Genomic DNA, 57671 nt, shown 5'->3' with positions numbered 1-57671 from the left:
AGGCAGATCAAATTGGGAGCCATTCCAACTGACTAAAGTCGGATTACGTTTATCAAAAATTGATAGAAATTTTTGTAAAATTTCAGGTTCTGAATAATGTTCACGACTGAATGAAAATAATTTCATTCCCGCCTTTTCATCAATCCATAGTCCTGAAATACAGACAATTTCATGCAAAGCAAGTCGCTGAAAGTCAGTGCCCGCTTCTTGACGTCTTAACTTACTCAGCGCTTGTTCAATACTATCTTCTGGTAAATCTAAGCCATATAGATGCGCTCCTGATTTAAGATCGGTCAATGTTTCAATATCAAACACTAAAACAGGTAAGCGCATATAGATTTACTCGAATTTATTGTTCATCTTCTACAGAGAATAACCCCGTAGAGAGATAACGATCACCACGATCACACACGATACATGCAATCACAGCACTAGGATGTTGTTCAGCGATTTTTATTGATGCCCAAACTGCACCACCAGAAGAAGTACCAGCACTAATTCCTTCCTTACGTGCCAATTGACGAGCCATTTTTTCAGCTTCAATTTGTGGAATATCCATAATTTGATCAACACGAGAAGCATCAAAAATCGTCGGTAAATATTCTTGAGGCCAACGGCGAATACCTGCAATATTCGCCCCTTCAGATGGCTGTAGACCAATAATTTGAATATTTGGATTTTGTTCTTTGAGGTATTTTGAAATCCCCATGATGGTTCCCGTTGTTCCCATCGAACTTACAAAATGCGTAATTTTACCGCCAGTTTGTTGCCAAATTTCTGGACCAGTTGTCAAATAGTGTGCTTGGACATTGTCTGGATTACCAAATTGATTGAGTACTAAACCTAGACCATCTTTTTCCATTTGAAATGCGATATCACGAGCTTCTTCCATATTCTCGGATTCAATAAGCTCAGCACCATACGCACGCATTGCATCTTTGCGCTCTTGACTAGAGCTTGCAGGCATAATCAATTTCATTTTATAGCCACGCATTGCCGCAACCATGGCTAATGCAATACCTGTGTTACCGCTAGTCGCTTCGATCAGCGTATCACCTGGCTTAATGTCACCACGTTTTTCAGCTTGCATGATCATGTTATATGCTGGGCGATCTTTGACAGAGCCCGCTGGATTATTACCTTCCAGTTTTGCCAATACAGTCGCTTGAGTATGACTTGCCAGACGCTGTAACCTAACCAATGGGGTTTTACCCACATAGTGGTCTAATAAAAAATCGTCTGATTGAAAATCTACTTGTGTATTACTCATTATTTGCACCCATATTGAGGTGCAGGTATTGTATGAAAAAAAGTATCTCACTGCATCAATTTCAAAGGCTTTTTAATGAGGGTGATTAAAGCACCATCATTTTTTTAAAGCGTGCTAATATGCCCAACATGGGGAATGAGTCACTCTGCACATGTCGAATTTGAATAAAAAAATCTTCAATCGCTTAAAACTAAACCATGCTTATGGGCAATTGATTGCCCTCATTTTTGTACCCATTGCGGTACTGGCAAGCGTCGGCTCTGCACTGGTACTCACAGAAACGTCTAATTCCGCAAAATCAGAACAACGCTTTGCCGCAAATGCAATTTTAAGTCGTTATAAATACACGACAGAAAACCTACTTATTGCGCTTGAAAAAAACCCCTCACAAGCGCAACAAGACCGCGCTAAAAGCATCTTACAAAAGATGTTTAATGAAAAGTATTTACTCAGTGTCGCAGTCCTAGACCAACAACAAAAACCTTATTTTGGGTTAGGCTATCGCAATGATAAACCTTGGCCTAGCTTCCCGACCAATGTACAAACATTTGGTCCGATTAAAGATCAACATAATCATATTTATGGCTTAGCATTAAATACGCCTGATCAAAGTAAAAAATGGCTTGTTATCGAGCTAGATAATCAACCTCTCGCCATCTCTCAATATCGTGTTTTCATTGTACTGATCACGACGGGTTTGTTGACACTTTTACTCTTATTACTGTGCTTGAACTTTTATTCACGACGTTGGATTGCACCTATGTACGAAATACGTATGCAATTACAGCGACTCAATGCAGACACACTCGACCAACACATGGTCATCAATAGTACTGGCGAGTTAAGGTTACTCCAACGTGATATTGCGAATGTCGTGAAGCGTCTACATTTCAGCTTTTTAGAGCTGAAGGAACATACCGAGCAGACCGAAGACGATTTAAGACGTACGCTTGATACACTTGAAGTGCAAAATATTACTTATAAACAAGCACGCGATCAGGCCATCTCATCCAATCAGGCAAAATCTGTTTTTCTTGCCAATATCAGTCATGAGTTGCGTACCCCGCTGAATAGTATCGATGGTTTTATTCACTTGTTATTGCGCCAAGAGAATCTCAGCAATGATCAAAGCCTGTATTTGCAAACGATTCGCAAATCATCAGCACATCTTTTAGCACTGATCAATGACGTCTTGGACTTTTCAAAAATTGATGCCGGTAAACTTGAATTAGAAACCGCATCATTTGATTTAGAAGAAGCGATCTTCGATGTTATGGACATGTTGTCGCCATTAGCCGCCCAAAAAAATATCGACATGGCCTTCTACTATGCCGATAACATTCCAAAGTATGTGATTGGCGATGCTTTACGTTGTAAACAGATTTTGACTAACCTGATTTCAAATGCCATTAAATTCACCCCTGATGGTGAAATTATTGTACGTGTTCGAATGGAGCATGACGATCTAGAACATTGCCTATTGCATTTTAGTGTTCAAGATAGTGGTATTGGGTTAAGTGGTACAGACCGAAAACGGTTATTTGAATCATTTTCTCAAGGCGATGCTTCCGTCACTCGTCAATTTGGTGGCACAGGTTTAGGCTTAGCAATCTCAAAACAATTGGTTAATCTGATGCATGGCCAAATTGGCTTTGAAGATAACCAAGAACGCGCCCCAACTGAAAAGGGTTCAACATTCTGGTTTACTGCGAAATTTGCGGTTGATGAATATGAAATTATTCATCCGCAATTCCATGACATGCGTGTCATCTCCTATTTAGCCCACCCTGCAACTGCGAATGTTTTACGTCATTATTTAGAAAATTATGGTGTTGAACACACAGAAGCTCAATCTATTCTAGATTTATTCAGCCGTCTAAATGGTTTGACACATCAACCTGAAAATACTTGGTTGATTGTAGATCACAGTGGTGATCCAGAGGCTTTATTAAAAGAGATTCGCGGACGTTATCAAGGTCACTTAGCCGTATATGGCTATCAGATGGCACTCGACCTCAACATGTTGAATGAATACAAAGCGAGGCCACTGTATCAACCTCTGAGCCGCTCATCATTAATTCAGCTCTTGGAAAATCAGCCAATATTTGAAGTTGAACCTCATGATAACTTTAAAGCCCTTAATTTACATGTACTTGCAGTAGACGATCATCTACCAAACTTAATCGTTTTAGAAGCTTTGCTCGGCGAAATTAATGTTCAAACAACTAAAGCGCAAAGTGGACAAGAGGCACTACAAATTTTACAACAACAGATTCAAAATGATGAAAAGCCGTTTGATCTGATATTTATGGACATTCAAATGCCAGTGATGTCTGGCATCGATACGACTCGTGCGATCAGATCGTTAGAATCCACCATCGAGGGACGTCACACACCAATCATTGCACTCACAGCACATGCTTTAGCAGATGAGAAACAAAAGTTGCTTAAAGTTGGCATGGATGACTATGTCACCAAACCAATCCAAATGGATCAGATTATTCAAATTCTGACCCATTGGAGCAGTGATAAGTTTATTCATCCAATTAAATCCCAAGAAAAAACTTTACGTATCGAAACCTTAGATCATCAGGTTTTAGATTGGAAACAGTGCGTTCAATTGGCAGCGAATAAAGAAGACTTAGCACAAGATTTATTGAAGATGCTGGTGGACAGCTTCCCGAATGAACTTGCTGAAATAGAACAACTCATCGAACTTGAAGATTATCCGCAGCTCGAACATGTATTACACCGTTTGTATGGGGCAACACGCTACGTCGGCACTCCGAATTTACAAAGCATCACAGGTGAATTTGAACAGTTCGTTTCAACGCTGCGTAAAGAGCGTAGAAAAGCAGATGAGCAATTTATTGAAAATGTGATGAAACGACTGGATGAATTAAAAGATGCGATTGTACAAGTAAAAGAAGCAGCCGAGTCTATTTTGAATCATTAATAGACGATCAACGCACTGTATTAGGCAATACGTGATGACTCTACTGTCACGACAGTCTATTTTGGACATGTTATGCTTAAAACAAGGAACAATAAACTCGAGTCACAATAATGGCTGTAATACGTGTAGAAAAAAATAATGGAATTGCGACGGTTTTTCTGAATCGTCCCGACAAACGTAACGCGATGAGCTTTCAACTTTTGAAAGAGTTGGTGCAAGTCGCAAAAAAAATTAAATCTGATCGTACTATCCGCTGTGTGATTCTCACTGGTGAAGCCAACGTATTTAGTGCAGGTATTGATTTAACAGACCTGAATAATCCACAAAATCGTGCTTATGCCGCATGGGAACTCATTAAGCCTGGTCAAAGTCTATTTCAAAAAGCTTTTTTAATCTGGCAAGAACTCCCTGTTCCAGTCATTGCAGCTATTGAAGGGTATTGCTTCGGTGCAGGTATGCAATTGGCTTTAGCGGCTGATATTCGAATTGCTCACCCCAACACCCAAATGTCGATCATGGAAACCCGTTGGGGCTTAGTTCCAGATATGGGGTTAACACGCTCAATCAAAGGTATTATTGGAGTCGACCTAGCCAAAGAATTATCATTAACAGCACGTGTATTTGATGGTCAATATGCCAAAGAAATTGGATTGATCACACATGTTGATAACGCGCCGATGCAAAAAGCTCAACAGCTTGCCGACGAAATGTTGCAGCGCTCACCTGATGCCTTAGCTGCTGTAAAACAAGTCTTAGATGCGATGGAACACGCACCCAAAAAATCACTTCGTCTTGAGAAAATTTGGCAACTCAAATTACTCCTTGGCAAAAACAGTCAAATTGCGCGTAAAAAAGATAAAAATCCAGATTTGGAATTTCTACCACGTCAATTCAAATAAATTGGTTTTCAAACTTAGATCAGGGATTAGCTTCAATAATGATTAACGGTCAAACTAAAATCGCATTCTTAGGTATGGGTTTAATGGGTAGCAGAATGGCGACTCGATTGATACAGGCTGGGTTTTACACTGCTGTCTGGAACCGAAGCCCCAACGCATGTGAGCCGTTAATCCAGCTTGGGGCACATCCCCTTCAACTCTCTGAGATAGCACAATTTGATCTGATCCTAACTTGTTTAGCCGATGACAATGCGGTAGAGGCTGTTTTTTCTCAAATTGAATCACTGATTCAACCCGAGCAGATTATTGTGGACTTCTCGAGTCTATCTGTGGATAAAACTAAAAATCTTGCACAACGTGCAACTGCTAAATCAGCGCATTGGATAGATTCTCCTGTGTCAGGTGGAACAGCTGGTGCTGAAAATGGCAGTTTAGTTATTTTTGCTGGCGGACCATCGAGCATCATCGAATCTTTACAACCAATGTATCAAGTTCTTTCACAACGTGTAACCTGTATGGGTGGAACTGGAACAGGACAAGCCACCAAAATTTGTAATCAACTCATCGTTGCTGCAAATAGCACACTCATCGCAGAAGCTGTTGCTTTAGCAGATCAGGCGGGTGTTGATACTCAACTGCTTGCACCTGCCTTAGCAGGTGGATTCGCCGACTCTAAACCTTTTCAAATTTTAACACCACGTATGGCAACGCACGAGTTTGAGCCTGTGCAATGGAAAGTTCAGACCCTGTCTAAAGATTTAAATAACGCCTTGAGTTTGGCTCGACAATTTGACCTTAATATTCCTGTCGCTCAACAAGCCTTAGAACAATTGAAAGCGCATCAATCCAACGGCTTTTCTGAATCAGACCTTGCCTCAGTCATTCTGCAAGTTGAACAAAACAATAAATAGGTCGCATTCAATATGAAGCTCGCTGTCAATTTATCGATGATCTTTACAGAAGTTCCACTCATTGAACGCTTTGCGCTGGCTGCTGAATATGGGTTCCAACATGTAGAAATTCAATTTCCATATGAGCTGAGTATTAATCAAATTCAGCATGAACTCAATGAACATCAACTTAGCTTGTGTCTCATCAACGTTCCTGCCGGAGATTTAATGCAAGGCGGATGCGGATTAGCAAGTAGCCCAAGTAAAACTGATGAATTCAAACAAGCTGTTGACTTAGCGATTGAATATGCATGCTCACTCAATATACCTCGAGTGAATATTTTGGCTGGCAAGCAACCAGCTAATGTTGAATATCAGGTCTGCTATGAAACCTTAGTCTCAAATCTTAAATTTGTCAGCGAGATCTTCACAGCGCATGGGATTCAACCCGTTTTTGAGATGATTAATGGCTTTGATATGCCCAACTTCATGATTCAAACAATGCATCAAGCCAAAGAGTTACTGAAAGACGTCAATCATCCAGCTCTAAAAATGCAATTCGATTGCTATCACATGGCTAGAATGCAAGAAGACCTGATTCTGTCACTCAAAGAAAATATGCAACACATTGGGCATATCCAATTTGCAGATGTACCAGGTAGACATGAACCACTCACAGGGATAATTGACTATCCCGCTATTTTTGAATGCATTGCAAATAGCATGTATGAAGGATTTGTCGCAGCCGAATATCGCCCCCAATCTCATTCAACAGATTCTTTCGAATGGAAAAATAAACTTTTTTAATATCATCATATTGTGGTATAAAATTTGTTCAAAGTTTGAATTTTCAAGCAGAAAGCGCTATAGTGAAAGATGAGTTATAGTCAGGAAAATACACTTCTCATGAATTTAGAACCATCGCCCGGCGCTTCTAATTCTCACGAACTCTCTTTGAATTCTCCAAAACAAGACGTTCAAGCTTGCTTAAAAGTTGTTCAAGAAGCATTGCTTGACGTTAAAGCAAAAGAAATCACAACGATTGATGTTAGCGAAGTGAGCAATGTTGCAGATGCAATTGTCATTGCTTCAGGTACTTCTACACGTCACGTGAAAGCGCTTGCAAACAACGTCGCTGATGAAGCACGTAAAGCAGGTTTTCGCCCTATCGGTATTGAAGGCGAAAGCGATGCAGAATGGATCCTTGTTGATCTTGGCACTGTTGTAGTACATCTGATGTTACCTACAGCACGTAAGTTTTATGATCTAGAAAACTTATGGCGTAATGCTTCAACTACAGATTCTGTAGCATAAACATATTAAAGCGACCTTCTTGGTCGCTTTTTTATACTGTGCATTTTAAATTTATAACAATAAAGCCAACAAAAAAGAACTCACTAATTTGGTTTACCTTGATATGACCATGATAAAAGCCACAAGAACAGATCACGATGCATTAGTAGAAACATTAATGCAATCCTTTTGGAACGAAGAGTTTTGCAACTGGGCGATCCAAGCTGAAAAACTGAGTTTCCAACAAAAACATGCAAAACTTGAGCAATTCTTTAGTATTCAATTGAAAGATATCGCTCAACCATATGATGAAGTCTATACCAATCCCGATCGCTCAGTTGCTGCACTTTGGATTCCGCCAAATCAGTGGGATTTAAACCTCATTCAGCAGGTTAAACTACTCCCTCAATTAACGAAGATTATCGGTTTAAGACAACTGGTGAAATTTATTCACATCATTAATCTGGTGCAGAAACATCATCCCAGTGAGGCGCATTATTATCTACAACTCATAGGAGTAAGTCCTGACCAACAAGGACAAGGCTTAGCCAGCAAAGTCTTAGCACCTATTCTCACCAAGAGCGATCAGCACGGTATCCCATGTTATTTAGAAACTGCAACACCAAGCAATGTTGGACTCTATCGTCATTATGGATTTGAAGTGATCTTTCACCTTCGCGATCTGCCCTACGACGCACCTGAAATTTGGGGAATGTGGCGAAAACCTACACATAAAAAATAAAAAAACCACCCGAAGGTGGTTTTTTAAAAACAAGCTATGAATTAGTGACCTGTACCGTTGATGGCTTTCGTCATATCTTCAACAACTTTCTTCGCATCACCAAAGATCATCATTGTTTTGTCGTTATAGAACAAGTCATTATCAAGACCCGCATAACCTGTCGCCATAGAGCGCTTGATCACCATAATGGTACGAGCTTTATGTGCTTCAAGAATAGGCATACCATAAATTGGTGAGTTTGGATCATCTTTCGCTGCAGGGTTAACGACATCATTCGCACCGATGACCAACACCACATCTGTTGCTGGGAAGTCTGAATTAATCTCATCCATCTCTAAGATGTCTTCGTACGGAACATCTGCTTCAGCTAAAAGAACGTTCATGTGACCAGGCATACGACCAGCCACTGGGTGAATCGCAAAACGTACTGTTACACCTTGCTCTTTCAATAAGTTTGCAAGCTCTTTCACCGCATTTTGAGCACGACCTTGCGCCATACCATAACCCGGTACAATAACAACACTGTCTGCATTTGACATTAAGAAGCCAGCATCGTCAGCAGAACCAGAACGGTAGTTGCGTTGAACTGCTGCACCAGCTGCTGCTGTCGGTGCTGCAGCACCACCCATTGCACCACCAAACAATACGTTGATGATTGAACGGTTCATTGCTTTACACATAATATAAGACAGAATTGCACCTGACGAACCTACAAGCGAACCTGCAACAATTAACATGTTGTTTTCAAGCGTAAAACCAATCCCTGCTGCCGCCCATCCAGAGAATGAGTTAAGCAAAGACACCACAACTGGCATATCACCACCACCAACAGGCGCAATCCATACCCAACCAAAGGCTAAAGCAAGTGCTGTCATTGCCCAGAACGAGGTCATGTTACTCGTCAAGAAGAAGTGAATCCCTGCTGCTAGCATAGCAATAAAAATCAAAGCTTGAACAGGTTTAACCCATGCACCTGAAATCGTTTTTGCCCATTTCTTTGCCGCCAATTTACCATAAGCAAATACCGATGCAGTGAATGTAATGGCACCAACGAAACATCCTACGAATAATTCGAATAAATGTACGCGACTCATTTCATGGAAGTTCACACCATTTGCAGCCAGTAAGTCTGGCCCAAGCTCGACGAGCTTGTTGTTGTGAATAATTGCAGCGATCGCAATCAACACTGCAGCAAGACCCACGAGTGAGTGCATGAGAGCAACTGTTTCTGGCATTTGTGTCATAGGCACTGTACGAGCTCGAGCAATACCAACAATCGCACCCAATACCATTGCACCGACAATCATCCATACCACAGGATTATCAGCAACAAAGAAAGTTGTTAACACGGCGATTGCCATTGCAATCATACCGTAACGGTTACCTGCAATTGCTGTCTTAGGACCAGACAAGCCACGCAAAGTTAAGATAAAAAGAACGGCACCGATTAGGTAAAACCAATCCGCATACTCACGAATAAATTCCATGTATTAACCCTCTTTTTTCTTTTGCTTTGGCTTAAACATTTCAAGCATACGAGCGGTTACAGCGAAGCCACCGAAAATATTAATGCTTGCTAAGAAAACAGCGATCGCACCTAATACACTCACCACATTGATGGTTTGAAAATCAACAGCCCCCTCAACACCCATAACAGGTAGACCAACAGTTTGGATCATCGCACCGACAATAATAATTGAAGACAATGCATTCGTTACGGCCATCAGCGGCGTGTGAAGCGCAGGTGTCACTCCCCAAACAACGTAATAACCTACGAAGATTGCGAGGACAAAAATTGTAATAGTTTCAACCATGATCAGTCTCCTTAACCACGCTTCAACAGCACTTGACCACCATGAGTGACAAGCAATGCTTTTTGGATTTCATCTTCTTGATTAATGCTGTAGTTTTTATCTTGATCAAAAAGCGTTTCAACAAAGTTATAAACGTTACGTGCATATAGCGCTGAAGCTTCTGTAGAAACGGTCGCTGGAATATTTGGAATACCCAAAATTTTCACGCCATTATCAGTCACAACAGTTTCACCGCATTTTGAGCCTTCAACGTTACCGCCAGTTTCAACTGCCATATCGAGGATGACTGAACCTGGTTTCATTTTGGCAACTGTTTCAGCTTTAATTAAGCGCGGTGCATCACGACCTGGTAAAAGCGCCGTCGTGATCACGATGTCAGCATTCGATACCGCTTTGTCTACAATTGCAGCTTGGTCTTTAATATATTGTTCACCAGGCATCCAACCATAACCATTTTTTGCAGCTTCATCGGCACGCGCTTGCTCTTCTGCTGACATTGGTACGTCTAACCATTTACCGCCTAAAGATTCAACTTGATCTTTGGCTGTTGGACGTAAGTCTGTCGCTTCAACAATAGCACCTAAACGTTTGGCTGTTGCAATCGCTTGTAAGCCTGCTACACCAACACCCATAATGACTACACGAGCTGGTTTAACCGTACCCGCCGCTGTCATTAACATTGGGAACATACGTTGGTACTCTGCCGCCGCAAGAAGCACAGATTTATAACCTGCCAAGTTTGCTTGTGATGACAACACGTCCATATTTTGGGCACGAGATAACGTACGTGGTAATAACTCAAGTGCAAATGCAGACACTTGCTGAGCAGCGAATTGATCAAGTTCCGTATTACGGTACGGATCAAACATCGCAACCACTGTGGTGTTTGGGGCTAATTTTTCTATTTCTTCGCCTTTAGGTGCGCGAACTTTTAAAACCAATTGACTGCCGGTATAAGCATCATCAACAATTTTTGCACCAACCTGTTCATAGGCACTATCAATATAAGCAGCTTTAACACCTGCATTACGTTGGATAACGACACTGTGACCAGCACCAATTAACTTCTTTACTGTTTCTGGTGTCGCAGCTACACGACTTTCACCAACTACAGTTTCGGTAGGGATTCCGATCTGCATGAGCATTCCTCAAGCTAATTTTTCTTAAAGTAGATATCGCATTCCTGCGATATACCCCTGGATGTATTCATGTGAATTTTTTGGATTCTAATTGAACTTTTTTAAATTACCACCCAATATTTATTTAATAAATACCCTCATTTTGAACTTATGATTCACAATCATCACAAAATTTCATGGTATTTGATCTATCATTTTCATAAAAAATAGTTCCAGATTCGTTCAATTTTCGATCCATTTTTTAACAAAAAAGAAACTTTTTTCTAATTTATCGTCAGTATAGGGAGCTTGACTTTATTAAGCTTTGATCATTCTGACATTTTTTAGCTTTCTTTTTATCCCTTTTGATTGTGTTAAAGCGCCGTGCATGTCACATTTTTATTTGCTTCTTTCATTCTCATAAATCTCAATTTGCCGAATTGACAAAAAATCAGACTAATCGATTCAAATTCTCACGACATTCTTAAAAATTATAAATAAGACAAAATTTAGATAAATGTTGGTTTTAAGATTGAGCTTAAATTTTGGCTGAACATGAAATACAAGCTGACTGATTCTTGAAAAGAATGCTTACAAACCGTGCAAAAAAAATTTGAAATATTTTTTTGATGTATTTTTTGGGTTGATAGACCACTGTTTTTTTCATATTACGCACCACAATGATGCATTTAAACAAAAAATCAAAACGCCTTATGTCGCTAGGTAGGTGATTTAGCGAAAATTAGAGATTGAATTTTAGAGCTTACAATGAAGATTGGCTTATACTTCCATTACTTAAAAATTGATTTTTAACATTTATGGTACTTAAGCTGACTCCCACTCAGTTAGGGAGTTTATGTGCGCTGTTGGCAGCATTCTTGTTTAGTAGTAAAGCGATCTTAATCAAACAAGCTTATGCAGTTTCTGAAGATGTTGATGCAACATTGCTGGTTGCCTTAAGGATGCTCAGTGCCTTACCCGTTTTTCTTTTTATTTGTTGGTTGAACCGACACCGTAATCGCGGATTTTCAGCGCAGGATTGGGCCCTACTCCTCGTTGCTGGTTTGATTGGATATTATTTTTCAAGTTGGCTCGATTTTATGAGTCTGATGTACATCAGTGCCTCTTTGGAGCGTATTATCCTATTTCTATATCCCACCATGACAGTAATTGCATCAAGTGTAATTTTCAAACATCCTCTTTCAATGAAGACTATTTTTGCGATTGGACTAAGTTATGGCGGCACGCTTATAGTGATGCTCCAAGAACAAAGCAATGTGCCTCATGCAAGTAATTTTTGGCTAGGTGTGAGTTTAGTTTTCGCAAGCGCGATTTGCTTTGCGAGTTATCTATTGATGACTCCAAAATTAATCCAAAAATTTGGATCGTGGAATTTTACGGGCTTAGCAATGTCTATCGCCTGCTTAGGGACGATTCTTCACTACTTTATTGCTCAGCCAAGTCCTATATCCAATATCCTTCAACAACCCATAGAAATAATCGGATATGGTGTTGCATTAGGTATTGGGGTAACGGTGATTCCAACTATTCTCATTGCGCAAAGTATTGCTCGTTTAGGTGCTTCTCAAACAGCCATGATTGGTTCACTTGGTCCAATTCTGACCATTATATTGGCAACTATCTTTTTAGGGGAATCAATGAATATGATTCAATGGTTTGGTTGTGCGCTGAATATATTGGGTGTGATGATGATTACGCTTTCCAAAACTAAACTGAAATAAAGACAACATTAACCTCACAGTTCAAATTTCAAAATAATGCTTCACGATGAAACTTAGTCTTCATAGTGAATTTCTATTTTCCCTTGATCATCGTCAAATTTAATGTCGAGTGGAACAAAGTGGGAACCCGACGATGTAGACCCCATTTGATCATTTTCATTTCTTAATGGGCATTCAGTTAAAGATAAGCACCCACAACCAATGCACCAATCCAGTTGTTGACGAAGTTGAAGCATATTTAAGATTTTTTGATCTAAAATTTTTTGCCATGCACTCGATAATGCGGTCCAATCTGATTTAGTCGCGGTTTTATTCTTAGGGAGTATGTTAAATGCTTGCTTCACTTCAGAGAGTGAAATCCCAACCTGCTGTGCCACTTTGATGATGGCAATCCTTCTCAGCATATATCGAGGATATCGCCGTTGATTTCCTTCCGTCCGCACACTCCAAATAAGTGCTTTGTCTTCATAAAATCTGAGTGCTGCGACCGATACACCACTTCGAGCAGCTAACGCGCCTATACTGAGCCACTGTTGTAATTTTTGTTCTTCCATGCTTGACCTCAAGTTAAGTTGAGCTTTCATAATTCTCTTCTAAGCTTAATCCAGAGAAGATAGAATGACAAAACCAAATAAGCCAACGTTTAGTTTAACCACTAAAAATCCGCCTCAGCTTTATTCTCCAAGGCAACTTGGATATAGCCACATCTGTGAGGTCAAACACTTCAACACAGTCGTTCATATATCAGGTCAAGGTGGTGAAAATGCCGACGGACATTATTCCACTGATTATGCAGAACAACTCAACCAAGTCTTCGAAAATCTCAAAATTACTCTCAGCTATGCACATATCGACTTTTATAACATTGCTGTTCTAAGCGTATTGATTGTCAATTTTGACCAACAAAAACATCACCTGTTAAATCTGAAAATGAATACAATATGGAAAGATCAAAATTTCCCAGCATGCACACTAATCCCTGTGTCTCGCTTAGCATTAGACGCCATGCAAATTGAAATCGAAGCCACAGCTTACTGCTCCTCATCCTCTGAGCCATTTATTCATGTATAACGATCTTGACGATTTAAATAAAAAAGACATCACGAATGACACTGCTTTACTTTGGTTGATGGCCATTGCTTGTGGTATTTGTGCAGGCGCTAATTATTATTCGCAGCCCTTAATTCACTCTGTTCAACTTTACTTTAATGCCCCTGCAACAGATGTGGCATTAACTGTTACTTTGGCTCAAGTCTCTTATGCTGTCGGACTACTTTTTATCGTACCACTTGGTGATATTCTCAATAAAACGAAATTAATCCCATTTCTAATGTTCTTTGCAGCAGTGGGATTATTTATTTGTGCTTTTTCGCTCAACCTTTATATGTTATGGGCTGGCACAATTATCACTGGGCTTTTCTCGGTTGCAGCACAAATTTTGATTCCGTTTGCCACGATGGCGGTTCGACCAGAACGAACAGGCGAAGTCGTCGGGTTACTGATGAGCGGATTATTGGTCGGTATTTTGATTTCGACCAGTTTAGCTGGTTTGTTATCCAACTTATTTAATTGGCAGCTCATTTATATCGTCAGTGGAATTTTGATGTTAATGGTCGCTGTGGTACTTAATATTCGTCTGCCTTATATTCCTAGCTCTAAAATTAGTTATTTTGCTGTGTTTAAATCCATGGGGCTGCTACTTAAAGAAGAGCCTCGTTTAATCTATCGCTCTATCATTGGTGCCTTTGCATTTGCAACGATGAGCATTCTCTTCTCCACCATTTCTATTTTACTTAAATCCTCTTTTTCTCTTGAAGATGTCATGGTGGGTTTAGTCACTTTGGTTGGCGTATTTGGCGCCTTGTCCACCAAGAAAATTGGTAAGATCGCCGATCGTGGTTACGTCAAACAAATCTCTTGGATTGGCATTTTAATCCTAGGTAGCGCATGGATATTCCTTTATTTAGGTGCATTCTATTTAAGTTGCTATATCATCGGTTTTGGACTGATGAATCTCGGTCTAGCATTGGTGCATAGTAGCAACCAGAATGTGATTTTTAATTTAAGACCGGATGCTAAATCTCGTGTAAATTCACTTTATATGACCAGCTATTTTATTGGTGGCGCAAGTGGTTCCGCGCTAGGAATTTATGCTTGGGATCATGGTGGATGGGCAATGGCGTGTATCGTAGGATTAATCTTGGTCAGTTGTACAGCACTATTCACGCTAGTGGATCAACGTTATCATCGAACCCAACTCAGCTAACTCATAAAATATGCATGTTAAGCCTCTATAAATGGAGGCTTTTTCACTAATTTAGCCTCTGCAGTCATCATTCAGTCCTCTAAAGCTGTGTATCTCTTGTGCGTAATCACACACACTGTTCACTATCATTATAAAAAATATTCGTGAACAAGAATGAAAGCAGTTGTATGTCATCAAAATGAATTAACACTTGAAGATGTCAGCCATCTAACACCATCACAAGGACAAACTTTATTAGAAGTTGTGCGATGTGGTATTTGTGGCAGTGATTTACATATGCAACATAGTTGTGACCACATGCATGAACTTACGGCTAAAGTGGGTCTAAAAGGTGTTGCAAAGTCAACAGACCGTTTTGTCATGGGGCATGAATTTTGCGGTCGTATTCTAGATTATGGTCCTAAAACTAGAAAAAAATTTAAAACAGATACCTTAGTTTGTGCGATGCCACTATTGAAAGTTGATCAGTGGGGTTATCAAGCGACTGGTCTTTCCCCTCAAGCTTCTGGTGGTTATGCCGAACAAATCTTGGTGCAATCTCAACTCATGTTTGCGGTGCCAAATGGATTACATCCCGATCTTGCGGCAATGACCGAGCCAATGGCGGTAGCTTTACATGCAGTACGTCGGAGCAGAATAAAGAAATCAGAACCCGCAATTGTTATTGGTTGTGGTCCAGTAGGCTTAGGTGTCATTTTAATGCTCAAAGCGATTGGTGTGAAAAAAATTATTGCCAGTGACTTTTCACCAAATCGCCGTAGGCTGGCTCAACTCTGTGGCGCAGATGTCGTCATTGATCCTAAACAATCATCGCCTTTTGAGAGTTGGAAAGAATACGGTTTATTGGGTGATGCTTCTGAAGCGATTAACTATGGAATCGGTATTTTTGAAAAGATTCAGTCTATGCATATTCCATGGTGGCATGCGTGGCGTGTGGCTGACAAATTAGGTGCTTTACCCAAACGTCCTGTGATTTTTGAATGTGTCGGGATGCCAGGCATCCTTCAACAGATTATTAACGGTGCGCCGTTATTTTCTAAAATTATCGGTGTGGGTGTATGTATGCAATCCGACAGTATCGAACCCGCTTTGGCTTTAAACAAAGAAATCGAAATCCAGTTTGTGATTGGTTATACGCCACTTGAGTTCAAAGATGCGCTCCATATGATCGCTGAAGGTCAAATTGATTGTTCTCCTCTGATAACGGGCGTTGTAGGTCTTGCAGGAGTTAAAGATGCTTTTCAGGCCTTATGTGATCCTGAACAACACGCTAAAATTTTGGTCGACCCCAAAAAGATCGGATCTGATATCAGTTCACTTTAAATATTCTTTAGGTTCTATACGACATAAGTGCTCAGCGATTTTTTTACTATGGAGCTCAAACTTGATCAGAGTCCCTTATTCATCCTGCATGATACTCAATCGAACTTTAAATTTTTAATTTCATCTATGAATAGATCTTAAACAAGGAAGTTTTATGTCAAATTTAAATCACATGCCTTTCAATGTTGAAGCAAGTTGTTCTTGTGGCGCAAATACTTTTCGCTTTTCTCATGCCCCTATCGCACATTTTATTTGTCACTGCCAAGTTTGCCAAGAATATACAGGTAAGGCATTTTCCGATGTTTTAGTATTCTTGAAACAAGATGTTTGTGATTTAAATATTGAACAGACTAATTTTAAACGTTTGAAATCACCACCCAATATCCGTCGTGGGATATGCAAACAATGTCATTCCCCTTCTATTGAATTTGGAATATTAGATCAGTTGGTATTTATTCCTAAATGGAACTTAAAAGACTTCTCGCAAGTTCCCCCTGAAAATATGCATATTTTTTACCATCGTCGTGTGCAAGATGTAGCTGATAATTTGCCAAAATATAATGGTTTTATCCAGAGTCAAACTCAAGCAGCTAAGTTTATTTTAAAAGGGTTAACTAATAGAATCCTAAAATAAAATCACTAATAAAATATGACTTCACTTGAACACTGTTTAAACCAATGATTGAAAAATTTAAATTAGATCTCTTTCATAAATCAAAAAAAGATCTATCCTTTACTGATTATTTGTACCGAATAATTTTAAATATTCATACATAATTTACGAATGAAATACATCGACTCAAAGAAGCTTTCTGAAACACATTTTAAGCGATATACAGGCATCTCATGGTCAACCTTTGATTTAATGGCTGAACAGCTAAAAATGCTTGTACCTGCTAAAGGTAGACCATCTAAGTTAAGTGTAGAAGATCAAATCCTTCTGTGCTTAAGTTATTGGCGTGAATATCGAACATTGTTTCATGTCGCAACAAGTTATGGTATGTCAGAGCCTACTGCTTCAAGAATCGTCCTCCACGTAGAGGATTGCCTGATCAAGTCCAATCTATTTAATTTACCCAAGAGTTTGCCTGAAGGCTAAGGTATCGACTGGAATGTAGTGATCGTAGATGCTACAAAAATTCCAATACAAAGACCTAAAAAAACAGAAGAAAAGCTATAGTGGTAAGAAGAAAGCTCATACTTTCAAAGTACAAGCCCTTATCCATTATAGAACACAGCAAGTTCTGAGTTTATGCACGAGTTGTGGTGCTGTACATGATTTCGAGCTTTTCAAACGCAACATGAATCAAATTCCTAAAGGGTCTTTTATCCTTGCAGATAAAGGCTATCAAGGGATTTATACGGTGTATCCAAATAGTATATTTCCATTAAAAGCAAAAAAGTACTGTAAACTAGATCCCGAGCTAAAAGTTTACAATCAAGAAATCAATAAAAGAAGAATTGGGATTGAGCATGTATTTGGGACTTTGAAAACCTTCAAAATCCTTGCTGAGCGATATCGCAACCGTGGCAAAAGATTGGGATTAAGATTCAGTTTAATCGCAGGGATTTATAATTTAGAACTGAGTAAAAATGATTTATGAAAGAACCATAATATTTATAGCAAGCAAAAAAATATAATAACCAAGAGGCTTTGTTTCAAACAATAATTCATAACCGCCTGATTCAAATCAATTAAAATAAAAAATTATATCTCCTATAATAAAGATTTATTCATATAAAAAGATTTATATAAAAAAAGCCAAAGCTTCTGATAATATTTAAATTAATATTGAAAATATCCAACCGCCTATAACATTGATATAAGAAAAAAAATACCATCTAATTTTAAGTAGATTTAATTTAAATAAAAAACTAAATATCCAAAAAAATGTATTTAAAGCAAAACATATACAAAAATAAGTGAGAATTAATGTTAGTTCCCCAAAAAATGAATTCTGATAGTGATCAAACAACAATTCAATACTGAGTACAAATGGAAGCGAGCCAATTACAATATTCCAGTTCAATATCTTTTCTCTTTTCTCTTTTAATTGCCAACCAAAGAGAGTCAATGTAGCCTGAAAAATAAAAAAATAAGCCAAAATGAGTAAAAAGTCTCCTGGGTTTTTAAAACCACTCATCATTTTGAAAACCCACATTTGGCTTCATAGCCCATATCCACACATCCTTCATCTATTAGATAAAGCAGTGTATTAAACTTCCTCAAAGTCTGGCTAAATATACCGTCCAGTTTAATACATGACGCCACATCACTTTGACCAATAAGTATTAAACATCTCTTTGATACCATCATCATCTTCCATATATTCCTCAGGTGATATTTTTAAAGCTACACCACTCAAATAAATTATTGCTTTCCATAGAAGCTTCTCTTCAGTAGGAGGATCAAAAAACAATTCATTATGGTCAAGCGCATTCATCCTTATTCTTGCCCACTCTTCAGCTTCCTCTCGACTGATTTTATGGGTCAATAAGCCGCTGAATACTTGTTGTACATCTGATAAAAATATTTTCATAACACCATTTCCCAGTATATTACCCATTCTTATCAAATAAATAATGTGTTTTAGTTCCATTATTAAATTCTGGGCGTATCTGTCTAATATTACCTGAATTATCAAGTGTTTCATGCCCCTCCTCAATGAACCATTTTTTAAATTATGGTAAGATGCCGAGCTTTTCACGATTTACAAAATCTAGGTTTTATCATGTCCAATATCCAATCCTTACAGCCTCGAATTTCCGTCGCACCCATGATGGATGTTACGATTTAACTATTTATTCCCATATAATTCAAAAACTTAAATAGCACTCAAATAATCATGGTTGCAAAATAGTTGCACAAAAGATAATAAATTCTTCATATTTTTATAGTTTTTAGGGGTAAAAATGTATAATTTTTTAAATGCTCTAGAATTATGTACGAAGAGCAATAATTGGTATGGTGCTCTCTTCATATCTTTAACCTTACCTGATATCTGTGCAAAGATTGAATATCCTTTAGAAAAAAAATCATCTTCTAAAAGATATATTGATTGGTATGATAAGTACTTAAAAAAATACTATGAGGTAAGTAGAAATGCTATTCCATTACCTGCTCATCTAGAACGTCTAACTGCTTTAGTACCTCCACATATAGGTGGAGGTAGAAAAAAAGAGTGTTTTTTGTCTGGTGCTGATTTTTATGCCTTACGATGCGCTTACTTACATGAGGGTTCTGATGAAATTACAACGCAAAGAAAAAGAGAAGCATTAGAAAAATTTCAATTCGTACAACCAGGCAATAATAACGTTTTTCATAATAATCTTAAAAATGGAATCATATTACAAATTCAAGTTAGTGAGCTTGCACGTGAAGTCACAGAAGCAGTATTAAACTGGCTTGAAGATATCAAACACGATAATGAAAAAATCAATAAAATAAGCAACCTTGCTGAAATAGATTTTTCAAATAATATGATGTTCTAATCTCTTTAGGATAAAAGTCATTTTAACTTTGCTCAAAACATCATTAAATTTGACAACCTATAAAGTTTCTTATCTAATCCCTCTCTTCAAAGGATCTGAGGGATTTTTTATTATTTGCTCTTCATAAAGCTCAAATAATTTTCCTTTTACCCCTCATATCAATTGGTTTCTAGTTTCACTGCGCTTGTATGAATCTTTTACTACTAAATTTTTCTACTTTTAATTGGTAGCAAAATAGTTGCAAATAATACAGAATCATACAAAAAAGTGCTGATTTACAGGTCTATCCCGGCATCTTCATAGGTATTTAAATGACTGATTTAAAACAAAACACAGGTATATCAAGGCTTCCAAGAGTATCAGTGGCACCTATGATGGATTGGACGACTCGTGATTACCGCTTTTTTGCACGCCTATTCAATCCAAATATCATCATGTACACCGAGATGGTAACCACAGGCGCAATTTTATTTGGCGATGCAGCCCGTCATTTAGATTACAGCAAAGAAGAACACCCTATTGTGTTACAGCTTGGTGGATCAAATCCTAAAGACCTCGCAACCTGTTCTAAAATGGCTCAAGATTGGGGCTATGATGAAATCAATTTAAATGTTGGTTGCCCTAGTGATCGTGTTCAAAACAATAAAATTGGTGCTTGCCTCATGGCTGAGCCTGAGCTGGTTGCTGAATGTATTGCTGAAATGCAAAATGCAGTTGATATTCCCGTCACGGTAAAACACCGAATCGGCATCGATGATATGCAATCGTATGAGGAGATGCTGCATTTTGTCGATACCGTTGCAAAAACGGGATGTCAAAATTTTATCGTGCATGCACGCATTGCTTTACTACAAGGTTTGTCACCAAAAGAGAATCGAGACATTCCGCCTTTACGTTATGAAGATGTCTATCGTTTAAAGCAAGATCGCCCAGAACTATTGATCGAAATCAATGGTGGGATCAAAACATTTGCTGAAACTCAACAACACTTACAACATGTGGATGGTGTCATGATTGGTCGTGAGGCTTATCACAATCCTTATCTACTGGCTGAACTAGGACAATTATGGAATTTGTCAGCACCTGATCGTTTTGAGATCATGCAGGAAATGATGCCATATATTGCAATACGTTTAGCTGATGGTGCGCCACTTTCAGTGATTACACGTCATATTTTAGGCTTATTTCAAAACCTTCCTGGTGCACGAAAATGGCGACAAGCCCTGAGCGGGGGTAACGCGAAAACATTAAAAGATATTGAAAATGCCTTAATCGGTATGCAACAAGCCATTCAAAGACATGCTGAACAAGAAAGCTTAAAAATCAATGCTGAATAAACCAATATAATCCGTAAAAAAGGTCTCTTGATAGAGACCTTTTTTGATAATCACTTTTAGGCTTGTTTTGCTTGAATCGAATCTAATCGTTTTAACACTTCAGCCACAGCTACCATTGCAAAACTTGATGTCACCACCACGGCTGAACCATAACCACCACATCTTAACCCAGCACTCGCACAAACATCAGCATTCGAAAAAGGATTATCCACCGAATAAATACAGGTGATACCGAACTTCTCTTTCGGCTTTTTACAGATACCTTTTGAGCGTAACTGACTTCTTAATTTTGCCAGCATCGGGTCGTATTCTGTTTTTGACAAATCTGCGACCCGAATTTTGAGTGGATCTAACTTACCACCAGCACCACCAGATACAATCAAGGGGACTTTATTGAAACGACAATGTAGCATCAATGCGAGTTTTGCTTTGACATCATCAATGCAATCCAAAACAACATCTGGATTTGAACTCAAAATCTCCGTTACATTTTCAGGCGTTAGATAATCATCAATTAAATTGATTTTTATACGTGGATTAATTTGGCGACAACGCTCTGCCATCACTTCAATTTTTTCATGACCTAATGTTGATGTCATCGCAGGTAACTGACGATTAATATTTGACGCTGCAACAGAATCCATATCAACTAGTGTTAACTCGCCCAAACCTGTTCTAGCCAAAGCTTCGACAGCCCAAGAGCCAACACCGCCAATACCAATCACCATGACATGACTGTTTTCATAATGCTGAAAATTTTCTTCACCATAAATTTTGGCTACACCCGTAAAACGGCGTTCATATTCATCATCATGAACTAAGTCAGTCATATTGCTCTAACACTATTTGGAAAAGGCGTATTTTAGCAAAACTTCGGAGGAATAGAGAGTTTTGAACTCACGACAATTTCAGTTCATTTTTTAGGTTGAGTGCAGACACACTATTCTCCCAAACACGTTGCGCAATGTCTTCGACTCTTGTATTTAAACTATGTGCCAAACCTTCTAAAACATAAATTAAATTCTGTGGGGTATTACGGGTACGGTGTTCAGTTGAAGCTTGACAACATAATGGCGTCATATCAGGACAGTCTGTTTCAATGACCAGATGTTCAATACCAACATACTGAACTATTTGGTGTAATTTTTTAGCATTGGGATTGGTAATCTGTCCCGTGACCCCTAACTTAAATCCAAGTTGAATAAATGCCTTCGCTTCTTCTATCCCTCCACTGAATGCGTGGGCGATACCACCGTGAACAAATTGCTTTGCTTTTAACAGCCTTAATGCTTCAGCATGAGATTTACGAATATGTAACAGCACAGGAAGCTTAAATTGTTGAGCCAAATCGAGTTGTTGCGCAAAAAAATCCTGTTGCTTAGCGAAAACTTCCGACTGCTTATGTTGCTTGAGAAAAGTATCTAAACCAATTTCACCAACGGCGATGCATTGTTGTACTTCAAGAATTTTTTTTAAATCGTCTAGATGATGAGGCTGATGTTGTTCGATATAAAAAGGATGTAGACCAGGAGCGAGATAACTCCTCGGTGCCTGATCTAAACCATTTAACCAATGGTGTGTTTCAATCAATGTATGAAAGCGTTGGTGTTGAAACCCGATCAGTACAAGGGCATCCACTCCCTTCTGTTTAGCCTGATACGCAAGTTGCTCACGATCGAAGTCAAAATCTTCTACATCAAAGTGCGTATGCGTATCAAACAAACGTGGCATGGTCATGTTATTTTGCTTCACCTGCAGCTTGAGGTACAGCAACTTGAACCGAAGGATGAACAGCCTCCAGCATTTCAGGTTTAATCACACCCTGTAGCTTTTCATAAGGAATCGTAAGTCTTGGCAAACCCACCACATAAGGACCAATTTCATATTCACCGTATTGAAGAATTAAACCCTTCTTACCCAAATAATAATTATCAGTGAGTTTAAATTTCCAAGCCTCTTCATACTCTTCAACGTTATCTGCTAACTGCGAATCTATGACCCATTTTTTAAATTCATCATGGGCCAATTGATTTAATTTATTCTTTTGGTCTTTCACCAAAATTTGATCCAGTGACACTTGTTTCTGCTGTTTCAAATCAAAATTAAAGTAAGTTTGTGAAGAAGAACCATGTGCACCTCCTAAATAGTTACTCGTATTCAATACGACGGTTGCAAGTGGTCCTTGTGAATTTAAAATTTTAGGACTAATACTCAAACTAATTTGATGTCCAACCCCCAAGTGCTTTAACTCTTTATCTAAACCCACAAAGTTATCAATATAGGGCTGAATCTGCTCTGCAAGTAACTGCGCTGCAGTTTTATATTCAACAACTTCACTTGCGGCTTGAGTATCTTTGTCTTTAGACAGCGTCTGCTCAGGTTCGAACAACTCTAGCGTTTCTTGTAAATTTTTGATAATCGCTTGATCAATTAAGCCATCTAACACAAATTGATTCGTTCTCAATCGATCAATTGAAATTTCTGGACAATTGTTACCATCACATTCTACCAACCGAACAGGCACTTTTTCAGTTTCACCCTGAAGCACGAGTATCTGAACTTCCGATGCTGCTTGAGTTTGAGTGTCAGGTGACTCTTTAGGCCCGTCCCCTTTTGGCTGACATGCGCTCAGCGTAATTGCGGCAGTAAGTACAGATACAGTCCAAACTATTTTATTTTTTAACATCTCACAACCTTGAGGAGAAACGGTCATTTATCATTGATTTAAGCCTAACCCGATGAAATTGATAGCTCAAGCTTCGTTTGTATGGGTTTAACTGCAATTGTATATGCTACATTACAATATTTGTAATATTTCAAAACATCTTTTGAAAGATCTGCGGTACAACCACCTGCTTGGTTTGAGCATGATTCAAATAGATATCCAATTGCTCACCACCTTTGACAATTTCGTTCGCACGAATATGAACACCAATCCCTTCACCATCAAAGAACCATTCCTGATTTTGCCAGCTGAGATTCACTGGAGCGATACTTCTCACTTCACCACTCTGGGCCTTTAACCATTTTTGATAGGACACTTGAAGTATTCTTTCAAAATCATTTATTTGGTTCTTTTGAATCACATCCTGCAACTGTAAAACTTTTTTCTGCTTTCGATCCAATACCATAAAGTAACCACGATCTTTAACGATCACTTCAGCTTGTTTTGTGTTAACAATGAATTGGATCAACACATATTGATTTCGTTGGGTGGCGACTTGCGTCAATATATCCAACTCATAAGGCTGATTCAGTGAAAACTCCTTCATCCATGATTCAGATCGACTTATATAGGTTTCGATGGATTGATCCAAACTCAATTTTTCTTTTTCATTGATTTGATCTTGAATCACAAAAGCCAAATGGTTGTTAAGTTGTTGATTGACCCACTGATCTGCTGTTTTTAGACTTAAAATTTCAATTTTTTCGCAGACCGATTTTGTGCAATTTTCGCTCTTTATTTCAAATTGAAACGCGTCATCATTTAAGTATGGTAACACATCAGCGTTTTTAACTTGGGCAGACTGCCCTGACTTTTGTGTCGTAGACTCTGGTTGTTTTTCACAAGATGCCACCCCAATGACTAAGGTAGCAAGAAGAATACGCAATCGTTTTTTTTGTAAATTTAGAGTAATCACAAGAATCAACCAAAATTAAAGCATTGGTTATTCTGATACAAAAACAGCTTCACGAGGAAGCTGTTTTACATTTTCAAGCAAAATTAATGTTCACGTGTATTACGGAAAACAATATCAGGATAACGCTCTTGCATTAATTGTAAATTGACACGGCTAGGTGCTAAGTACGTTAAATGCCCACCACCATCAACTGAAAGTTGGTCATGTGCTTTTTTCTTAAATTCATTAAATTTTTTCTCATCTGGACATGAAACCCAACGAACAGTGTTAATGCTCACAGGCTCGTAAATACAATCTACTTTGTATTCTTCTTTTAAACGATAAGCAACAACTTCGAATTGAAGAACACCCACAGCACCGACAATAAGATCATTACTGTTTTGTGGCATAAATACTTGAGTTGCACCTTCTTCTGAAAGCTCTTTTAAACCTTTTTGAAGTTGCTTTGATTTCAAAGGATCTTTTAAACGAACACGGCGGAACATTTCAGGAGCGAAGTGAGGAATACCTGTGAATTGCAAGTTTTCACCCGAAGTGAAAGTATCGCCAATTTGAATCGTACCATGGTTATGTAAACCAATAATGTCACCTGGCCATGCCTCTTCTAAATGCTGACGATCACCTGCCAAGAACGTTAATGCATCTGAAATACGCACATCTTTCCCAATACGGACATGCTTCATTTTCAAGCCTTTTTCATATTTGCCTGAACAGATACGCATGAAAGCAATACGATCGCGGTGTTTAGGGTCCATATTGGCTTGAATTTTAAAGACAAAACCAGAGAAACCCTCTTCAGTCGCTTCAACTTTACGGTCTTGGGTAGGATGTGCTTTTGGTGGTGGTGCATATTCACTAAATGCATTCAAGACATGGTCTACACCAAAGTTACCCAACGCTGTACCAAACAATACTGGAGTTTGACGCCCTGCTAAGAATTCTTCACGATCAAGCGGTTCATTTGCCATTTGAACTAATTCTAGTGACTCTTCAAATGCAGCCCAAGCTAATTCACCGACTTTTTCACGAAGGTCAGCATGGTCATAACCGTCACGAATTTCGATATCTGTAATGGTTGAACCAAAACCTGCTTTATAGACATAGAATTTTTCTTCGATCAGATTAAAAACACCCGCGAAGTCACGGCCTGTACCTAAAGGCCAAGTTAAAGGTACGCATTTAATCTTAAGTACGTTTTCAATTTCATCGAGTAGTTCAAGTGGCTCGCGAATTTCACGGTCCATTTTGTTAACGAAAGAAATAATCGGTGTGTCACGCATACGACACACATCCATCAATTTAATCGTACGATCTTCGACACCTTTCGCACCATCAATCACCATCAATGCTGAGTCTACGGCTGTAAGGGTACGATATGTATCTTCAGAGAAATCTTCATGCCCCGGTGTATCGAGCAGGTTGATCATTTTGTCTTTATAAGGGAACTGCATCACAGAGGTCGTGATCGAGATACCACGCTCTTTTTCCATTTCCATCCAATCTGATGTCGCAGCACGGTCAGATTTACGGCTTTTTACCATACCTGCAACTTGGATCGCTTGCCCCCACAACAATAACTTTTCCGTCATTGTGGTTTTACCCGCATCGGGGTGGGAAATAATGGCAAATGTACGTCGCTGAGCAACTTGCTCCGCTAACTCTTGCTTAAAGCTCATGAATAACACCTACTGCAGACATGCAGTTTAGAAGATCAAAAAAGATCAAAATAAAAATTGGCGATATTGTAGCAGATCAATACCGAATGTGAATGTGATGAATCAGAAACTGACCAGAAGTTAATAGTTCTTAAATGTGCTTTCTAAACGATCCACAGGTAATGGCATACCCAATAAATAGCCTTGTAATTGCTGACAACCTAAACGTTTTAAGATATCGGCTTGTTTTTGAGTTTCGACGCCTTCAGCTGTCACCACCAAACCTAAACGTTTAGCCAAGACAATAATACTTTCTAAGATAATTTCATCTTTTGTATTGGGTGAAAGATTTCGAATAAATTCACGGTCAATTTTAAGTTCATCTACCGGGAGATTCTTTAAATATAAGAAGCTTGAATGACCTGTTCCAAAATCATCAATCGCAAGTCCAATCCCCAGGTTTCGCAGGCTCTCAAAAGTACGAATACTGACATCGATATGATGCATTGCTGTCGATTCAGTAATCTCAATAATTAAATGGGCTGGATCGATCTGGTATTGCGTGATTAAACATCTTAATGTATCTACCAGCGCTTTATGTTCAAATTGAACAGCTGATAAATTTACAGCGATCGGGCAGAAAGGCAATTTCTTTTTTTGCCAAGCTTGAATCTGTATACACGCTTGTTCAAGGGCCCAGTAGCCCATTTTAATAATAAGACCTGTTTGCTCCGCACCCTCAATAAACATATTTGGTGCTAGAAGTCCTAGACTTGGATGCTTCCAACGAATTAAAGCTTCAACGCCACAAATTTTAAAATCTGCTGTGAATTTCGGCTGATAAAATAAAATGAATTGTTGTTCTTCAACAGCACGATACAAATCATTAATAAGTTTTGATTGGCTACGTGCGATTTCTTGTTGATCTAATGAATAGTTAAACACACTGTAAGTATTGCGACCTTGCTCTTTGGACATCAGCATTGCAGCATCAGCATTCACCAACAAATCATGTAAATCAGCACCATGATCTGGATAATAGACCACACCTAAACTTGCTGAGATATTGATTTCCTTCCCAGAAATCACAAAGCCTTCTTGGATTTTACTCAATACTAGATTGGCAATTTGATCAATTTGGTCTGTAGAAAAGTCTTCAACAACCAATAAAAACTCATCACCACCAATACGAATTAATTTTTGGTTTTTTTCGAGTAATGCATGAAGTCGATGCGCTAAATTCACTAAAAGCTGATCACCAATATGATGTCCAAAAGCATCATTCACTGCCTTGAAACGATCCAAATCAATATAAATGAATGCAACTTTATGATCTTTAGATTGGTGAAGTGAAAATAATGAAGTGGTGTAATCAAGCAAAAAAAGTCGATTTGGAAGTTTGGTCAAATTATCTTGAAGAGCAAGACTTTCCAATTCCTTATTCATTTTGATTAGTTGTTGATTTCGTTCTTCAAGTCGTAATTCTAAAATAGCGACAAAAAAACTGACCACTAAAACCAAGCAGGTGACAAATATAATGACAAAAAGTAATAAACCTTGACCTTCATGGAGTTGATTCAATGCTGCATATTTGGCATCCACGGGTTGGAAAGTCGCAGCCGCCATACCAATATAATGCATTCCCACAATACTAAAAGCGATCATGAATGCCACGGCAAGCTTGAAAGCCAATTTATTGTGATAGGTACGCTTATATTTAAACATCAGCCAGAATGACAATCCTGAACCACATACAGCAATCAGTACAGAAAAAATCACCAAAATGGTGTCATAACGAATAATGTAGTTGGGAACGATCAATCCCGCCATTCCAGTATAGTGCATACCTGAAATACCGAAACCCATCAGAAGTGCACCCAAAACCAATCTAGCCAAAGGAAGTGTAGATCTAGTCGTGAGCCATATGGCAAAAATTGAAGCGAGAGCTGCGATCACATAAGAGAATAGCGTTAAACCTATATCGAAACTATGATCTTCGGGTAAATGACAAGCCAGCATTCCAACAAAATGCATGACCCAAATCGCAAGACCAAATATCATGCCACTTACACCGAGCAGCACTTTTTGACCAACTGGGTTTTTGTGGGTACTAATGAGTTGTTCAAATGAAATAGCAATAAAGCAGACGATCACTGCCGCCACAGCAGAACCCGCCACCATTGCATAATCGTAACTCATATGAATCATATAGAGACTTATCCGTACCTGAACCTGTTTTTATTTTATTTAAACCCCAAAAGTACAGCAAATAAATGTAAGAAGGTTCAACTTTTTAATGAGCATTTGTCGCCTACAACAATATCACCATCTCATTGAACGTCAAGTTGTTTTTCGGCGATATCCATAAAAAATGGCGTATCGAAATACGCCATTTTTTAAGTAAAACTTAACAATAAATATTTTTATTTTTGCAAGGCAATGTAATCGAGCAAGATATGAGCTGATTCAGTGACAAATGCCTCTTCTTCAGGTAAAGGTGGGCGTTGATTAGTTTTCATCTTAGCACGCGATTCAGCCAAAGCTTCCATCGATGCCTGATAACTTTCCCAATTTGGATAAGCAGTTTTACCCATTGCTATACGGCGTTTATTTTCTTCTGCCAACGTTTCTTTTTCCAAAGCGATGAGTTCAGCTTTACGTTGATCGATATCCAACACGATTTGTTTATTCTCTTTAGCTTTCTGCGAAATCGCTTTACGCGCTTCTAAATACTTAAATTGAATATCATTCATAACACGCTGTTTTGAATGAGCAGCTAATTTTGGTACAAAGGCTTGCACTTCTCCCTCACGTTTGAAAGGAGCTGTAGGGATGGTATCCCACTCTAAAGCATTCTTAGCTTTACGCTCCCCAAACTCTTCATCGTAGATATCAACCAATTGAATATCAGGCACAACCCCTTTATTTTGTGTGCTTCCACCAGTAACACGGTAAAACTTTCGTTGCGTCAATGTCGCTTGACCATACGCTAAGCTGTCCAATTGAACTTGAGCTGTACCCTTACCTGTCGTAGTACTTCCAATCACAATCCCACGACCATAATCCTGCACAGCAGCTGAATAGATTTCACTTGCTGATGCAGAAGCCAGATTCACCATGACAGCCAATGGACCTGCGTAGGTTTGAGCGCCTCCATCACGATCTTCGAAGACACTGACGTTACCATTCCCATCCCGAATTTGAACCACTGGACCAGATTTAATCACTTGCCCAATCATTTTTGCCACTTCTTCGAGTGAACCGCCAGGGTTATTACGAAGATCGACGATAATGCCATCGACATTTTGCGCAGCTAAACTTTTCAATGCATTATTGGTATCTTCAGATACTGAACGATAGCTTTCACCAGCACGACGGGCACGGTAGTTGTAATAGAACGATGGAATTTCGACTACCCCAACTTTATGTTTCTTGCCATCTCGTACAATTTCTATTGTTCTTGAACGTACACCTGCATCCTCTTCTTGAATCACATCACGTACGATAGTTACGGTACGTGCCTGACTCATAGATGCTCCAGGTCCGAGCAATTTAATGGTGACTTTAGTCCCACGCTTACCTCGGATCAATCCAACGATTTCAGAACTGGTCCATCCAATGACGTCGACCATTTTGTCACCGTCTTGCGCGACACCAATAATACGATCACCAGACTTGACCTGCCCCGTCTTAAACGCAGGGCCACCATCTACGATCGTCTCGATACGCGTATAGTCTTCATTCCCGCGTTCTGGACGGATCGACACACCAATCCCCTCAAGCTGCAATGTGGTCTGACGATTTAACTCAATCGCATCGATTGGCGGGAAATAATTACTGTGCGGGTCATAAGTCGCTAACATAGCATTGAGCGTTTTTTCTAAAACGTCATCGCTTTTTGTACGCTTCATACGTTCTAATTGACGCATATAGCGCTTGGTCAAAGTCTGAACTGGCGTTAAATCTTCAGCTGAAGTGAGATCCTGTCCTGCTGCTAAAGAAGGATCATCTTTCAGCGCTTTTTGCTTAGCCAAATCTTCTTCTTTAGCAATCGTTAAATTGATTAACTGAGACACCAACATTTTGCGCCATTGATTTTCTTGCTCAGCTTTATTTTTGAAAAATGGAGCCTTTTCACGATCAGACTCGATAAACACATTAGGTTGATTTAGGTTTTGCGGTTTTTTTAACTCCGCCAACATAAACTCATAGAATGACTTTAAACGATCACGATATTGAGCGTGAATGGCATAAGGTCCTTCAAGGTTACCCGCTTTGAGCGCCGCTCCAAAAGTTGGTCCGTATTTTTTCTTATAGTTTGCCACTTCATCTGCCAAGAAAAGGCTATGGTCAGGATCAAGACTATCAATATACATATCAAAAATACGTTGTGAGGTCGTAGCATCTAAACGCATATTTAAATAGTGCTGACGATCCACCAAAGTTGCTAATTGTCTTGAAACTAAAGCTTGTTCTTGTGTGGGCTTTATATTCTGAACCTGTTGAACCGCTGGTTCATTCGCTGCGATCGCAACATTAATTGTATGACCAAAAAATAAACCACCAGTGGCAATGGCTACCGCGCAAGCGATTGTTTGAAGTTTCATAACGAATTTGTCTTTCCTTGGATAAACCAAATTTACACTATTGTTTTCAGATAGAAATATTAATATTCAAAACCTTAAACAACTTTTTTATTTCTGCCGTATAGTTTTATCATAATCTGTACGGAGAAAATGTAGCAAATCATTGCAAAATTCGGGTATTGTTTTCTCTTTTAAAATTAGAATCACGGATTCCACTATGATTGGCGCATTGATGCTTGATATTGAGGGCACAACACTTAATCAAGAAGATATTCAACTCCTTCAATCTCCACAAGTCGGTGGAGTCATTTTGTTTGGAAGAAATATTGAATCACCTCAACAAGTTCGCGCCTTAACGGATCATATGCGCCAAGTTCGCCCCGATATTTTAATTGCAGTCGATCAAGAAGGTGGACGCGTACAACGTTTAAAACAAGGCTTCACTCTCCTTCCTGCTATGGGACGTTTCGGTGAGCTCTATCTAAGACAGCCAGAACGCGCAATTGAATTGGCTGAGCAATGCGGTTGGCTCATGGCTACCGAAGTTCTTGCAGTCGGGATCGATTTCAGCTTTGCACCTGTATTAGACCTTAACGACATTAGCGATGTTATTGGTGATCGTGCTTTTGCTAAAAATATCTCAGATATCATCCCTTTAGCCCAAGCCTTTATGCAAGGTATGAAACGCGCAGGTATGGCAACCACAGGGAAACACTTCCCTGGCCATGGCTCGGTTAAAGCAGATTCACATATTGCTGCAGCTGTGGATACACGAAGTTATGCTGAAATTGAAGCTCAAGATATGCAAAGCTTTATTCAACTCCAACCTCAACTTGACGCACTCATGCCAGCACATGTGATTTATGAAAAAGTAGATCCAAATCCTGCTGGTTTTTCTCAGTATTGGGTTCAAAAAGTACTTCGTGAAACACTTGAGTTCGATGGTGTCTTGTTTTCTGATGACTTAAGTATGCAAGCAGCTTGTGTTGCAGGTGGTGCAGATGCTCGCATCAAAGCCGCGCTTGAAGCTGGCTGTGATATGGGCTTAGTCTGCAATAATCGGGAATCTGCATGTGTCGCGCTCAGTGCCATAGAGAATTATCCATTGCCGAACCAAGAACGCTTAGAGCGTATGCGCGGTAAGATTCAAGAGATTCGCATTGGTGAACAACTTGACTTAGGCAACGAATGGAAATCTGTCAAAAAGGTCATTGAAGATTTTAGACAATCATTTTAATAATAAAGGGAGCATCTAAATGCTCCCTTTATCTTGACCAATCCAATAATAATCATAGCTAAGGATGTGTATGTCTCAATCAAAACAATCAAAGCACCGTCATATTTCGTTTACTGCTCACTACACTGGCTATATTTGGTACCAAATGGGTATCTCTCACGAAGCATTTGCGACTTCGAAAGGTAAAGCGTTGGCGCAATTCGCTCACCCTTTTGAAAGTATGGCTGAGAAGTTTATCGGTGGAAGTATGCGTTCAACTCTGAAGACACGACATACATTATTAGACGACCATTTAAAATTATTAATCAAACAATATCCAAACCTGCAAATTTTAGAAATTGCAGCGGGACTTTCACCTCGTGGTTGGTGGTTTAGATCTCATTATCCCGAAATAGATTATCGCGAATTAGATTTACCAGACATGGCTGCCACAAAACAATCCGCTTTGAATAAAATCGATCCCGAAAGCCCTAAAGTTTTATCAGCAGACTTATTCACGGATGATTTCAAAACAGCTTTTGACGAATTCGACCCAACACGACCGCTAGTGATTATCAGTGAAGGATTAATCAATTATTTTAATCAAGATTTACTCAAACAATTGCTGAATTCAATTGTACGTTTTGGTCAACCATTCCAAACGCTTCATTATTTAACTGACCTTTATCCCGAACCTGTCCAACATAAACTGGCTAACTTAATTTGGTCGAGCAGCAAATTACTCAAATACGCTTCAAGAAGTGCATTTACCTTCCACTTTAAAGACCCTTTAGAGGTACAGCACTTTTTTAAACTGTCAGGTTTTACTGAAGTTGAAGTCATTCAACCTCAACTGTATTTTGAAAAAAAGAATCAAAATATGGATACAGATCAGCATCTTGGTGATCTAGTATGGATGATTCATGCAATAAAATAATGATTCATTCGTAGCAATATTACGAAGTATCTATTTTTTGATTCAAATGAATTCAATGACAGCCTAATCCACGCTGTCATTGTGTTTATGGGTATCTATAAATTGAAGTAAGCGATCAGCCACTTCAAAATAACCATGCTTGAATAATGCTCTTACTTCATTTCCAATAAAATCGAACATTAAGCATTCGACAGCAAAATGTCCTTGCTCATCCTCAAATTCAATTGCAAAACTTCGAGCATCTTCCTGTAAGACTTCAACTTGAGATGGGTAATCCAAAAAGAATGATACACCAAAGTAATTCAGGTCTTTAATTTCAACTTCAAAACGTTGTGCATTTGTTTGATGAATTAAAACAGAATGCGCATTTTTAAGGGCAAATCGAACTTCCCCCCTTCGATCCAAAGATTGCATTTGGTCTTTATCTAAATAAATGATTCCATCTAGATTGTGAATCGATTCGCCTTTTAAGAAACTGGTAAAAAGATTCATGGTTTCTTTACGACGTTGCAATTGAGGCACATGATCCGCATTTGCAATCATTGCAAACTCAACATCTGGACATTGCAAGGCAAAATTCGCATTCTCAAATGGCAAAGTAAAACTATCGAATTGACCACATGCTACCAATGTTTTACACATCGGAATTGGAACATGGGAAAGACGCAATAAACGATTACAGTTAATTTCATATCGCTCACGCTCAGCGATATCAAACTCAGACATCTGCTTATAAAAAAGTCGTTTAGCTGTTGGAGACATACGCGTTTGATCTAATTTTGCATGATTCACCAAATACAAAATGACAGCCTGACCAAACTCATCCATACGTTGCTCTTGCATCAATATTAATGACTCTTCAAGCAACATACGCCAGCTTTTCCGCGTCTTCTGCATGACGCCCATCAGAATTAATCGATCTACCAGTTCTGGACGATAATGAGCAAAACAGGAAGCAACCACAGAGCCTAATGACATCCCCATAACAGAGACTTTCTTAATCTCCACCAAATCCAACCATTGACCTAACATTTTTGAAAGCTCTGGTAGCTCTAGAGTACCAGCAGAAATTCCAGTATCACGATTGTGGATTTGTTGATTTGAACCTAAAGATGGTAAGTCGATTAAAATAACAGGTCCTTTCTCGAAGAGCTGTTCAACGCAATATTTATATGAATTAAAATTTTGAAATGCGCCTCCGACAATCAGCGTTGGCGTCTGATGCAGTGTTTCTGGCGATGCGATCGCCATATATTCAATTTTCCACCCATCAATCCATGTGGTTCGTGGCGGCTCTTTAAAACTATTTTTATGGTACAGATCAAAAAAATGAGTGCTGTCTTCAGCTGAATAATCTTCAAGCTCCATTTTTATCATGGAATTCATTCCCTTATCTCCATTTGGCTTTATTGTTTTGTTTTCACAGCCGTTAATTTGATCATACTCTCAATTCGTTATGATTATGCAACATAATTAACATTCATTTCATTTTATACAGATGCATGAAATCTGCGCAATGCAAGAATTCACCTTTTATCTTTTTTAACTGCCGTTAGGTTCTAAAAATAGTTACAAGTTTTATCAACTTAGCTTTTTTCGCTGATAAACATAGATTGTTGTCATCTGCGCTGCTACTATTTGAATGAGATTTTAAAATGATCAGTTAAACTGCTATGCAAGACTCCATCGAACAGTACATGCAAGTCGTCGGTCAGAATGCGCGTGAAGCTTCACGCTTTTTGGCTGGATCTTCGACTTTTGAACGAAATAATGCTTTGACGGCAATCCATACCGCTTTGGAAGACCATCAAGCTCAAATTCTAGCTGCGAATGAACTAGACATGACTCGTGGTCATGAAAACAATTTAGACAGCGCATTACTCGATCGTTTGGAACTTACACCCACACGCTTCAGTGGAATGTTACAAGGTCTTAAAGATGTCATCAGTTTAATTGATCCCATTGGTGAAATTACCGACCTAGCTTATCGCCCGTCTGGTATTCAGCTTGGAAAAATGCGAGTGCCTTTAGGTGTCGTAGGTATGATTTATGAATCACGTCCTAACGTCACTCTAGAAGCAGCCTCTTTAGCGATAAAGTCTGGCAATGCCATCATTCTTCGCGGTGGTTCAGAAGCATTAGAGTCAAACAAAGCCATTGCTACCGCAATTCAAAAAGGTTTAGAGCAAGCTGGAGTACCAGTCAACGCAGTGCAGGTTGTAAATACAGCTGATCGTGCTGCTGTTGGGCAATTGATTACCCTCTCTGAGTATGTTGACGTTATTGTTCCACGTGGTGGCAAAGGCTTAATTGAACGTATTACACGTGAAGCAACTATTCCAGTAATCAAACATCTTGATGGTAACTGTCACGTCTTCGTTGAGGCTCAAGCAGATCTACAAAAAGCATTGCCAATTGCGTTAAATGCAAAAACTCATCGCTATGGCGTATGTAATGCCATGGAAACATTGCTGGTTGATGAAAAAGTTGCTGACGACTTTCTGCCTCGCATTGCTGAACTTTATGCTGAAAAACAAGTTGAGTTGCGTGGTTGCTTGAAAGTCAAAGCAATTTTAGGTGAACATATTAAAACTGCGACCGAAGAAGACTGGTATGAGGAATATCTAGGACCTATTTTAGCGGTTAAAGTAGTCAGTGGCGTTGATGAAGCAATTTTGCATATCAATAAATACGGATCGCATCACACTGATTCGATTATTACTGAAAACTTTAGCACGGCGCGAAAATTCCTTACTCGCGTCGATTCAAGTTCGGTCATGGTCAATGCCTCTACCCGTTTTGCTGATGGTTTTGAATATGGTTTAGGTGCTGAAATCGGCATTTCAACAGATAAAATTCATGCCAGAGGTCCAGTCGGATTAGAAGGACTCACCTCACAAAAATGGATTGTTTTAGGCGATGGCCAAATCCGTCAATAAACCTAACTTAAAAAACAAAGCCCTTTGAGTAAAGGGCTTTGTTTTTGAGTGATTCAACTCATTATAACGAAATAAAAAACGTATAAATTAGATCAATTACAAAGCAGAAGTGGTATATAAAAAATACAATACATGCTATGTTTTACGCATACAATTTAATTAAAATATAACCATCATTTATTTAATAAATGAATAAATAAAGACTATAAATTTTAATTATTATTGCCTTAGTGGTCGATAGTGCTTAAGTCTAATCACCTAAAGTCTATCTAGGACAATAAAAAAACGCATGATACAAATGCTTCACGATCAAGAAATAACATTTTTTGTTCATTTGGAAGAAAACAAACGAAATATTAAAATTGCCAGTAAAGGAACACACCATGCCTCATTCAGTTCTTATCATCAATTGCGGTTCTTCTTCGATCAAGTTTGCATTATTACTTAAAGATCAAGATTTCCGAATTCATGGTCTTGCTGAAAATTTAGGTACGCCAGAAGCGCGCATCAAAGGCGTGACTGTAGGCAACGAACCAGTTGATATTCGTATTCCAAATGCAGACCACAAAGAAGCACTTGAAGTTGGATTATCTCGCTTAGCGAATCACAAGCCTGATGCCATTGGTCATCGTATTGTACATGGTGGTTCTTTAACTCAAGCAGAGTTAATCACCGATGAAATTATTGAAAAGATCCGTGAAGCAACACCTTTAGCTCCATTACATAATCCTGCACATCTCGTTGGGATCGAAGCGACTAAACGTTTGTTCCCAGACTTACCGCAAGTTGCAGTGTTTGATACAGCGTTCCATCAAACAATGCCAGCGCATGCCTATCGTTATGCGGTACCAAAATTTTTATACACTGAACATAATGTTCGCCGCTATGGATTCCACGGTACAAGCCATGCCTATGTATCAGATCGTGGTTCTGAGCTTGCTGGTAGTTTCCGTGAAGGTGGTTGGCTCACCGCTCATTTAGGCAATGGTAGTTCTACTTGTGCAATTTGGAATGGTAAAAGTGTTGATACCTCTATGGGATTAACGCCGCTCGAAGGTTTAGTGATGGGTACCCGTAGTGGTGATGTAGATCCAAGTTTACATAATTTTTTAGCCAAAAACCTAGGATGGGACATTTACAAAATTGACAGAATGCTCAATAGCCAATCTGGTTTATTAGGACTTTCAAACCTGTCAAACGATATGCGAACACTTATCGAAGCTTCAGAAGAAGGCAATGAAGATGCTGCACTTGCTATTGAAGTATTCTGCTATCGTCTTGCTAAATCATTAGCAGCACTCAGCTGTGGTTTACCTCGTCTTGATGGCTTATTCTTCACAGGTGGTATTGGTGAAAACTCAGCATTTATTCGTGAAAAAACATTATCTTATTTGCCACATTTTGGTTTTAACTTTAGTAAAGAAAAAAATGACCAATTAGCTCGCGGTACAGAAGGTCGCATTGATAATGGTACTGGTCCGCAAATTTGGGTCATTCCTACAGATGAAGAAGGACGTATTGCACAAGAAACAGAACATGTGGTGAATCAAATCGGAGATGTGAATTCATCTGAAAAAAAGTCTGAACTTGAAACCACGACTGCTTAAGTAGCCGCCCACGCAGACATATTTATTTTTTATTTTTAGATATAGATTTTGATGATATGAAAACAATTGTACTTGTTCCAACTGGTGAAGGTGTAGGTCTGACATCAGCGTGTTTAGGCTTAATTTATGCACTTGAGTGTCAAGGTGTAAAAGCTGGTTTTGTGAAGCCATTTTCACAAGAAGTACATGCTGAAAATTTCGATCGCACCACAGCGTTATTCCGCCATGTTTCTCAGAACGAAACAGTTGAACCAATCTCATATCAAAATGTAGTTCAGCAATTAAATGCTGGTGAAAGTGATGAGTTATTAGAAGAAGCTGTTCGTCTACATCGTCAAATTGCTAAAAAACATGATCTTATTATTGTGGAAGGGTTAGTTCCAAACAGTCGTGATAGTTTTGCATCTGAACTGAATGCTCAACTTGCTCAAGCACTAGATGCGAAAGTCATCATTGTGAGCAATGCTGATATCAAACAACCAGCCTATACAGCAGAAAAAGTAGAAACCCAATTACGTAATTTTGGTGGAGCAAACAGCAACCGAACAGCTGGTGTGCTGTTCATGCGAACCAAAGGTCTGTCCGAGGAGTCTGCACAGATTCCAGTGACCATTGATCCAAGTCTGCGTCTGACACAAGAGACTCAACAATTTGTTGGGGAAATTCAAAAAACACATCCACTGATTGGTTCCGAACAACTTCCTGTTATTGCATTAGTACCATTTAGTAATACTTTAAGTGTGCCGCGAATGTCTGATATCGCGCAACATATTCAAGCAGAATGGATTAACTTAGGTGAGGCTGCACAACGACGTGTTCTGCATAGTAGCCTGATCGCTTCAAATATCGAGCGCGAACTGCACAAATTCACGGCAGGCGAACTGATTATTAGCGCATCAGATCGTATTGATGTCTTACTTGCAAGTAGTTTAGCAAGCAGCAATGGTATCCCTCTTGCTGGTTTAGTATTGACTGAACATTATGCACCTAATCAACAAGTACTGGCTTTCTGCCAAGCAGCAATAAAACAGGGCTTACCTATTTTACACACACCACTGAGTACCTTTGAAACGGCAACCCAACTGGCTAATTTAAGCAATGAAATTCCTGTAGATGATACTGCTCGCGCTGAACAAGTCACTCGATTTGTATCTAGCCATATTGATGCGGATTGGGTAACGCAGTTGCTGAATGGCTCATACCAACCACGACTTTCTCCATCTGCATTCCGTCATGAGTTGGTACAAAAATCAATTGCAGCGAAGAAAAGAATTGTTCTTCCTGAAGGTGATGAACCTCGTACGATTCAAGCAGCCGCGATCTGCCAATCACGTGGTATTGCTCACTGTATCTTACTGGCAAAACCAGAAGCAGTTTTAGATGTAGCCAAAGCTCGAGGGATTGAATTACCTGACGATTTAGAAATCATTGATCCAGACCTCATTCGCGACAACTATATTGCGCAAATGGTAGAGTTGCGTAAAGGCAAGTTAAATGAACTGCAAGCGAAAGAACAGTTACAAGATACAGTGGTTCTTGGAACGATGATGTTAGCACTAGATCAAGTGGATGGATTAGTTTCAGGTGCAGTTCATACCACAGCCAATACAGTTCGCCCTGCATTTCAGTTGATTAAAACGGCACCTGATTACTCTTTAGTTTCGTCTGTTTTCTTTATGTTATTACCAGATGAAGTGTATGTTTATGGTGACTGTGCAATCAATCCAGATCCTAATGCAGAGCAACTTGCTGAAATCGCGATTCAATCTGCCGATTCAGCCAAAGCGTTTGGTATTGATCCACGTATTGCCATGATTTCATATTCAACTGGTACATCTGGCACAGGTGCTGATGTTGAAAAAGTTGCTGAAGCAACACGCATCGCAAAAGAACGTCGTCCAGATTTATTGATCGATGGCCCCCTTCAATATGATGCTGCCTCTGTAGAAAGTGTAGGTCGCTCTAAAGCACCTGACTCTCAAGTGGCGGGTCGTGCCAATGTCTTTATTTTCCCTGACTTGAATACTGGTAATACCACCTATAAAGCAGTTCAACGCTCTGCCAATGTGGTCAGTGTCGGTCCAATGCTCCAAGGTTTAAACAAACCTGTAAACGATTTATCTCGTGGTGCATTGGTCGATGATATTGTCTTTACGATTGCTTTAACAGCGATTCAGGCTGAGCAACAAGCCCAATAATTTGATTTGCATATGAGTTACCATCCTCGCGAAAGTGAGGATGGTTTTTTCAATAAATCCCTTAGAACACTGAGATCTATGATTAACTCCTACGTGTTGAAACTTAGAATCATGAGGTTAACTAAAGACTTATATAAAAAAACAAGAACTCTTAAAGAGTTCTTGTTTAAGACAAGATCGAAAATTAACTTTGAATAAATGCAAGAAGATCAGGATTAATCACGTCAGGATTAATAGTGAGCATCCCATGTGAATAACCTGGATAAATCTTTAAAGTTCCATTTTGTACCAATTCAGCCGATAACTTTCCTGAAATATCAAGAGGAACAATTTGGTCATCATCACCGTGTAAAACTAATACTGGCACTGAAATTTTCTTAAGGTCTTCTCTAAAATCAGTTTGGGAGAAAGCCACAATCCCATCATAGTGTGCTTTAGCAGAACCCATCATCCCTTGTCTCCACCAATTTTGAATCACTGGTTCAGACGGCTTCGTATTCGTACGATTAAAGCCATAAAATGGACCTTCAGGTACAGCACGATAGAATTCAGCTCGATTTTTAAATAACTGAGCCTGCATATCATCAAAAACAGCTTTCGGCAATCCATTTGGATTATCTTCAGTTTTCACCATATAAGGTGGTACAGAGCTCACAAGAACAGCTTTAGAGACACGTTCCTCACCATATCTTGCTATATAGTGTGCAACCTCTCCACCGCCTGTTGAATGACCAATATGAATCGCCTTTTTAATGCCCAAATGCTCTACAACAGCCGCAACATCATCAGCATAATGATCCATATCATGACCTTCAGACACTTGAGAAGATCGTCCATGACCACGGCGGTCATGCGCCACTACACGGTAACCTTTGTCTAAAAAGTAAAGTATTTGCGCATCCCAATCATCTGAACTTAAAGGCCACCCATGATGAAAAAAAAGAACCTCACCGTCACGTGATCCCCAATCTTTATAAAAAATTTCAACACCGTCTTTAGTCTTTACATAACTCATTTTCAACTCCTTAAATTGGTTGAATAATAATTGAATATGAAATCAAATTAATTCTTAAGCAATTGAATATTTTTTAAAATTTAATTCGATTTATTAGGATTAGAACTTCATTAAAAACTTAAATGTGTTAAAAACCAAGTAACCATTTAGAGTGTTAAAACTGTTCTACCTCAGATTAAAGTAACGGATTTGGCATAAGTTTAATTGACTCAGATGATATAGTTTAAGTATCAATTGAATCATTTTCTGGAGATTTTTCTTTTTCGGTATTGCAAAGGTGTCTCACCCGTCCAACGTTTAAATGCTCGTGAAAAAACAGAACTCTCTGAGAAACCGAGAACGCTGACAATATGGCACATGGAAATCTCTTTGGATGCTAATAATTGCTTTGCAGTCCGAATACGATAATGAGTTAGAATTTTCTCAAAAGAAGTGTCAATATCGTTTAAAGATGCACGCAAGGTGTTGACCTTCATATTTAACTTGTCTGCCACATGCTTTAATTGAACATTGCCTGATTCGAGTAAAACATCAGCTAGAATTTGTTCTATATCAGAAATAAGTTCATATTTTTCAACCTGTCTCATCTGACGTTTTGCATAAGTTTCATGGATGGCAAATAATTCAGGCTCATACCAGTCAAATTTTAAATTCAACAACGCTGCATCAAATATAATTTTCCCATCTGGACAGCCCAACTCAACTTCACATCCCCATACGCGCTTGTATTCTATTAATGTCGCACCATATTCATAGGGTAAATAAATTTTAATTGGGCGGAATTGATCATCTGTAATGAATTTCAAAAACTTTAAAATCACACTGATCACAATCTCTAAATAGTGCCGAACAGGATGATTGAACCCTTGAATTCCAGCAACATGCTCATCTGTGAACAGGCTAAAATGAAAAGCTGAAGAAAGTAATTTTTGGTAATTTAAAGCTTTCTCTAGTCCAACTTTAAATCCCGAACTACTCAAAAACAGATACTCAATCACTGAGCCTCTAATTACAGGAAAATGCTCTCCTACATGTAAACCAATATCTCTGTCATTAGAAACTTTTTGCGCTGTATTCCAAAATCGGTACTGACATGAATTATCTCTGCGAACTGTCTTATCAGGCAACTGTGTGGGCAATCTTACATCTTCTAAAATTTGCTCTACATTTAATCCCATCTGTTGCATTGTGATATAGGCATAACTCAGAAAGACTCCAGCGTCACTTGACTTCATATTTAATTAACTTCTAGATTTTATGAAATATATAAATAATATTGATTTTTAATTATATAAATATTTACTTAATACTTTCTATTGAAAATCTTAACAAAATTTAATTTCATAAAGTCAATGTATTAGAATTATTGATGACTAAAATAGTGAAATTTCACCCATTTAATCTAAAAATATTATGAGATAAATTTGAAAAAAATTATTGTTACGTATAAAAAGCTTAAACAACTTATTACGTAAACGTATTTCCATCTAAAAAATTAATTAGCAAATATTAATTTTAACTTTTCTATGAATGAATCTGCTCTCTTAAACTTTCGCCCAATTCCTCAGCAAAAAAGCCACAATTGAATCATTTTGTCTTATAATTTAGCCCGCTAGCTATCAGCCCGCTCAAGAGATATTTGTATGACAACTATTATCAAGCAAGACGACTTGATCACATCCGTTAAAGATGCGCTTCAGTTCATTTCTTACTATCATCCACAAGACTTCATCCAAGCAATGAGTCGTGCGTATGACCGTGAAGAAAACAAAGCTGCCAAAGATGCGATCGCACAAATCTTAATCAATTCACGTATGTGTGCCGAAGGTCACCGTCCGATCTGTCAAGATACTGGTATCGTCAACGTATTCGTTGAAGTGGGCATGGACGTTAAATTTGATTTAACAATGAGCTTAGACGACGCGATTAACGAAGGTGTTCGCCAAGGTTACTTAGAAAACTCTAACGTACTTCGCGCATCTGTACTTGCTGATCCTGCTTTTGGCCGTAAGAATACGAAGGATAACACCCCTGCTGTGATCTACCATAAACTTGTTCCAGGTAACAAAGTAGATATCACTGTTGCAGCAAAAGGTGGTGGTTCAGAAAATAAATCTAAACTTGCTATGTTAAACCCATCCGATTCAATCGTGGACTGGGTACTGAAAACTGTACCAACCATGGGTGCAGGCTGGTGTCCTCCTGGTATGCTTGGTATTGGGATCGGTGGTACTGCTGAGAAAGCCATGATGCTTGCAAAAGAAGCATTGATGGAAGAGATCAACATGGACGAACTACTTCGTCGAGGTCCGCAAAATAAACTTGAAGAACTTCGTATCGAAATCTTCGAGAAAGTAAATGCTTTAGGTATCGGTGCACAAGGTCTTGGTGGCTTAACGACTGTTCTAGACATCAAAATTAAAGACTACCCTTGTCACGCTGCGGGCAAACCAGTGGGTATGATTCCGAACTGTGCTGCGACTCGTCACGCACACTTCACACTAGACGGTACAGGTGTTGCGAATATTATTGCACCTAAACTTGAAGACTATCCTGAAGTCACTTGGGACTCATCTTCTTCTAAACGTGTTGACTTAGATAACATCACACAAGAAGAAATGAACTCTTGGAAACCAGGTGATACGCTTCTTCTTAACGGCACAATCTATACAGGTCGTGACGCTGCGCACAAACGTATGGTTGATATGTTAAACAACGGTGAAGAGCTTCCTGTAGACCTTAAAGGTAAGTTCATTTACTACGTTGGTCCTGTTGATCCAGTGGGTGACGAAGTTGTAGGTCCTGCAGGTCCAACAACTGCAACACGTATGGATAAGTTCACACGTCAAGTTTTAGAAGCAACTGGTCTTTTCGGTATGATCGGTAAAGCGGACCGCGGTCCTGCTGCGATTGAAGCTATCAAAGACAATAAAGCAACTTACCTCATGGCTGTAGGCGGTGCTGCATATCTCGTATCTAAAGCAATTCGTGAAGCGGAAGTTGTCGCTTTTGAAGATTTAGGTATGGAAGCAATCTATAAGTTCGTGGTTAAAGATATGCCTGTATCTGTTGCAGTAGACGTTAACGGAACATCAGTTCACGCAACTGCACCAAAAATTTGGCAGGCTAAAATTGGTAAAATTCCAGTTGTAGATGCAGCTGCACAATAAATAATATTCGACTTGTCTCAAGTTCAAAAAGCACTCTATCATTAGGGTGCTTTTTTATACCGAGAATACTCATGAAAATTTTAAGAACATTATTTTTGAGCGGATGCATGATCTGCTCACCTGCGGTTATGGCAGCTCAAGCGACTGATCAAAAAATCGAAAAACTCATACAAGTATTGAATTTAGATCAGCTCTTACAAAGTACACTTAAACAAATCCGACCTCAAATTGATCAACAGGCCTATAGCATTGTTCAAAATATTGTTAAGGCCGAAAAATTAACACCACAACAACAAGTTATTGCCAATGAGCTGGCTGATAAAATTCACCAAGAAAATATTAAGCAAACTTCTTGGGAAAAACTTAAACCGATCTATCTGAAAATTTATAAAGATGTCTATGATGCCGAAGAAGTTCAAGCCCAGATCGACTTTTATTCCTCTCCAACAGGTCAATCCATTTTAAATAAAGGTCCACTTGTTGCTCAAGAATCCATGAAAATCCTGAATCAACAACTTGCAGGCTCTTTACAATCTACAGAAAAGAATTTTGCTGAAGTCCAAAAGAAATTAGAACAACTACAAAAACAAAGTATTCATACTGACTCGAAATAAGCTAAAAACCATTCTGCTGAATCAGAGTTACCATGTGCGTGGATCATATATCTTAAAAGGTTCTGTTAAGCGCACATCATCACTGGCTTTATATTCTTTATTTTTAATTTTTTCTTTTGATTTTTGCAATGTTCCGTTCGGTTGAATAACGGCAACATAGTTAAGCCCAGGCGTTTTCAACTGAGTCATGCCAATTTCTCTTAATGCCTGTTTTGTTGGCATTTGCATCAATGGTCCAACTCTGAGGAGATCTTCACTACCATTTGGTCCACCTCGAAACTGTTCTTCTTCATATTTTAAGAAATACTGCTGCCCCGCTTTAACACTAAAACTTGCAACCAAAGGTTTTTGAAAATGCATCACAGTTAAAGGTCGACTGATACTAAGTTGATAATCCCCTTCAGCCAGCTCTATCCAATAATAATGATTGCTGATTAAACTCGGAATGCGCTTACCATTTAGAAAAAAACTCGGTGCAATAATTTCCTGACGATTCCACTTACTATCAGGACGGTAAAGATACAACACTGCGGCTTGCTGATGTTGAGGTTTTACACGGCTGAAAAACTGTCCTGGTTTTTGATTTACCCATGAGCCCAGATCAAATCCTGCAACTTTATATTGAGCTAGCTTCTGAGATACAAAAGTTTTTTTCTCACTAAAATCTACCGGTTTTAACGTTGAAACCACATGAGTTTGATTATTATCGTTAAGCCCTTTATGTGTCTGACATGCCACAAGAAACAGACTCAAAGCACACACTGCTACGCTTGATCGCATGATTATCCCTCATCACGAATACTTTTTATTCTATGTCATATTTTTGTTATCGTTAGATTATCATCTCAATCCGAGATTAAAAACAAAAAACGCGCAAAAAGTGGGACTTTTTACGCGTTTCAGATGAATTACAATCAATTAAGCAGATTTAGTATCTAAAATCTTTAAATCGACCTTTTCTTCAACTTGTTGTTCTTGTTTAGGTTGGCGCTCAGTTCGATATTCTGGTTCAGCATTTTCATTGATCACAGCTTCATTGATCACAACAGTACCAATATCAGAGCGACTTGGTAAATCGTACATCGTATCGAGTAAGACGTTTTCAAGAATTGAACGTAAACCACGTGCACCTGTATTACGCTCAAGTGCTTTTTTCGCAACAGCTCGCAATGCTGAATCTTCAAATAATAGATCAACATCTTCCATTTCGAACAAGTATTGATACTGACGCGTTAATGCATTTTTTGGTTCAGTCAAAATTTGCATTAATGCTTCTTCGTCCAATTCTTCGAGCGTTGCAATCACTGGCAGACGACCAATGAATTCAGGGATTAAACCAAATTTCACAAGATCGGCAGCTTCTACCTGACTAAATAATTCAGATAACTTCTTAGAGTCATCTTTAGTCTTCACGTCAGCAGTGAAACCAATTCCACCTTTTTCTTGACGCTGTTGCACGACACGCTCCAAACCAGAGAATGCACCACCGCAGATGAACAGGATATTAGACGTATCAATTTGAATGAACTCTTGCTGTGGATGCTTACGACCACCTTGAGGTGGAATTGAAGCTACCGTGCCTTCGATCATTTTTAAAAGCGCTTGTTGAACACCTTCACCTGAAACATCACGTGTTATTGAAGGATTTTCAGACTTACGGGTAATCTTATCGATCTCGTCGATATAAATGATACCCTTCTGTGCTTTCTCAACATCGTAATCTGCTTTTTGTAGCAATTTTTGAACGATATTCTCAACATCTTCACCAACATAACCAGCTTCAGTTAATGTCGTTGCATCAGCCATCGCAAATGGCACATCTAATAAGCGCGCTAAAGTTTGCGCCAACAAAGTCTTACCCGAACCTGTTGGTCCTATGAGTAAGATATTGCTTTTAGCAAGTTCTACACGATCTTCTGACTTTGCAGTTGATTGAGTCACTTTAAGACGTTTATAGTGGTTATATACCGCAACAGAGAGCGTTTTTTTCGCAGTGTCTTGACCAATCACATATTGATCTAAAGCTGCACGAATTTCATGCGGCTTGGGTAATGGACGAGTTGCCCATTCACCAGTTTCGACTTGCTGGCTCGTCTGAACTAAATCTAAGCATACATCTACACATTCATTACAAATGTAAGCGTCCTCGCCTGCAATGAGTTTACCCACTTCAGACTGCGTTTTACCGCAAAATGAACAATGCTTTTGTCCTTGAGGATTTTCAGACATCTTCACTCCAAATAAATTTCTATGCTTTACAGCTTAAAGTTGCGGACGTTTCGTTAAAACTTCATCGACCAAACCATATTCTTTTGCAGCTTGAGCGGTCATAAAGTTATCACGGTCTGTATCACGTGCAACAGTTTCATAATCTTGGCCACTGTGTTCAGCCATTAGACGGTTCAAACGCTCTTTAATAAATAGAATTTCACGTGCATGAATTTCAATATCTGAAGCTTGACCACGGAAACCACCCAATGGTTGGTGAATCATAACACGAGCGTTTTCTAAGCAGTAACGTTTACCCTTAGCACCAGCATTCAATAAAAAAGCGCCCATTGAGGCTGCTTGGCCCATACAATATGTCACGACATCTGGTTTGATGAATTGCATCGTATCGTAAATTGCCATACCCGCAGTCACTGAACCACCAGGTGAGTTAATGTACAGATGAATATCTTTTTCTGGATTCTCAGCTTCTAAGAACAACATTTGCGCAACGATTAAGTTCGCCATATTGTCTTCAACTTCACCCGTTAAGAAAATTACACGTTCGCGCAAAAGACGCGAGAAAATATCAAAAGAACGCTCACCACGAGATGATTGCTCTACGACAACTGGAACCAAAGCATTATCAATTGTTGGAACATACATACGTTATTTATTCCTAAATTTTTTGTCACTCAATACATTTTCACAATATGAGGGATAATTGTCGAAAATGCAAAATATTCACCATTAAATATCAGATATTTTTTAATTAGGCTTTGTGAATACAGGACAAGTTGATCCATATTTTTTACAAGAAAAAAGGCGCGTTAAGCGCCTCTTCCTTCGGATAACCGATTAGCCTTGTTGACGAGCTTGTTGTTCTTTCAACAATTCTTCATAGCTAACAGCTTTATCAGTTACTTTAGCAGACGCTAAGATGTGATCTACAACTTGGTCTTCTAAAACAACAGCTTCGATTTGTGCACGTTGTTGCTTATCATTTTTGAAGTATTCAATAACTTCTGTAGGATCTTCATAAGAAGTCGCCATATCTTCGATATAAGCTTCTACACGTGCTTGATCAACTTCGATTTTTGCTTCAGCAAGAATACTGCTCACCAAAACACCTAATTTTACTGATTTTTCAGCTTGCTCTTTGAATAATTCATCTGGAAGCATGCTTGAATCAAATGCTTTAGCGCCTTGAGCACCAAACTGTTGAGTAAACTGTTGGATCATTTGTTGACGTTGACGGTCAATTTCTTGAGACAACATAGATGCAGGTACTTCGATTTCATTTGCAGCTACAAGCGCATCAAAAGTTGCACCTTTCACTTGATTGCGAAGACCGTTTTTCACTTCACGTTCCATATTTTTGCGAACGTCAGCTTTTAACTTCTCAACACCTTCCTCTTCAGTTAAACCAAAGATTTTTAGGAATTCAGCATCTACGTCAGGAAGCTTTTGTTTTTCAACAAGCTTAACTGTGATTTTGAATTGAGCTGATTTACCTGCAAGGTTTTCTGCTTGGTAATCTTCAGGGAAAGTTACATCAATTACTTTCTCTTCGCCTTTCTTCATACCAACGATACCGTCTTCGAAGCCAGGGATCATACGACCAGAACCTAATACAAGTTTGAAGTCTTCAGCAGAACCACCTTCAAATTTTTCGCCGTCAATAGAACCTTCGAAATCAAAAGTAACTTGCATGTCTTTTTTAGCCATGCCTTTTGTTTCAGTCCAAGTCGCGCGTTGCTTTTGAAGATTTTCGATCATTTGATCTACATCTTTATCATTTACTTCAGTAGATTTACGTTCAACTTCTAAACCGTCAAACTTAACTGAAACTTCTGGGTAAACTTCAACAGTTGCTTCATAAACTAAAGCATCTTCTTTGTTTTCAACTTTTTCAATGTTAGGCATGCCTACAGCATTGATTTTCTCTTGTTGAATTGCTTCGAATACTGTGTCACGAATAACATCATTTACCACTTCTTGGTAAATGCTCGCGCCGTATTCACGACGAACAACATTTAAAGGCACTTTACCTGGACGGAAGCCGTTGATCTTAACTGTTTTAGCAGTACGTTTTAAACGAGCTTCGAATTGCTCATTAACACGGCTCGTCGGTACAGATACATTTAAACGACGGGCTACGCCCGAAACCGCTTCAGAAGTTACTTGCATGGCTTCCTCGATATAGAAATAGTAATTGCAATTTTTAAAGTGCCACATTATATGACAACAATCAAAGATATACAAAATACCTTTTTCAAACCATCTTTTTTATGAACCTGAGAATATTTTTTTTGCTCACAAGGTTTGACCATATTCAATTCATTTTTCTTAATTATTGTTTGTTTTTTATTGCAAATGATAAAGTTTATCATTAATATTTGCATCAAATTTGATCATGCCCTCAAGCATCACTCATACCAGCGGAAGAACATAATATGAGTAAGTTTAAGCTTCAACCTCTTACAGTTGCATTATTCGCTTTGTCTAGCGGTGTAACATTTGCAAATACCACAAATGAAAGTAGTGCTCATCAACTTTCGACAATTGTCGTTTCTGCTGCGGGTTTTGAGCAGGATATTAAAAATGCACCTGCATCTATTAGTGTTGTAACTAAAGAAGATATTGAAAAGAAAAATGCGACAAGCATCGCTGATCTTTTATCAGATGTCCCTGGTATTGATATTCGTTCTGGAGTTGGGAAAACATCTGGCCTTAACGTTAAGATGCGTGGTCTTGGTAATGACTATAGCTTAGTTCTTATTGATGGACGCCGTCAAACAACCTCATCAGATGTAACACCTAATGGCTTTGGTGAAACCTCTAATAGTTTTTTACCGCCTCTAGCCGCTATTGAGCGAATTGAAGTTATCCGTGGACCAATGGCTACTCGCTATGGTTCAGAAGCAATGGGTGGTGTGATCAATATCATTACTAAAAAAGTTGCAGATCAGTGGTCAGCAAATGTCACAACGAGTGGCAACATTATGGAAAGTAATGCTGAAGCAGACTCTTGGAAATCTAGTTTTGTGATTAATGGTCCACTTATTAATGACCGCTTAGGTTTACAATTAAGAGGTAGCTATTTGGATCGTCAACGTTCTGAACGTATTGTTGAGGGTTCGACTAGCCGTGATCCACGCCCAAGTAAAGCAGATAATTATGATTATGGTGCAAAATTAGACTTTAAATTAGATGAACAAAATGCTTTATGGATCGATGGTTTTTATTCTAGCCAACGCTATGACAACACAGATCAACGTTTAGGAAACTTTATTTCTCGTGGTGGTATCGCAGGCTATAACGATGAGCTTGAGTTCAATCGAACTCAATTTGCACTTGGTCATGATGGTAACTATGATTTTGGTTTGTGGAAAACTTATCTAAGCCATAACACAACAGAGACCCAAGGTCGCACCATTCCAACAGATGCATTCCCAGAGTTAGCAGGTCAAGCTCGAAAACTCGAAAATAAAGATCTTGTGATTGACTCTCATATTGTTGCACCAATCAAAAGTCATAAATTGACAGTTGGTACTGAATACAAAGATACAACCATTGCAGATGATATTGCAGGTATAGGAAAAGAATTTACACAGGATACTTGGTCTCTCTACGCTGAAGATGAATGGCAACTCAAAGACAACTTATTTTTCACATTCGGTGGTCGCTTCGAAGATCATAGCGGATTTGGTGGACAATTTAGTCCGCGGGCTTATTTAGTTTGGAACACCAATGATGCACTAACGATCAAAGGTGGCGTAAGTACAGGTTATAAAACACCATCCGCTAAGGATCTTTACGACGGAATCAATGGTTATAGTGGTCAAGGTGCTACACCGAGTCTTGGAAATCCAGATTTAGATCCTGAAACATCAATCAACTATGAGCTTGGATTTAATTATCAACCTTCTGATAATTTTAACCTTACAGCAACTGCATTCTTCAACGTTGTTGAAGACAAGATCGTTTCTAGAACGTTCAGTTGTAACACCAATGATTGCTCTAATCTTAGTGATAAAGCAACTTCTTATAGCAAGAGTTTCAACACGGATGAAGCAGAAATTTATGGTTTAGAGACATCCCTAAATTATCAAATTATTCCAGAATGGAGCTTAAAAGCGGCTTACACCTATACCGATTCAGAAATAACTAAAGGTCAAGACAAAGGATATGCTTTAGAGTCTACTGCGAAACATTTAGCTAGCCTAACATCTACTTGGCACATTAATGACTCTTTAGACCTATGGTTACAACATGAATATCAATCTGGTCGTCCTCGATTTACTAGTGAACCTACAGACGCTGGCTCAATTAGTATTTTGGAACAAACCAATAACGAATTTTCTGGTTATAATTTATTTAATCTTGGTGCAAGTTATCAACTGAACGATAAAATTCGTATTAATGCTGCAGTAAACAATCTATTGGATAAAGACTTTACTCAAAATATGGAATATGTAGATATTAACGGCGATCTTCAACAAGCTTATAAATATCTTTCAATTGGACGTAGCTCTGAAGGCACATACTTAGCTGGTCGTAACTACTGGTTATCTATTTCATATGATTTCTAATTCTAGGTAGATTCTCTCTAGTAAAACCCTGCGCTAGCAGGGTTTTTTATTTTATTAAAATTTAATTCCCTATCAAAAATAGCCATACAAAAATGTAGAAACTTTAATTTTTCCAATATTATTTAAATTCATTTACTTATACATAAAATATTACATTATTACATTTAAGCTTCCGTTATTTAGTTTAACTTAAATCGCAAATATCAATTTTAAGACCCGTTAAAGCTAAAAAAGAATCATTATTATTCTCAACCTGAAAACAAATTCATATCAGGTTGAACATGGCCTTTATCACGACACGTAAAAAAATCGTTTCATCTGCAATAGCAACGTCATTGGCTGTTATTTCAGGTCAAACTTTCGCACAAGAAGATACAGCGCATTTAGAAACAATTAAATCAGAGGCTCAATCAGAGCAGTCATTTAAAGTCGACAAATCCTCAAACGCTAAATACGTTGCTCCCCTACTCGATACTCCCAAATCAATCTCTGTTATTTCTCAAAAACAGATACAAGATACTCAAGTGACTACGCTGTCTGATGCTTTAAGAACTGTTCCAGGAATTACACTTGGTGCGGGCGAAGGTGGCAACCCAAATGGTGACCGTCCATTTATCCGTGGTTATAACTCTGAAAGTTCAATGTACGTTGACGGTGTAAGAAACTCTACTTCTCAAAACCGTGAAATGTTTGCTGTCGAACAGGTTGAAGTCACCAAAGGCTCCGCCTCTACTTTAGGTGGTGGAGGTTCTACGGGTGGTAGTATTAACCTAATTTCCAAATTAGCCAAATCTGGAGATGCTTTCCAAGGCTCTGTTGCTGGCGGTACTGATGCTTATGCACGTATCACATTAGATGCAAATAAAGATTTTGGGAATGGTATTACGACTCGTGTCGTGGCAATGGGTCACCAGAATGAAAAAGCGGGACAACATAATGGCGCTGAATATGAACGTGCTGGTATTGCACCAAGTATTAGCTTTGGGTTAGACACGCCCACTCGAGCGACACTAGCCTACTACTACCTAAAGTCTGATGATAAGCCAGATTCAGGTATTCCATATAAATACGACACTAACAGAAAAGCGACCGTCGGCTCACCCGTTGATGTTCAACAGGGTACATACTACGGTTGGTTAAATCGTGATTTTCAAAAGCAAGAAAATCAAAGTGGGACCCTTAAGCTAGAGCACGATTTTAGCGAAAATCTAAGCTTGATGAATACTGCTGTCTATAGCAAATCAAAAAATAATTACTTATGGACTCAACCAGATGACAGTCAGGGCAACGTCGCAAATGGAAAAGTTTGGCGTCGTCTAAATACCAACCTAACAACCACTGACAGTTTTACAGATCAACTCGCATTAACAGGTAAACTCCAAACAGGCATCATAAAACATAATTTCAATTTGGGTGCTGAATACAGTAAACAAGATTCTGAACGCGGCACAAACATTGTAACCGACCCTAATACCACGTTAATAGGCGGTAGTGGTGCTAATAATGCATGCTCATTAAATATTTCAAATGGTTGGTGTACTGATCTTTATAACCCCAATTCGAATGATGCTTGGCTAGGTAAAGTTCAAGCTAATCCAAATGTCATGAAGATTAAATCTGAAACACAATCAGTATATGCCCTAAATAATATTGAGCTTAATCCTCAGTGGCTCCTTGACCTTGGTATTCGCTGGGATGAATTCGAAACTGAAATGAAATACAATCAAGATACTGGTTCAGGCACTTCAGCAATTCAAGCAGGAACAAAATATAATTCAAAACACGATTTCTTCAATTATCAAGCTGGATTAACTTTTAAACCAAGAGAAAATGGATCAATTTATGCAAGCTATGCGACTTCAGCTAATCCCGTTGGAATCGATGCTGGTAATGGTTCAGAAGGGTTAAGTGTACCAGGACGCAATACAACTGATGCACAAGCAAGAGCAATTAACAACCTCAAACCTGAAGAAGTCAAAACCTATGAAATCGGAACCAAATGGGACCTTTTGAATAACAAAATTAATCTTACAGCTGCTATTTTCCGTACAGAAAAAGAAAATACTCGCGCTTTAGATAATGATGGATTTACAAGAAATATTGGTGAGACTCGTGTTGATGGTGTTGAATTAGTCTTAAACGGCAATATCACAAATAAATGGGCTTTATCTGCAGGATACACATATTTAGATAGTGAAATTGTTGATGCAGGTTATGTCAAAAATAGCGATGGAAGTTATTCGGCTAGCCCAACTAATGGTAACCAAGTCCAAAATGTCGCAAAACACTCTGCCACTTTGTGGACAACTTACCAAGTTCTCCCTAAATTACAATTAGGTGCTGGTGTTTTAGCTATGGATCGAGTGTATGGAGATGCTGCAAATACCAAATTTGTACCAGGCTATGTTCGTTATGACGCCATGGCTCGCTATCAAGTAAATTCAGATATTGATCTTCAATTGAACGTCAATAATCTCTCAGATACACGTTATTTCACGAAAGCTTATGCTTCGCATTATGCAACTGAAGCTGAAGGTCGAAATGCTGTATTGTCTTTAAATTTCAAGTTTTAATTTCATTTCAGCATAGCTCTATACAAGCTATGCTTTTCATCACCTAAAGCAGTGAGTGATCGTAGTGATTCATCATATTCCAAATATTCTAAGCCCTGAACAAGTTCGATATTTTCGTGAAGAAATGTCTAAAGTAGATTGGGTCAATGGAAAGGTAACAGCTGGAACACTCTCTGCAACAGTGAAACATAATCAGCAACTTTCCAATGATCATCCCCTGACCAAACATCTAGGTGATATTATTTTAGAATCCCTAGGTCAACATCCTTTATTCTTATCAGCAGCAATTCCACTAGATATCATCCCTCCTCTGTTTAATCGCTATGAACAGCATCAATCATTCGGTTTTCATGTCGACAATTCGATTCGCAGAGTTCAAGGCTCACAAGAACGCTTGAGAACAGATTTATCTTGTACTTTATTCTTGAGTGATCCGCACGAATATGACGGCGGTGAATTAGTCATTGAAGATACTTATGGATATCACGAAGTCAAACTCCCTGCAGGAGATTTGATACTTTATCCATCTACTAGCTTACATGAGGTCACTTCTATCCAATCGGGTTGTCGCTTGGCATCATTTTTTTGGGTACAAAGTATGATTCGAGATGATTCAAATCGACATATGTTATTTACTTTAGATCAATCTATTCAGCAACTTCGTATGGAATTAGGGGATCAACATGAGCAAGTCATCAAACTCACGAGCCTCTATCACAATTTAATTCGAAAATGGGCAGAACTATAATTTATTTTTCACAGTTAATTTTTATAATGAAAAATATTATTAAAAAAAAATATATTGTGAAAAAAAAATTTCACATTCATCATACTTTGATCTAAATCAGGGAATAATTCTCTTGAAGATCGCACTATACTAAAAGAAAGAATTTACAAGCACTGTGACGGTATAGCTAAGCTCTATATATTCAAAAGATTTTTAGGGAATTCAGCAAAATGATGCAGTAAGCCACTTGTAAATTGATAGAATAGACACAATCGATATAAATAGCGCAGTGCCTTTACACAAGACCCAAGCATGTTGTGCTATGAAAGGAGTTATCTCATGATGTTGGCTGATCCAAGCAAAAAATACCGTCGCATGTACCAACGTGTAGACTTACCTGACCGTCAATGGCCAAATAACGAAATTAATAAAGCGCCTATCTGGATGAGCACCGACCTCCGTGACGGTAACCAAGCTATTTTCGAACCAATGAACATTGAACAAAAGTTCAAGATGTTCCAAATGTTGGTGAAAATTGGTTTCAAACATATTGAAATTGGCTTTCCATCTGCCTCACAGATTGATTTTGACTTTACCCGTAAATTAATCGAAGAAAATCATATTCCAGATGATGTCTATATCGAAGTATTAGTTCAAGCTCGTGATCACTTGATTCAACGTACATTTGAATCATTACAAGGTGCCAAACGTGCAATTGTGCATATCTATAATTCAAACTCACCAACATTCCGTCAAAAAGTATTGAATGTTGATGTAGCGGGTGCGAAAGCCTTAGCGGTGAATGCGGCTCAAAAAGTGAAAGAATATGCAGCACAATATCCTGAAACTGAATGGGTGTTCCAATACTCTCCTGAATGCTTTACCGCAACTGAATTAGAAGTTGCAAAAGATGTCTGTGATGCAGTCACTGAAATTTGGGATGCTCGCCCAGATAATAAAGTTATCTTGAATCTACCCGCGACTGTTGAAGTTTCTGGGCCTCATGTTTACGCTGACCAAGTTGAATGGATGCATCGCAACTTACAACGCCGCGATGGTGTCATTATTTCTGTACACTGTCACAATGACCGTGGATGCGGTATTGCAGCATCCGAGTTAGCGATCATGGCTGGTGCTGATCGTGTGGAAGGTTGTGTATTTGGTAATGGTGAACGTACAGGTAACGTTGACGTTGCAGCGATTGCATTAAATATGTATACCCAAGGTGTCGCTCCAAATCTAGATTTTTCAAATATTAATGAAATCATTTCTACTATTGAAGAATGTACAGGTATACCCGTTCATCCACGTCATCCATATGCGGGTGATTTAGTATTTACTGCATTTTCTGGCTCACACCAAGATGCGATTAAAAAAGGCTTTGAGTTCCAGAAAAACGAAGAAATTTGGGACATGCCTTACTTACCAATTGATCCTAAAGATTTGGGACGTGATTATGACGCAGTCATTCGTGTCAATTCACAATCAGGTAAAGGTGGTATCGCATACTTGTTAGAGTCGAACTACAACGTCGTATTACCACGTCGCTTACAAATTGAGTTCTCGCAAGTCGTGCAACAGGTAGCTGACGAAGAAGGCGTAGAAGTTTCTGCTGAGCAAATTTGGAGTTTATTCCAAAGTACATATGTAAATCAGAAAGATAAACATTATGTCGCGAAAAACTATCGATTATCTGATGAAAATGGCAATCAAGTCATTGAATTAGATATTGAAGTCGGTGGTCAAGTTCAACATCTACGTGGTGAAGGCAACGGACCAATCTCTGCAATTTTAGATGCTTTACAGTTGCCAATCGATGTTGTGAACTATGAAGAACGTAGCATTGGTTCTGGTGCAAATGCTAAAGCGTTGGCACTAATTGAACTTCAAGTCAAAGGTACAGGTAAATCAGCATTCGGTGCTGGTGTACATGACAACATCGTGACTTCATCTATTGAAGGAATTATTGCATGTACAAATCGTTTAATTGATCAAGGTGTTTTGAGCACAGATCAAGTGATCGCTGCGGCAGTATAAATATTAGCAATAATATTTAGCACGAAAATGACTTTAGAAGGATACCCTCAAGTGGTATCCTTTTATTTATTCATACTTAAGATTTTAGGCGAATTTATCCTGTGTCTTTTCCAGCTGACTCAGTGGGCATTGTTGTTCCACAAAAGTTCCAATTTGAAGAACCACTCGCATTAGAATGTGGCCGCGTTTTACCACGTTTCGAATTGATGGTCGAAACTTATGGCACACTCAATGCAGATAAATCTAATGCAATTTTGATCTGCCATGCGCTTTCTGGTCATCATCATGCTGCTGGTTATCACCATGAAGATGATAAAAAAGCAGGTTGGTGGGATGCTTGTATTGGGCCAGGCAAAGCAATTGATACCAATACATTTTTTGTGGTGGCATTAAACAATATTGGTGGTTGTAACGGATCAACAGGACCAACCTCCCCAAATCCTGAAAATGAAAATCGTCCTTATGGTCCAGATTTTCCATTAGTGACCGTGCGCGATTGGGTTAAAACTCAAGCAATGCTGTCTGATCGTCTTGGTATCACTGTTTGGCACTCTATTATTGGTGGCTCTTTGGGAGGCATGCAGGCACTTCAGTGGTCTGTAGATTATCCTGACCGATTAAATAACTGTGTCATTATTGCCAGTGCGCCTAAACTTTCAGCGCAAAATATCGCATTTAATGAGGTCGCGCGCCAATCCATTTTGTCCGATCCTGATTTTCATCATGGTCGCTATTTAGAAAAAGATAGCTATCCTAAACGTGGTCTTATTCTAGCGCGGATGGTAGGTCACATTACTTACCTTTCTGAAGA

48 protein-coding genes and 1 pseudogene (2 of these 49 only partly in view) are annotated in these 57671 nt (G+C 38.7%); 27 read left to right on the top strand and 22 right to left on the bottom strand.

Annotated elements, in window-relative coordinates:
• Window positions 1–333, bottom strand: partial view of a 3'-5' exonuclease gene (locus tag AC1M9M_RS10120; protein ID WP_035265329.1) — the 5' portion only. Its footprint begins 489 nt before the window's first position; 333 of the gene's 822 nt are visible here — the first part of the coding sequence; the start codon lies at window positions 331–333; the stop codon falls past the left edge of the window.
• 16 nt (window positions 334–349) lie between these two features.
• Window positions 350–1270: a cysteine synthase CysM gene (gene cysM, locus AC1M9M_RS10115; protein ID WP_481596264.1), complete on the bottom strand. Its 921-nt coding sequence runs from the start codon at window positions 1268–1270 to the stop codon at window positions 350–352.
• A gap of 151 nt (window positions 1271–1421) precedes the next feature.
• Between cysM and AC1M9M_RS10110 the strand changes: the two genes are divergently transcribed.
• The 6 genes from AC1M9M_RS10110 to AC1M9M_RS10085 all read left to right on the top strand — a co-directional run bounded on the left by AC1M9M_RS10110 (window position 1422) and on the right by AC1M9M_RS10085 (window position 8050).
• Complete coding sequence (locus tag AC1M9M_RS10110) at window positions 1422–4226, top strand: GacS-like sensor histidine kinase (protein ID WP_481596263.1); 2805 nt, start codon at window positions 1422–1424, stop codon at window positions 4224–4226.
• Window positions 4227–4336: 110 nt separating this feature from the next.
• A complete protein-coding gene (locus tag AC1M9M_RS10105; protein ID WP_092768311.1) occupies window positions 4337–5125 on the top strand; it encodes a crotonase/enoyl-CoA hydratase family protein in 789 nt (262 codons plus the stop codon).
• 35 nt (window positions 5126–5160) lie between these two features.
• Window positions 5161–6036, top strand: coding sequence for an NAD(P)-dependent oxidoreductase (locus tag AC1M9M_RS10100; RefSeq protein WP_481590400.1), 876 nt, complete (start codon window positions 5161–5163; stop codon window positions 6034–6036).
• Window positions 6037–6048: 12 nt separating this feature from the next.
• A complete protein-coding gene (locus tag AC1M9M_RS10095) occupies window positions 6049–6822 on the top strand; it encodes a hydroxypyruvate isomerase family protein (protein WP_481596262.1) in 774 nt (257 codons plus the stop codon).
• Between the two features lie 99 nt (window positions 6823–6921).
• The gene (gene rsfS, locus AC1M9M_RS10090; protein WP_035265319.1) at window positions 6922–7329 is read left to right on the top strand and encodes a ribosome silencing factor; all 408 of its coding nucleotides are present in this window, start codon (window positions 6922–6924) and stop codon (window positions 7327–7329) included.
• A 103-nt stretch (window positions 7330–7432) separates the two neighbouring features.
• Window positions 7433–8050: a GNAT family N-acetyltransferase gene (locus tag AC1M9M_RS10085; RefSeq protein WP_481596261.1), complete on the top strand. Its 618-nt coding sequence runs from the start codon at window positions 7433–7435 to the stop codon at window positions 8048–8050.
• A 41-nt stretch (window positions 8051–8091) separates the two neighbouring features.
• Here AC1M9M_RS10085 and AC1M9M_RS10080 read toward each other — a convergent pair whose 3' ends face one another.
• From AC1M9M_RS10080 to AC1M9M_RS10070, 3 genes are read right to left on the bottom strand one after another with little or no spacing between them, the layout of a single operon-like run.
• Window positions 8092–9537: an NAD(P)(+) transhydrogenase (Re/Si-specific) subunit beta gene (locus AC1M9M_RS10080; protein WP_481596260.1), complete on the bottom strand. Its 1446-nt coding sequence runs from the start codon at window positions 9535–9537 to the stop codon at window positions 8092–8094.
• 3 nt (window positions 9538–9540) lie between these two features.
• Window positions 9541–9864 (bottom strand): proton-translocating transhydrogenase family protein, encoded by a 324-nt coding sequence (locus AC1M9M_RS10075; protein ID WP_035265316.1) that lies wholly within the window; start codon window positions 9862–9864, stop codon window positions 9541–9543.
• A gap of 11 nt (window positions 9865–9875) precedes the next feature.
• The gene (locus tag AC1M9M_RS10070; RefSeq protein WP_481596259.1) at window positions 9876–11003 is read right to left on the bottom strand and encodes a Re/Si-specific NAD(P)(+) transhydrogenase subunit alpha; all 1128 of its coding nucleotides are present in this window, start codon (window positions 11001–11003) and stop codon (window positions 9876–9878) included.
• Between the two features lie 797 nt (window positions 11004–11800).
• Between AC1M9M_RS10070 and AC1M9M_RS10065 the strand changes: the two genes are divergently transcribed.
• Window positions 11801–12724 carry a DMT family transporter gene (locus AC1M9M_RS10065; protein ID WP_481596258.1) on the top strand — a complete coding sequence of 308 codons (924 nt, stop codon included), beginning with the start codon at window positions 11801–11803 and terminating at the stop codon, window positions 12722–12724.
• Window positions 12725–12777: 53 nt separating this feature from the next.
• Here AC1M9M_RS10065 and soxR read toward each other — a convergent pair whose 3' ends face one another.
• Window positions 12778–13278, bottom strand: a complete 501-nt coding sequence (gene soxR, locus AC1M9M_RS10060; protein ID WP_035265311.1) for a redox-sensitive transcriptional activator SoxR — start codon at window positions 13276–13278, stop codon at window positions 12778–12780.
• 64 nt (window positions 13279–13342) lie between these two features.
• On the opposite strand from soxR, the gene AC1M9M_RS10055 reads away from it, so the two are divergent.
• The 6 genes from AC1M9M_RS10055 to AC1M9M_RS10030 all read left to right on the top strand — a co-directional run bounded on the left by AC1M9M_RS10055 (window position 13343) and on the right by AC1M9M_RS10030 (window position 17917).
• Entirely contained in the window at window positions 13343–13795 is a 453-nt protein-coding gene (locus AC1M9M_RS10055; protein ID WP_481596257.1) for a RidA family protein, read from the top strand.
• A complete protein-coding gene (locus AC1M9M_RS10050; protein ID WP_481596256.1) occupies window positions 13788–14990 on the top strand; it encodes an MFS transporter in 1203 nt (400 codons plus the stop codon). The genes AC1M9M_RS10055 and AC1M9M_RS10050 overlap by 8 nt, the downstream gene beginning before the upstream one ends.
• Before the next feature lie 153 nt (window positions 14991–15143).
• Window positions 15144–16313 carry a zinc-binding dehydrogenase gene (locus AC1M9M_RS10045; RefSeq protein WP_481596255.1) on the top strand — a complete coding sequence of 390 codons (1170 nt, stop codon included), beginning with the start codon at window positions 15144–15146 and terminating at the stop codon, window positions 16311–16313.
• A gap of 154 nt (window positions 16314–16467) precedes the next feature.
• Entirely contained in the window at window positions 16468–16947 is a 480-nt protein-coding gene (locus AC1M9M_RS10040; protein WP_481596254.1) for a GFA family protein, read from the top strand.
• A gap of 150 nt (window positions 16948–17097) precedes the next feature.
• Window positions 17098–17412, top strand: a complete 315-nt coding sequence (locus AC1M9M_RS10035) for a helix-turn-helix domain-containing protein (RefSeq protein WP_092768287.1) — start codon at window positions 17098–17100, stop codon at window positions 17410–17412.
• 28 nt (window positions 17413–17440) lie between these two features.
• Window positions 17441–17917 carry a transposase gene (locus AC1M9M_RS10030; RefSeq protein WP_481596253.1) on the top strand — a complete coding sequence of 159 codons (477 nt, stop codon included), beginning with the start codon at window positions 17441–17443 and terminating at the stop codon, window positions 17915–17917.
• A gap of 177 nt (window positions 17918–18094) precedes the next feature.
• On the opposite strand, the gene AC1M9M_RS10025 is transcribed toward AC1M9M_RS10030, so the two are convergent.
• Both AC1M9M_RS10025 and AC1M9M_RS10020 read right to left on the bottom strand, forming a co-directional pair.
• Entirely contained in the window at window positions 18095–18457 is a 363-nt protein-coding gene (locus tag AC1M9M_RS10025) for a hypothetical protein (RefSeq protein ID WP_481591549.1), read from the bottom strand.
• A 129-nt stretch (window positions 18458–18586) separates the two neighbouring features.
• Window positions 18587–18853 carry a hypothetical protein gene (locus AC1M9M_RS10020; RefSeq protein WP_481590401.1) on the bottom strand — a complete coding sequence of 89 codons (267 nt, stop codon included), beginning with the start codon at window positions 18851–18853 and terminating at the stop codon, window positions 18587–18589.
• A 373-nt stretch (window positions 18854–19226) separates the two neighbouring features.
• Between AC1M9M_RS10020 and AC1M9M_RS10015 the strand changes: the two genes are divergently transcribed.
• Both AC1M9M_RS10015 and dusA read left to right on the top strand, forming a co-directional pair.
• Complete coding sequence (locus tag AC1M9M_RS10015; RefSeq protein ID WP_481596252.1) at window positions 19227–19805, top strand: hypothetical protein; 579 nt, start codon at window positions 19227–19229, stop codon at window positions 19803–19805.
• Between the two features lie 311 nt (window positions 19806–20116).
• Complete coding sequence (gene dusA / locus AC1M9M_RS10010) at window positions 20117–21142, top strand: tRNA dihydrouridine(20/20a) synthase DusA (RefSeq protein ID WP_481596251.1); 1026 nt, start codon at window positions 20117–20119, stop codon at window positions 21140–21142.
• A gap of 56 nt (window positions 21143–21198) precedes the next feature.
• On the opposite strand, the gene AC1M9M_RS10005 is transcribed toward dusA, so the two are convergent.
• The 7 genes from AC1M9M_RS10005 to AC1M9M_RS09975 all read right to left on the bottom strand — a co-directional run bounded on the left by AC1M9M_RS10005 (window position 21199) and on the right by AC1M9M_RS09975 (window position 31045).
• Window positions 21199–21972 (bottom strand): tRNA threonylcarbamoyladenosine dehydratase, encoded by a 774-nt coding sequence (locus AC1M9M_RS10005; protein ID WP_481587568.1) that lies wholly within the window; start codon window positions 21970–21972, stop codon window positions 21199–21201.
• 67 nt (window positions 21973–22039) lie between these two features.
• Window positions 22040–22873 carry a TatD family hydrolase gene (locus AC1M9M_RS10000; protein ID WP_481596279.1) on the bottom strand — a complete coding sequence of 278 codons (834 nt, stop codon included), beginning with the start codon at window positions 22871–22873 and terminating at the stop codon, window positions 22040–22042.
• Window positions 22874–22880: 7 nt separating this feature from the next.
• Window positions 22881–23828 (bottom strand): RsiV family protein, encoded by a 948-nt coding sequence (locus tag AC1M9M_RS09995; protein WP_481596250.1) that lies wholly within the window; start codon window positions 23826–23828, stop codon window positions 22881–22883.
• A gap of 130 nt (window positions 23829–23958) precedes the next feature.
• Window positions 23959–24783 carry a hypothetical protein gene (locus AC1M9M_RS09990; protein WP_481596249.1) on the bottom strand — a complete coding sequence of 275 codons (825 nt, stop codon included), beginning with the start codon at window positions 24781–24783 and terminating at the stop codon, window positions 23959–23961.
• An 83-nt stretch (window positions 24784–24866) separates the two neighbouring features.
• Window positions 24867–26459 (bottom strand): peptide chain release factor 3, encoded by a 1593-nt coding sequence (locus AC1M9M_RS09985; RefSeq protein ID WP_035265298.1) that lies wholly within the window; start codon window positions 26457–26459, stop codon window positions 24867–24869.
• 120 nt (window positions 26460–26579) lie between these two features.
• The gene (locus AC1M9M_RS09980) at window positions 26580–28646 is read right to left on the bottom strand and encodes a putative bifunctional diguanylate cyclase/phosphodiesterase (RefSeq protein ID WP_481596248.1); all 2067 of its coding nucleotides are present in this window, start codon (window positions 28644–28646) and stop codon (window positions 26580–26582) included.
• 215 nt (window positions 28647–28861) lie between these two features.
• Window positions 28862–31045 carry a carboxy terminal-processing peptidase gene (locus AC1M9M_RS09975; protein ID WP_481596247.1) on the bottom strand — a complete coding sequence of 728 codons (2184 nt, stop codon included), beginning with the start codon at window positions 31043–31045 and terminating at the stop codon, window positions 28862–28864.
• A 196-nt stretch (window positions 31046–31241) separates the two neighbouring features.
• Here AC1M9M_RS09975 and nagZ point away from each other — a divergent pair, with 196 nt between their 5' ends.
• Window positions 31242–32261 (top strand): beta-N-acetylhexosaminidase, encoded by a 1020-nt coding sequence (gene nagZ / locus AC1M9M_RS09970; protein WP_481594954.1) that lies wholly within the window; start codon window positions 31242–31244, stop codon window positions 32259–32261.
• Between the two features lie 70 nt (window positions 32262–32331).
• Window positions 32332–33177: a class I SAM-dependent methyltransferase gene (locus tag AC1M9M_RS09965; protein ID WP_481587574.1), complete on the top strand. Its 846-nt coding sequence runs from the start codon at window positions 32332–32334 to the stop codon at window positions 33175–33177.
• Between the two features lie 380 nt (window positions 33178–33557).
• Here AC1M9M_RS09965 and AC1M9M_RS09960 read toward each other — a convergent pair.
• Window positions 33558–34563 (bottom strand): annotated as a pseudogene (locus AC1M9M_RS09960) (alpha/beta fold hydrolase); the annotation flags it as partial.
• A gap of 287 nt (window positions 34564–34850) precedes the next feature.
• On the opposite strand from AC1M9M_RS09960, the gene AC1M9M_RS09955 reads away from it, so the two are divergent.
• From AC1M9M_RS09955 to pta, 3 genes are all read left to right on the top strand, one after another.
• Window positions 34851–36116: a glutamate-5-semialdehyde dehydrogenase gene (locus AC1M9M_RS09955; protein WP_481596246.1), complete on the top strand. Its 1266-nt coding sequence runs from the start codon at window positions 34851–34853 to the stop codon at window positions 36114–36116.
• Window positions 36117–36499: 383 nt separating this feature from the next.
• Window positions 36500–37723: an acetate/propionate family kinase gene (locus tag AC1M9M_RS09950; RefSeq protein WP_035265285.1), complete on the top strand. Its 1224-nt coding sequence runs from the start codon at window positions 36500–36502 to the stop codon at window positions 37721–37723.
• Between the two features lie 56 nt (window positions 37724–37779).
• Entirely contained in the window at window positions 37780–39921 is a 2142-nt protein-coding gene (pta, locus tag AC1M9M_RS09945; protein ID WP_481596245.1) for a phosphate acetyltransferase, read from the top strand.
• 184 nt (window positions 39922–40105) lie between these two features.
• On the opposite strand, the gene AC1M9M_RS09940 is transcribed toward pta, so the two are convergent.
• Entirely contained in the window at window positions 40106–40936 is an 831-nt protein-coding gene (locus AC1M9M_RS09940; RefSeq protein WP_481596244.1) for an alpha/beta fold hydrolase, read from the bottom strand.
• Window positions 40937–41175: 239 nt separating this feature from the next.
• The gene (locus tag AC1M9M_RS09935) at window positions 41176–42171 is read right to left on the bottom strand and encodes an AraC family transcriptional regulator (RefSeq protein WP_481596243.1); all 996 of its coding nucleotides are present in this window, start codon (window positions 42169–42171) and stop codon (window positions 41176–41178) included.
• Between the two features lie 408 nt (window positions 42172–42579).
• Between AC1M9M_RS09935 and AC1M9M_RS09930 the strand changes: the two genes are divergently transcribed.
• Together AC1M9M_RS09930 and AC1M9M_RS09925 are read left to right on the top strand one after the other, a co-directional pair.
• Window positions 42580–44106, top strand: a complete 1527-nt coding sequence (locus AC1M9M_RS09930; protein ID WP_035265279.1) for a fumarate hydratase — start codon at window positions 42580–42582, stop codon at window positions 44104–44106.
• A gap of 71 nt (window positions 44107–44177) precedes the next feature.
• On the top strand, window positions 44178–44720 hold the full coding sequence (locus AC1M9M_RS09925) for a DUF2059 domain-containing protein (RefSeq protein ID WP_481596242.1): 543 nt from the start codon (window positions 44178–44180) through the stop codon (window positions 44718–44720).
• A 27-nt stretch (window positions 44721–44747) separates the two neighbouring features.
• Here AC1M9M_RS09925 and AC1M9M_RS09920 read toward each other — a convergent pair whose 3' ends face one another.
• From AC1M9M_RS09920 to tig, 4 genes are all read right to left on the bottom strand, one after another.
• Entirely contained in the window at window positions 44748–45500 is a 753-nt protein-coding gene (locus AC1M9M_RS09920) for a DUF2846 domain-containing protein (RefSeq protein ID WP_481591561.1), read from the bottom strand.
• Window positions 45501–45638: 138 nt separating this feature from the next.
• Window positions 45639–46949, bottom strand: a complete 1311-nt coding sequence (gene clpX / locus AC1M9M_RS09915) for an ATP-dependent protease ATP-binding subunit ClpX (RefSeq protein WP_035265272.1) — start codon at window positions 46947–46949, stop codon at window positions 45639–45641.
• Between the two features lie 33 nt (window positions 46950–46982).
• Window positions 46983–47594, bottom strand: a complete 612-nt coding sequence (gene clpP / locus AC1M9M_RS09910; RefSeq protein WP_035265270.1) for an ATP-dependent Clp endopeptidase proteolytic subunit ClpP — start codon at window positions 47592–47594, stop codon at window positions 46983–46985.
• A gap of 192 nt (window positions 47595–47786) precedes the next feature.
• Window positions 47787–49118 carry a trigger factor gene (tig, locus tag AC1M9M_RS09905; protein WP_180028337.1) on the bottom strand — a complete coding sequence of 444 codons (1332 nt, stop codon included), beginning with the start codon at window positions 49116–49118 and terminating at the stop codon, window positions 47787–47789.
• 266 nt (window positions 49119–49384) lie between these two features.
• On the opposite strand from tig, the gene AC1M9M_RS09900 reads away from it, so the two are divergent.
• From AC1M9M_RS09900 to metX, 5 genes are all read left to right on the top strand, one after another.
• Complete coding sequence (locus AC1M9M_RS09900) at window positions 49385–51523, top strand: TonB-dependent receptor domain-containing protein (RefSeq protein ID WP_035265267.1); 2139 nt, start codon at window positions 49385–49387, stop codon at window positions 51521–51523.
• Between the two features lie 281 nt (window positions 51524–51804).
• Entirely contained in the window at window positions 51805–54096 is a 2292-nt protein-coding gene (locus AC1M9M_RS09895) for a TonB-dependent receptor (RefSeq protein ID WP_481596241.1), read from the top strand.
• Between the two features lie 64 nt (window positions 54097–54160).
• The gene (locus tag AC1M9M_RS09890) at window positions 54161–54844 is read left to right on the top strand and encodes a Fe2+-dependent dioxygenase (RefSeq protein ID WP_481596278.1); all 684 of its coding nucleotides are present in this window, start codon (window positions 54161–54163) and stop codon (window positions 54842–54844) included.
• Window positions 54845–55162: 318 nt separating this feature from the next.
• Window positions 55163–56860: a 2-isopropylmalate synthase gene (gene leuA, locus AC1M9M_RS09885; RefSeq protein ID WP_035265262.1), complete on the top strand. Its 1698-nt coding sequence runs from the start codon at window positions 55163–55165 to the stop codon at window positions 56858–56860.
• A gap of 101 nt (window positions 56861–56961) precedes the next feature.
• Window positions 56962–57671, top strand: the 5' portion of a protein-coding gene (gene metX, locus AC1M9M_RS09880) for a homoserine O-succinyltransferase MetX (protein ID WP_035265259.1). It continues 451 nt past the right edge of the window; 710 of the gene's 1161 nt are visible here — the first part of the coding sequence; it begins with the start codon at window positions 56962–56964; the stop codon falls past the right edge of the window.

The sequence above is a fragment of the Acinetobacter sp. ANC_7503 genome (assembly GCF_056780035.1).
The sequence above is the reverse complement of the archived record's forward strand: the minus strand, read 5'-3'. Positions and strand labels throughout refer to the sequence as shown.

Bases quoted from the DNA above. Each gene is read 5' to 3' on its own strand.
- cysM (WP_481596264.1), bottom strand. From the start codon at position 1,270: ATGAGTAATACACAAGTAGATTTTCAATCAGACGATTTTTTATTAGAC.
- AC1M9M_RS10110 (WP_481596263.1), top strand. From the start codon at position 1,422: ATGTCGAATTTGAATAAAAAAATCTTCAATCGCTTAAAACTAAACCAT.
- AC1M9M_RS10105 (WP_092768311.1), top strand. From the start codon at position 4,337: ATGGCTGTAATACGTGTAGAAAAAAATAATGGAATTGCGACGGTTTTT.
- AC1M9M_RS10095 (WP_481596262.1), top strand. From the start codon at position 6,049: ATGAAGCTCGCTGTCAATTTATCGATGATCTTTACAGAAGTTCCACTC.
- rsfS (WP_035265319.1), top strand. From the start codon at position 6,922: ATGAATTTAGAACCATCGCCCGGCGCTTCTAATTCTCACGAACTCTCT.
- AC1M9M_RS10085 (WP_481596261.1), top strand. From the start codon at position 7,433: ATGACCATGATAAAAGCCACAAGAACAGATCACGATGCATTAGTAGAA.
- AC1M9M_RS10080 (WP_481596260.1), bottom strand. From the start codon at position 9,537: ATGGAATTTATTCGTGAGTATGCGGATTGGTTTTACCTAATCGGTGCC.
- AC1M9M_RS10075 (WP_035265316.1), bottom strand. From the start codon at position 9,864: ATGGTTGAAACTATTACAATTTTTGTCCTCGCAATCTTCGTAGGTTAT.
- AC1M9M_RS10070 (WP_481596259.1), bottom strand. From the start codon at position 11,003: ATGCAGATCGGAATCCCTACCGAAACTGTAGTTGGTGAAAGTCGTGTA.
- AC1M9M_RS10065 (WP_481596258.1), top strand. From the start codon at position 11,801: ATGGTACTTAAGCTGACTCCCACTCAGTTAGGGAGTTTATGTGCGCTG.
- soxR (WP_035265311.1), bottom strand. From the start codon at position 13,278: ATGGAAGAACAAAAATTACAACAGTGGCTCAGTATAGGCGCGTTAGCT.
- AC1M9M_RS10055 (WP_481596257.1), top strand. From the start codon at position 13,343: ATGACAAAACCAAATAAGCCAACGTTTAGTTTAACCACTAAAAATCCG.
- AC1M9M_RS10050 (WP_481596256.1), top strand. From the start codon at position 13,788: ATGTATAACGATCTTGACGATTTAAATAAAAAAGACATCACGAATGAC.
- AC1M9M_RS10045 (WP_481596255.1), top strand. From the start codon at position 15,144: ATGAAAGCAGTTGTATGTCATCAAAATGAATTAACACTTGAAGATGTC.
- AC1M9M_RS10040 (WP_481596254.1), top strand. From the start codon at position 16,468: ATGTCAAATTTAAATCACATGCCTTTCAATGTTGAAGCAAGTTGTTCT.
- AC1M9M_RS10035 (WP_092768287.1), top strand. From the start codon at position 17,098: ATGAAATACATCGACTCAAAGAAGCTTTCTGAAACACATTTTAAGCGA.
- AC1M9M_RS10030 (WP_481596253.1), top strand. From the start codon at position 17,441: ATGCTACAAAAATTCCAATACAAAGACCTAAAAAAACAGAAGAAAAGC.
- AC1M9M_RS10025 (WP_481591549.1), bottom strand. From the start codon at position 18,457: ATGAGTGGTTTTAAAAACCCAGGAGACTTTTTACTCATTTTGGCTTAT.
- AC1M9M_RS10020 (WP_481590401.1), bottom strand. From the start codon at position 18,853: ATGAAAATATTTTTATCAGATGTACAACAAGTATTCAGCGGCTTATTG.
- AC1M9M_RS10015 (WP_481596252.1), top strand. From the start codon at position 19,227: ATGTATAATTTTTTAAATGCTCTAGAATTATGTACGAAGAGCAATAAT.
- dusA (WP_481596251.1), top strand. From the start codon at position 20,117: ATGACTGATTTAAAACAAAACACAGGTATATCAAGGCTTCCAAGAGTA.
- AC1M9M_RS10005 (WP_481587568.1), bottom strand. From the start codon at position 21,972: ATGACTGACTTAGTTCATGATGATGAATATGAACGCCGTTTTACGGGT.
- AC1M9M_RS10000 (WP_481596279.1), bottom strand. From the start codon at position 22,873: ATGCCACGTTTGTTTGATACGCATACGCACTTTGATGTAGAAGATTTT.
- AC1M9M_RS09995 (WP_481596250.1), bottom strand. From the start codon at position 23,828: ATGTTAAAAAATAAAATAGTTTGGACTGTATCTGTACTTACTGCCGCA.
- AC1M9M_RS09985 (WP_035265298.1), bottom strand. From the start codon at position 26,459: ATGAGCTTTAAGCAAGAGTTAGCGGAGCAAGTTGCTCAGCGACGTACA.
- AC1M9M_RS09980 (WP_481596248.1), bottom strand. From the start codon at position 28,646: ATGATTCATATGAGTTACGATTATGCAATGGTGGCGGGTTCTGCTGTG.
- AC1M9M_RS09975 (WP_481596247.1), bottom strand. From the start codon at position 31,045: ATGAAACTTCAAACAATCGCTTGCGCGGTAGCCATTGCCACTGGTGGT.
- nagZ (WP_481594954.1), top strand. From the start codon at position 31,242: ATGATTGGCGCATTGATGCTTGATATTGAGGGCACAACACTTAATCAA.
- AC1M9M_RS09965 (WP_481587574.1), top strand. From the start codon at position 32,332: ATGTCTCAATCAAAACAATCAAAGCACCGTCATATTTCGTTTACTGCT.
- AC1M9M_RS09955 (WP_481596246.1), top strand. From the start codon at position 34,851: ATGCAAGACTCCATCGAACAGTACATGCAAGTCGTCGGTCAGAATGCG.
- AC1M9M_RS09950 (WP_035265285.1), top strand. From the start codon at position 36,500: ATGCCTCATTCAGTTCTTATCATCAATTGCGGTTCTTCTTCGATCAAG.
- pta (WP_481596245.1), top strand. From the start codon at position 37,780: ATGAAAACAATTGTACTTGTTCCAACTGGTGAAGGTGTAGGTCTGACA.
- AC1M9M_RS09940 (WP_481596244.1), bottom strand. From the start codon at position 40,936: ATGAGTTATGTAAAGACTAAAGACGGTGTTGAAATTTTTTATAAAGAT.
- AC1M9M_RS09935 (WP_481596243.1), bottom strand. From the start codon at position 42,171: ATGAAGTCAAGTGACGCTGGAGTCTTTCTGAGTTATGCCTATATCACA.
- AC1M9M_RS09930 (WP_035265279.1), top strand. From the start codon at position 42,580: ATGACAACTATTATCAAGCAAGACGACTTGATCACATCCGTTAAAGAT.
- AC1M9M_RS09925 (WP_481596242.1), top strand. From the start codon at position 44,178: ATGAAAATTTTAAGAACATTATTTTTGAGCGGATGCATGATCTGCTCA.
- AC1M9M_RS09920 (WP_481591561.1), bottom strand. From the start codon at position 45,500: ATGCGATCAAGCGTAGCAGTGTGTGCTTTGAGTCTGTTTCTTGTGGCA.
- clpX (WP_035265272.1), bottom strand. From the start codon at position 46,949: ATGTCTGAAAATCCTCAAGGACAAAAGCATTGTTCATTTTGCGGTAAA.
- clpP (WP_035265270.1), bottom strand. From the start codon at position 47,594: ATGTATGTTCCAACAATTGATAATGCTTTGGTTCCAGTTGTCGTAGAG.
- tig (WP_180028337.1), bottom strand. From the start codon at position 49,118: ATGCAAGTAACTTCTGAAGCGGTTTCGGGCGTAGCCCGTCGTTTAAAT.
- AC1M9M_RS09900 (WP_035265267.1), top strand. From the start codon at position 49,385: ATGAGTAAGTTTAAGCTTCAACCTCTTACAGTTGCATTATTCGCTTTG.
- AC1M9M_RS09895 (WP_481596241.1), top strand. From the start codon at position 51,805: ATGGCCTTTATCACGACACGTAAAAAAATCGTTTCATCTGCAATAGCA.
- leuA (WP_035265262.1), top strand. From the start codon at position 55,163: ATGATGTTGGCTGATCCAAGCAAAAAATACCGTCGCATGTACCAACGT.